Below are 57,671 nucleotides of genomic sequence, written 5' to 3'. Positions count from 1 at the left end.
CGCCCTTGTCGGTGGATCGGAAGACTCCGGTGACGTCCTTGACGGTGCCGATCAGGTACAACGCCTGGTATCCGGCGCCCGGTGCGGCCTTTCCGAAGCCGAGGGCGGAGGCGGACTTCACCGTGGTGAGGGTGGTGAAGGTGCGGCCGCCGTCGGTGGAGTGCAGCAACCCCTTGTCACCGCCGGCGATCCACAGGTCCCCGGCAATACCGGGGACGGCCGTGAGCCGGCCGGAGGGCAGGTTGCCGGCCCGGGCGGTGAAGGTCGCGCCGCCGTCGGTGCTGGCGTAGAGGGTGCCGTGGGACAGGGAGTAGAAGGTGCTGCCCGAGGCGCGGTCGGCGACGACCTCGGCGTCGCCGCCCAGGCCGCTGACCCTCGACCAGCTGGAGCCCTTGCCGGTCGAGCGGTACGGGACCTGACCGTCCTCCGTCCAGACGATGGTGGAGCCGTCCGCCGCAAGCGCGACATGGCCCATCTGGGAACTGCTGACCGGCTCCGCCTTGAAGCCGTTCCAGCTGCTGCCGGCGTCGGTGGAGTAGGCGCCGTCCTGCTCGCCGCCACGGCCGACGCGGACCATCATCGAGGGGTTGGACTGGGCGAAATCGATGTCGGTGCTGCTGCTCATCAGTGGGTTCTTCAGCCGCCCGGCGGGCTCCTCGGTCAGGGAGCCGGCGTACCGGAATCCGCCTTGGTCGCCCATGGAGGTGATGAGGGTGGCACCGCCGGGCGGGGCGACGGCGTCCGCCAGCGAGGTCTCCTCCAGTCCCACGGCTCCCGGCGTCCAGTGGCTGGTGCCGCCACTGTCGGAGGCGCTTGCGTCCTTGCTGCGCCAGATGCCGTTGCCGGTGCCGTACAGCACGTGCCCGGAGTCGAAGGGATCGATGGCCAGGGCGGTCATCCAGTGGCCTATGCCGGTACCGATGTAGGGAGCGGGGGAGGCGTCCCGCACCGACTTGTCGGCCAGCGCCTTCCAGGTCGTACCGCCGTCGGTGGTGCGGTAGAGCTCGTCCTGCGGCCACCAGCGGTCGAGGGTGGTGACCATCACCGTGGACGGCTTCTGCGGGTCGACGGCCAGACCGGAGAACCCGTAACCGCCGCTGGACGGGGAGACGTTCTTCCACGCCCCGCCGGCCGGGGTGTACTTCCACACCGAGCCCGCCGTCACGCCGTTGGGCCCGAGGGCGTCGGTGTACGTCAGGTACAGCGAGCCGTCGCCGGAGACCACGCCGTGCTGGGGCATCTGGCCGGTGGGCCGGCCGGGGACGGCCTGCCAGGTGGTGCCGCCGTCGGTGGAGCGGTACAGGGAGGTGGACTTGTCGGCGACGCCGACGTAGACCGTCTTGCTGCCGGCCGGGCCGTACGTCACGAAGGAGATGCCCCCGCCGCTGCCCGCCCCATCGTTGACGGGGAACGAGGAGACCTGACTCCATGTCACGCCGTAGTCGGTGCTGCGCCACAGGCCGTTCTTGCGGGTGCCAAGGAGCAGGGTGGCGTGGTTCGAGGGGTCGACCACGAGCCGTTCGCCCGCTCCGCGGCCGTCCTCGTTGCCGCCCAGCTTGAAGGGCAGTTCGGTGCGCTGGAAAGTGCGGCCCTGGTCGGTCGAGCGCAGGATCGCCCCGTTGCCCGCCCAGTCGTTGGTGTAGGTGCCTGTCCCGAGGTAGAGCCGGTTGGGGTCGACCGGGTCGCTGGCCAGCGAGTCGATGCCCAGCAGGTTCCAGTCCTTCTCGCCGATCCAGTCGGTCAGCGGGATCCACTGCTCGGCCCCGGTGTCCCAGCGGTAGGCGCCGCCCATGTCGGTGCGCGCGTACAGCAGGCCTTTCTCGCCTGGGTTGAACACCAGTCCGGTGACGTAACCGCCGCCCACCACCTGGGCGTTCTTCCACACATACGGTCCGGACGCGGCTGTGGTCTGCGCCCCGCCGGTCCCGGACGCCGGGGCCTCGGCCGTCTTCCTCAGCTTCCACTGCTGGTTGGTGCTGCCCCTGCCGGGATACTGGATGACTGTCGCGCCGTCGGCTGTGGAACCCCCGGAGACGTCCAGGACCTGGCCGCTCCTGCGGGAGGTGAAGGTGACAGCGTCGGAACCGCTCACCTCGCCGATCTTCCACTCCTGGGAGGTGGCCGAGCTGTCGGTCTGCTGCTCGGCCGCGACCCCCTGAGCGGTCGAATTGCCCTTTACGCCCAGCACTTTGCCGCTGTTGCGGTTCACCAGCTCGTAGTAGCCGTCCCCGGCGGACTTCAGCTTCCACTGCTGGTTGGCGGTGTTCTGGTCGGTCCACTGCTGGATCCGGGTGCCGTCGGCGGTGGAGAAGCCGTTGACGTCCAGCACCTTGCCGCTGCGCACGGAGACCAACTCGTAGTAGGCATTGCCGTCGACCGTCGCGGCTTGCGAGTCGTCCTGTGTGAACACGAGGTACGGCACGACTGCGGCGGGCACGCCGAGCAGCAGACCGGTCGCGGTCCAGCGACGGCGATGACGCCCGCGGCGCTCGCCGTTCGTGGGGTTGTTCATGGGGAGGTGCTCTCCTTGCATACCGTGCACAGGGGGAAAACGGATCGCCGCCACCGGGACTGGCCGGATCCGACTCCTTGTGGTCACCAGCACCGCAAAGGTTGCCTTCCAGCCGAAACCATTTTTCTGCCCGACGGGCCGGGGAGGCTTCTGCCTGCCGGGCCGGCGACCCTTCGGCGGGACAGAGCATGCGCGGGCAGAGGTTCCGAAGGGACCGACGCGCTCACGCTACCTTCACGCGTTCTACAGAACACCCCATGTTTGACATGGTTGTCCGGCAGACGAATCCGGCTTCCGTCAGCCCGAAGCTGGAATTTTCTGTCACGGGGCTAGACACCAGCCACACTCGTACCTGCTAATCCATCCCATGTATGAGTGAAGTGGATCGATGAGCAGGCCCCCACTGCGCAACTCCTGCGCTAGATCGTCCCGCGATTCGCTGCCACTTGCTCGATACTTCGGCCATTGCTCGATATCTCGAACGAACATCGGCTTGCACCGCAACGCCCACCCGCCAGTGCGGACGGAGTCGACCGGAACCGCCCATGCAAGAAGCCCACGCAAGAAAGAGGACTCCATGCTCAGACACGCCTTAGGCCGCAAACATCTGTCCGTGGTGCTCGCGGTCCTCACCGCTGTGGCGGCGCTGCTGGTCGCCGACCCGGCACAGGCAGCCACCACCGGTGCCTTGCGCGGCGTCGGCTCCGGCCGGTGCCTCGACGTGCCGGGAGCCGCGCAGACCGACGGCACGAGCCTGCAGATCTACGACTGCTGGGGCGGGACCAACCAGCAGTGGACCCTCACGGACAACAACCAGCTGACCGTGTACGGCAACAAGTGCCTCGACGTTCCGGGCCACGCCACCACGGCCGGCACCCGGCCGGTGATCTGGTCCTGCAGCGGCGACACCAACCAGCAGTGGCGGGTCAACTCCGACGGGACGATCGTCGCCGTGGAGTCCGGACTGTGCCTCGACGTGTCGGGCGGTGCGACGGCCAACGGCGCGACCGTGCAGCTCTGGAACTGCAACGGCGCCGCCAACCAGCAGTGGACCGGCCTGTCCGCGTCGTCGGGTGGCAATTGCGCCCTTCCGTCGGCCTACCGGTGGACCTCGACCGGCCCGCTGGCGCAGCCGGCGAACGGGTGGGCCGCGCTGAAGGACTTCACCACCGTGACCTACAACGGAAGGCACCTCGTCTACGCGACCGTCTCCGACGGGTCGTCGTGGAAGTCGATGGCGTTCAGCCCCTTCACGAACTGGTCGGACATGGCCTCGGCCGGCCAGACCCAGATGAGCCAGGGCGCGGTGGCTCCCACCCTGTTCTACTTCGCGCCCAAGAACATCTGGGTGCTGACATCCAACGGGTGGGGAACCCAATGGCCGTTCGTCTACCGCACGTCGAGCGATCCAACCAACCCCAACGGCTGGTCCGCGGCACAGCCCCTGTTCACCGGTAGTGTCCCCGACGGCAGCGCGATCGACCCGACCCTGATCGCCGACGGCCAGAACATGTACCTGTTCTTCGCCGGTGACAACGGCAAGATCTACCGGTCGGACATGCCGATCGGAAACTTCCCGGCCAGCTTCGGCTCGTCGTACACGACGGTCATGAGCGACACGGTGAAGAACCTGTTCGAGGCGCCGCAGGTCTACAAGGTGCAGGGCCAGAACCAGTACCTCATGATCGTCGAGGCTCGCGGCGTGAGTGAGCAGCGGTTCTTCCGCTCGTTCACCGCTTCCAGCCTGAACGGGCCGTGGACCCCACAGGCGGCCACCGAGAGCAACCCCTTCGCGGGCAAGGCCAACAGCGGTGCGACCTGGACCAACGACATCAGCCACGGTGACCTGGTCCGCAACAACCCCGACCAGACCATGACCGTCGACCCGTGCAACCTGCAACTGCTCTACCAGGGCCTGTCCCCCAACACCCCGTCAGGCACCCCCTACATCAACTGCTGTACCGGCCGGGCTTGCTCACGCTGCAGCGCTGACCCCCATCACGGCAAACGGGCATGAGGGGCGGTCGGTCCCACGCGCGGACGGGCAGTCCGCGCGTGGGGCGAACGGGACGAGCCCCTCATCCGACCTGAGCCCGACGCCTCCAGGAAGCCCAGCCGCACGTCGTCGACCGTGCTCGGCAATCACTCGTAGAAGAGGACGCTTCATGAGAAAGCCCAGGATGCTGCTCATCTCCCTCGTCGCCGCGCTCGGGGCGGCGCTGTCAGGTGTGACCCCCGCCTCCGCCGCCCCCAACACGCCTTTGCGAGTCATGCCGTTGGGCGACTCGATCACGTGGGGCGTGGGGAGCAGTACGGGCAACGGCTACCGGAGTCCGTTGTGGAACGAGCTGGCGGCGGACGGCCATCCTCTGGACTTCGTCGGTACGTTACGGGGCGGGACGATGTCCGACCCCGACAACGAGGGTCACTCCGGGTACCGCATCGACCAGATCGCCGCCCTCGCGGACGCCGCCTTGACCCGCTATCGGCCCAACGTCGTGACGCTGCACATCGGTACCAACGACCTCCAGGGGGCCTCCGAGGTCGACACCGCCATCGCACGGCTGAAGTCGCTGGTCAGCCGGATCACCGCCGACGTTCCCGACGCCACCGTGCTCGTCGCCTCGCTCGTCGTGTCCACCAGCAGCTCGGAGGAACAGTTCCGGGGCGCGTACAACCAGGCCGCCGCCCGTATCGTCAGTGACGCCCAGGCTGCAGGCAAGCATGTCGCATACGTCGACATGAGCAGCCTGACCACGGCCGACCTGGCCGATCCCCTGCATCCCAACGACGCCGGTTACCAGAAGATGGCCGACGCCTTCCACCGCGGGGTTCAGGCCGCGGACAACGCCGGGTGGCTGAGGAACCCCGCCCCGGCCCCCGCACACGTACAGTCCGGCGTCGCGGGCAAGTGCCTGGACGTCAGCGGGGCGGGCACCGCTGACGGGACCGCCGTCCAGACATGGAGCTGCGGAGACGGCGCCAACCAGTACTGGTCCTCCTACACGGACGGCACCCTGCGTTCCATGGGCAAATGTCTCGACGCCGCCGGCGGGGCCACCGCAAACGGCACCAGGGTCCAGCTGTGGACGTGCCATGGCGGCTCCAACCAGGTCTGGCAGGTCTACAACGGCGGCTACCGCAACCCCGCCTCCGGCCGCTGCCTCGATGTTCCTGGCTCCTCCACAGCCGACGGCACGCAACTCCAGCTGTGGGACTGCAACAACGGCTCCAACCAGAAGTGGACCGCTCTGGCCTCTGGATGAACCACCCGGGCGCAGATCCCGGGGCCCACCGACAGCAGGTTTCCCCAGGGTCGCCGCCTGTCGAAGCCGAGGTCCCTCATCCTGTGCGGACAGGAGAGCGGCCTCGGCCGGAGGGTCATGCTCCGCTCACGGGCTCCGCGCCAACACGCGCAGTCCTCGGCCGGGCATCGGGCCGGGCTTCGGAGACAGGACGTCACCGACGTGCGGTCCGCGCGAGGCGCGACACGCCGTCCAAAGGAGGTCGTCGCGCTGCTGGCCAGAACTGGACATCACCGCCGTACCCGCGGTGAATTATCTCGACCACCCCTGGAGGTCGTGTCCGAGGCGGACCTGCTGCGCAAGTGCTCCACCTGGGCCGAGGCTTTCAGCCGGACTCCGAAGCCGCTCCTGAAGACGCGCAAGCGGGCCGGGGCAGAAGGCGCTGCCGCCGAGGAACTCATGCCGGGACCGGCGATCCTGACGCCGTGAACGCTGCGATCCAGCGGGGGCGGGGTCCCGCGCACAGGTCGGCGCGGGACCCCGCTGGGTGAGGCGCGCTCTACTTCCTCAGCGCCACGGCCAGCAGGACCATAACCACGCCGCCTCGGCAAGCATCCCGCCTCCCTCACCGGCCACGCCGTGCGAGACGCTCCGAGCGGGCGGCAGCAACGAGACGTCCGGGGAGGCCGCGACCATCCGGCGGCCGCGACCTGTGCCGTCGGAGGGTGTGCGGGACGGTCGGCCAGGGTCATAGCCCTGGGACTGGATGCAGTAGCCGAACGCCGTGAAACGAAGACTCCCCTTCCCACACTGGGCCGACAGAGTCAGGGGGTGCGCGTATACGCCCCGTGCCGATCTCGGGTCATGTGATCGAGTTGCCCGCCCCCGAGACACATCGGACAATTGACAGTGTCGCCGCCGTCCGTCGCGGGTCCTCCCACTCCTCCTGGTCGGGAACTCCCCTGCGAAGGAGTAAGGCAATGGCAGACATGCAACAAGCGCTCGCCACCGATGAGTTGGGTCTCGCGGACATGCTCGGCGGGCTGCGACGGGAGCTGGAAGACGCACAGCGGCGAGCCGCGGGGGAAGCGCTGCGATTCGGCATCGCCGATGTCGAGGTGGAGGCCACGGTCCAGATCACCCGGAACGCCGCGGGCCGGGCGGGCATCCAGTTCTGGGTGGTCCAGGCCGGTGGCGACTACGCACGCGGCAACGCCACCACGCACCGGATCAAGCTGAACCTCACGCTGCCGCCCACCACGCTCATCTCCGATGAGGGAGACGGCGCCGAATGACCGGGCTCGACGCCGAGCGGCTGGTCTCGCTCTCCGCGAACGGCAGACGAGGCTCGGGGTATCTGCTGACACCGGAGCTCATCCTCACCGCAGGTCACTGCGTCGGGCCGAAGGGCTCCGAGGTCACCGCCCGCGCCTACGCGCGCCACGAGGGAAGTTACGACCTCTCCGAGGAGCGGCACACCTTCCGGGTGGCGGTCCGGGGAGACGAGGAGCCCGACTACGCGCTGCTGGAATCCACCGCCGACGATCCGTTCCGGACGGCACAGGACGGCCCGTCGGGTGAGGTGCGCCTGGGCCGACTCATCGGCGAGGGCGCCGTCGCCGCCCAGGCGCTGGGCTTTCCGAAGTCAGGGGTGCAGCAGGCCGGGACGAGACAGCTGGTGACCCCGGAGGACGTGCGGGGACGTGTCCTTCCGCTCACCGGGGCGAGGCGCGAGGTGCGTCGTCTGAACCTGCAGATCAGGACAGGCTCGTCGCCGCTCGCCCGGGGCGCGTCGCTCTGGAGCGGCATGTCGGGCGCGGCCCTGTTCAGCGGGGATCACCTCATCGGCGTGATCACGGAGGACCGCGCCACGATCGAGGGACGGCTGATCGCGCTGCCCGTCAGCGCGGTCTTCGGCGACGACGGACCGGCCGAGGCGAACGCCTGCCTGCTGGCGGCCCGCGGCGGGACGGCACCCGAGGAACGCGTCACGCTGGCCCCCGTCTGGGCGGGTGGCGAGATCCTGAAGCCCGCCTACAGCCCGCTGCCGCCACGCGATCAGTGGTCCGAGGCCGACCTGCTCGAATCCCGCCACGGTGTCGTGCCCTTCCGTGGCCGCACGCAACAGCTCCGAGCGCTGGTCGACTGGTGTGAGCACGAGGACGACGGGGGCGGCGGACAACGCATACGTCTGCTCACGGGCGGCAGCACGGTCGGCAAGACCCGTCTCGCCCGTGAGCTGTGCCGCACGATGGCCGGGAGGGGGTGGGTCGCCGGTGTCGTCGACCCACTGCACGTGGACTTCTCCGGTGTCTGCGCCCTGCCCGAGCACCGGCTGCTCGTCGTCGACGACGCCGACGCTCACGCAGGACAGCTGCACGTCCTCCTCGCCGAGGCCACCGAGCGCGGAAGCCGCCATCCGCTGCGCGTCCTGGCGGTCGCCCACCGCGGCGGTCCGTGGTGGGACGCCGTCAGGCGGCGCTACGAGGCACTGGTCGACGCAGAGGATCCTGCCCCGCTTGCGTCGCTCCCGGAAGCCGACCGTGAGGACGTCTACCGGGCTGCCTACGCCGCGTTCCGGGGCTGGTACGACGAGAGCGACAGCAACGCCGACGCCACTGTGCGCGCGGGTGCCGGGGCGGAGGGTGCGACCTCCACGGACGCCGCCGCGCCCGCCGCAACGGGCGTCCCGGGCCTCGACGAGCCCGACTTCGGCAGCTATCTGCTCATCCTCATCCAGGCGCTGGTGGACGCCCGCACCCTGCTGCACAAAACACACTCGGCCACCGCGGGACCGCCCACACGCTCACGCGCCAACGCCTTGCTGGACTACGCCCTCGACGTGGAACGCCAGAGGTGGCAGGCGTCCGCCGAGCGTCAGAGGTTGCCGCACGACCCGGTCCTGCTCGAACGGATCGTCGCCGTCTCCGGTCTGGCGGTGGCCGACGGCGAGACGGACGGGGAGCGGGAGACCGAGGCGGCGCGCCGGCTGCGGCTCGTGCCGGACCTGGCCGACGAACCGGAGTGGCTCACGCGTGCCTTCGCCCGCTGGCAGCACGCGGAACTTTCCGGAGAGGGCTACCTGCGCTCGCTCCAGCCGCTGAGGCTCGCCGAGCGGCTCGGCGCGAAGGTCATCGCCGCCTTTCCCGACATCGCGCCGCGGCTGCTCGACGTAGGCGGTGACGGCCCGGGAATCCCTCAGGCCGCGACGGACCAGGCGCGCCAGATACTGAATGTGCTGCACGTCCTTCAGCTCACCGCCGGCTCCGACGGCTGCCGGGTCGACGGGACCGGTGAGCCGTCGGCCCAGCAGCGGGCCCGCGAGGCGCTGGACGCCGCGCTGCGCACCCACGCCCGCCCCCTGGTCAAGCTGGTCAAACAGGTCGCCGCCACCGATCAGGACCGGTTCGCGAGCGCCATCGGCACCTCGCTGGCCTGCGCGCTGAACTCCACGCTGCGCAAGGACTCGGCGCGTGAGGTCGCCGCCCAGGTCCTCGGAGAACTCGACCTCGCCTGCCCGGACGTCCTGTTGGAGCTGGCCACGGCCGTCGCGGAGCACGCGGTGCAGCACTACCGCCAGGGCGGCGGAGCGCCCACCCAGGACAACCGGGGAGAGCTGGCCCGGGCCCTTCAGCGCTGGTCGCTGTACCTGGCCAGTTCGGGGCTGCGCATCCAGGCGCACGAGGTCGCCGGGCAGGCGGTGGACATGTACCACGCGCTGCACCAGCTCAGTCCGTCCGAGGAGCACGAGTTCGCCTTGGCGGAGGCCCTCAAGGACCTGGCCGACCGGCTCGTCGACGTGGGGCGGTTCGAGGAGGCGGACCTCTGTGCCCGGGACTCCATACGGCGTCTGGAACCGCTGTTCCAGCGCAACCCCAGCCGCACGAACGCCTTCGGTCTGGTGAAGTCCCTGTGCACGCTGGCCACGGCCACCCACCGCATCGGGCGCCAGCGCGAGGCCCTGCAGGCGGCGACCGAGGCGTGCGAGTTGATCGAGCGATTGCCGCAGGCCCAGGAGAGCGACGCGCACGGGCCGGACGAGATCCAGGGCTTGCGGGCGTTCGCGTTGCGCGGTCTGGCGTGGCAGCTCGGTGCGAGCGGACGCGTCGACGATGCGGTGGCCAGGGCCTCGCAGAGTGTCGAGATCTACGAAGCGCTGCGCGAGAGGTGTCCGGGCCTGTGGAAACGGGACATCGCCGAGGCCCTGTCCATCCTGGGCGTCCAGCACGCCGCCCGGCAGGAGTGGGACGAGAGCGTCGACCGGCACACCGAAGCCTTGAACCGTCATTACGACGCCCTGGAGCGGGAGTACCGCGAGGCCGTGCGCCCGCAGCACGCCCTGGCGCTGGCCCGGCTGGCGGAGGCACACCTGGGCCGGGCGCGTGCCCGCCCGGCGGAGAACCGGCAGGACCTGCTCAAGGCGCTGGAACACGTCGAGCAGGCCCTGGAACAGTACGAGGGGATGCGCAAGGAGGACCGGTGGGCCAATCGCGTCCACGAAGCCTGGACGAGCTGTCTGGAGGCGGAGGTTCTGCTCGCGCTGGATGCGACAGGCCGGCCGCAGCGTGCCGCACCCGCGATCCGACAGACCTGCGGACGAGCCGAGGCCGCGGCCCGCCGGGCGCTGACGCTGTACGACGAGTTGGACGTACGTGCCTGGCAGCTCAGGTTCAACAGGGCCCGGGCGCAGGCGGTGCTGGCCCGGTCGTACGGCGGCCGGGGCCGCCCCCGGGCCAAGGTGCTGCGCGCGCACGAGCAGGCGCGCAACGCGTTCGCCCGACTCGACTCGGAGGAACCGGGGCGTGCCGAGGCCGAGTTGCACGCGATCGACGACACGATCGAGAACCTGCGGCAAGCCGGTCCGCCTGCCCAGGCGCGCGCGCAGGCGGCCGTGAACCCGTCAGGCAAGCGGCGCAAGCGGCACCAGCCGAAACCCCGCCTCCGCGGCCGCCAAGGCCGTCAGGGTGCGGCCGGGCGCAGAAGACACCGGTGACGGGCGTTCCAGCCGTAGGGGATCGTGCTCCCGGTGCCGTCAGTTCGCGGCGGCCAGACTCGGCGCAGAGTTCAGGGGCCAACAAGACCGGCCCACCGCGCTGTTCGCTCCTCGCCACCGAACTCCCCGCCGCGATCCTCGCGCGGATGGTCGGGGTCCGCATCAAGGTCGTCGTCCAGTGGCTGCAGATAGCGGCCGGGGCGAGCCTTCACTTCTGGGCGCTGGGTTATGTGCCCGCAGCGGAGAGCATTGGATCCACCACACCCCTGCGCAGCCCGATGCTCGGGTTGCGGTGATCAGCCGCCGGTGACGGCCAGTAGCAGGCCGGAGACGATCAGGCCGATCTCGACCACGATGACAAAGACGTGGGCGGGCAGCCGATCGACGATCTTCTTTCCGACCCAGGCACCTGCGGTGCCGGCCGGGGCGAGGGCCAGACCTATCAGCGCGCTGGAGGCGGTCAGGACCGCGGCAGCTCCGAAGACGACCAGCTTGGTCAGGTGCATCACCACGGCGGAGGCAGCCTCGGTGCCGATGTAGGCGCCGCGCAGCAGTCCGCGGGCGAGGAAGAACGGGGCGACCATCGGGCCGACCGAGCCGACCAGGGCGGAGCCGAAGCCGGACACTGCGCCGACAGCGGCGAACGAGGTGTCGTCGAGTCGGACAGCATGGGGCTTCCAGCGTCGCCAGACGACCATGCCCAGCAAGAACACGCCGACGAGGCGTGTCAGGGCAGGCAGTGGTGCGGTCGCGAACAACAGGGCGCCGGCGGCTGCGGCCGGTACGGCGCCGATCGCGAAGATGCCGACCAAACGGCGGTCGACCTCGGCGCGATTGAACCAGACCCGGCTGCCGTTGCTGGCCAGTTGGGCGACGGTGAGGACCGCGACGGCGTCGCGGGTGCCCAGGACGGCAACGAACACGGGCAGGAGCAGCACCCCGCCGCCGAATCCGGCCACCGCCGAGAGGACCGCGGTGCCGAAGGCGGCGACGACGAGGGCCATCACCTGCAATGTGTGCTCCACACTGAGGATTCTGCCGGGGGCTCGGCAGTAGGGCGTGCCCTCCAGCCGCTTCATGGCGGCCCCGTCGGGGTCAGCTGACGGTGGAGGAGGCCGGCAGGTCCTGGTCGGCGGCCCAGGAGGCCAGGATGCGCAGCCGTTCGTGCGTGGGGGAGCCAGGATCGGCGGTCCAGACGGTCAAGTGCTGGTCGGGGTCCGTGTTGGCGGTGAGGGTGTCCCAGTCCAGGACGAGTTCGCCGACGACCGGATGGTTGAGGGTCTTGGTCCCCACGGTGCGGGCGGCGACGTGGTGATCGCCCCACCAGCGGGCGAACTGTTCGTCGCGCAGGGACAGTTCACCCACCAGCTCGATCAGGCGCGGGTCTTCGGGATACTTCGCGGCCTCCATGCGCAGTTGGGCGACGGCGATGTGCGCGGAGCCCTCCCAGTCGGCGTACAGGGTGCGCATGGCGGGGTCGGTGAAGATGATCCGCGGGTAGTTGCGGTGCCTTTCCGCGAAGCGGGAGAAGTCGGTGACCAGAGCCGCGGCCAACGCGTTCCAGGCCAGGATGTCCCCGCGCCGGCCCTGCACGATGGCCGGGGTGGCGGTGAGGTCGTCCAGGACCCGCTGCAACTGTGGCTGGACCTTCTGCCGGCCGCGGCGCCGTGCGCGGGTGGTGGTCTTGCCCGCGAGCTGGAAGAGGTAGCCGCGCTCGTCGTCGTCCAGATGGAGGACCCGGGCGAGGACGTCCAGCACGGGTGCCGACGCCTGCATACGGCCCTGTTCGAGGCGGGTGTAGTAGTCGGTGCTGATGCTGGCGAGCTGGGCGACCTCCTCGCGGCGCAGCCCCTCCACCCGGCGGGGCCTGTCGGTCTCGGGCAGTCCGACCGTGCGCGGGCTCAGCTCGGAGCGGCGCTTCTTGAGGAATTCTCCCAGCTCATTGAGGGGGACGTTGGCGGTCATGCTTTCCAGGATGACATCGATCGCACCTGCGCAAGGGGGGAGAATTTCCTCCCTGGATGTTTCCCTCCCGGGATACTTCTCTCCGCTTTTCGCGCCTGCCCTCGCGTGTGAGGCTCGATCGTGAGCAGTCGATCCTCACGACGGCTGCGGCTCACCGATCCCCCGCACCGAAAGAAGCAACCCCATGCGCGGAGCAGTCATCCACTCCCCCGGCGACGTGCGCTTCGAGAACCTCGACGACCCGAAGGTCATCGAGCCGACCGACGCGGTGATCCGTACGGTCGCCACCTGTGTGTGCGGCTCGGACCTGTGGCCGTATCGCGGTCTCGAGCCGGTCGGCGACCCGCACCCGATGGGCCACGAGTACGTCGGCATCGTCGAGGAGGTCGGCAGCGAGGTCACGGGCGTCAGGCCGGGCCAGTTCGTGGTCGGTTCCTTCGCCACCTCGGACAACACCTGCGCGAACTGCCTGAACGGCTGGCAGTCCTCCTGTCTGAACCGAGAGTTCATGAGCACCTGCCAGGCCGACTACGTGCGCATCCCCAACGCCCACGGCACGCTGGTCGCCACGGACGAGCACCCGGACGCCGAGATGGTGCCCAGCCTGCTCGCCGTGTCCGATGTGATGGGCACCGGGTGGTACGCCGCCCTCGCCGCCGAGGTGAAGCCCGGCTCGACGGCCGTGGTGGTCGGCGACGGAGCGGTCGGCCTGTGCGGGGTCATCGCCGCGAAGGAACTGGGTGCGGAGCGGATCATCGCCATGTCGCGTCACGCGTCCCGCCAGCAGCTCGCCCTGGAGTTCGGCGCCACCGACATCGTGGCCGAGCGCGGCGAGGAAGGCGTCGCCCGCGTCAAGGACCTCACCGGCGGCATCGGCGCCGACAGCGTGCTGGAGTGCGTCGGCACCGCGGGTTCGATGCGGCAGGCCCTGCACTCCACCCGGCCCGGCGGCAACGTCGGCTTCGTCGGCGTCCCGCACGAGGTGGCCATCGACGGCCAGGAGCTGTTCTTCTCCCACGTCGGCCTGCGCGGCGGCCCCGCCCCCGTGCGCCGCTTCCTGCCCTACCTGATCGACCGCGTGCTGACCGGCCGGATCAATCCGGGCAAGGTCTTCGACCTCAGCCTGCCCCTGGACCAGGTCGCCGAGGGCTACAAGGCGATGGACGAACGCCGCGCCGTCAAGGCCCTGCTCAAGCCCTGAGCACAGACGCGTCCATACCCGGGGCCGCACCGACGAGGTGCAGCCACAGGACCGGAACCACCCCGCTCACCCAAGGACTGACCATGACGACCTTCGCCCTCGTCGGCGCCGGCCCCGGTCTCGGGCTGGCCACCGCCCGCCGCTTCGGCGCCGCCGGCCACACCGTCGCTCTCATCGCCCGCGACGCGCGGAAGCTGGACGGCCTGACGGCCGACCTCGCCCGTGACGGCATCCAGGCGCGCGGCTACCCGGCCGACGTCCTCGACACCGAGTCCCTGACCGCTGCCCTGTACGCGGCTGCGGCCGACCTGGGGCCCGTCGAGATCCTCCAGTACAGCCCCGTTCCTCAGGCCCCATTCATGAAGCCGGTCCTCGACACCGGCGCCGACGACCTCGACGCCCCGCTCGCCTTCTCCGTCAAGGGCCCTGCCGCCGCGGTGAACGTCGTCCTGCCCGGCATGCGCGAGCTCGGCCGCGGCACCCTGCTGTTCGTCAACGGCTCCAGCGCGGTACGACCCAACCCGAAGGTCGCCGGCACCTCGATCGCCTTCGCCGCCGAGAGCGCCTACGCCCGCATGCTCCACGACACGCTCGCAGCGGAGAACATCCACGCCGCGCAGCTGATCATCCCCGGAGCCATCCGGCCCGACGGCGGGCCCAGCAGCCCCGACGTGCTGGCCGAGCGCCTGTACGACATGCACACCACGCGGGACGGCTTCCGCCACTACGCCGAGCCCCTGCCCGACTAGGCACCGGACGACCTCGTGAACCTCGCCCCTGTTCAGGCTCTCGCCCGCGTCGGCCCGGCCGCCGCCCTGCTCCTGGTCATGACCGCCTGTACCGACGACTCCCCGCCGCCCTCCTCCGCCTCCTCCCCCGCGCCTGCGTCCCCGCAGGCATCGACGGCCCCGGCAACCACCACACCGACCGGCAGGACCACCGCGATGAACATCCGGCTCACCCTCGACGGCCACCCCGTCGCCGCCACCCTGAACGACAGCTCCACCGCCCGCGACCTCGCCGCCCAGCTTCCCCTCACCCTCTCCCTGCGGGACCTCAACCAGGCCGAGAAGATCGCCGATCTGCCCCGGAAGCTGTCCACCTCCGGCGCCCCGGAAGGCGCCGACCCCGAGGTCGGCGACCTGGCGTACTACGCCCCCTGGAATCAGCTCGCCACCTACTACCGCGACGCCCCGTACGCGGCCGGCCTGGTCATCGTCGGGCACATGGCCGACGGCGGCGCCGAGCAACTCGCCACCGCCGACGAGATCACCATCGAAGCCGCGCCCTGACCCGCCCACCGGTCGCCCCTGCCGGAAGGAGGGAGGAGATCCTCCCCTTTTCATCCGGTTCGCCACATGGAACCGTCGAAGACGTGGCCGCGCCGTCCACTGTCCGCCGTGACGACTACAGCCCTCCGTGATCCCCCGTTTTCCACACAAGGAGAGACCCCACGTATGCCTTCCGCATCCGGGACCACTCCCGGCAAGCTCCCCCTCGTCGTGTGGGTGCTCGCCGCCGGCACGTTCCTGATGGGGACCACCGAGTTCGTCGTCGCCGGCCTGCTGCCGGAGCTGGCCGGTGACCTCGGAGTCAGCGTCTCCCACGCCGGCCTGCTGATCACCGCCTTCGCCATCGGGATGATCATCGGCGCGCCGACCATGGCCATGGCGACCCTGTGCCTTCCCCAGCGCCGAACGCTGATCCTAGCCCTGTCCGTGTTCTGCCTCGGACACCTCGCCGCCGCCCTCAGCACGTCCTTCACGATCGTCCTCGCCGCCCGGGTCGTCACCGCCCTGGCCACCGGGGCGTTCTGGTCCGTCGGTTTCGTCGTCGCCACCACCGCCGCCGGGCCGCGCAACGCCACCCGCGCCACGGGCGTCATGATCGGCGGTCTGACCCTGGCCAACGTCGTCGGCGTGCCGGTCGCCTCCTTCGCCGGCCAGTTCACCGGCTGGCGCGGCCCCTTCTGGGCCCTGGCCGTCCTCTCCGCGCTCGCCGCCGTGTTCATCGGCCGTTTCATCCCGGCCCGGGAGCAGCGCGTCGAGGTGTCCCTGCGGGCCGAGGTCCGGGCACTGCGTCAGGGCCGGCTGTGGCTGGCGCTCGGCGCCGCGATGCTGATCATGGGCGGGGTCCTGGCGACGTACACGTATGTCACGCCTCTGCTGACCGACCGAGCGGGCATCCCCGCAGGCGCCGTACCGCTCGTCCTCATCGCGTTCGGCGTCGGCGCCCTGGCCGGCACCACCACGGGCGGCCGCCTGGGCGACCGACGTCCGATGGTCACCACCATCACCGCCGCCGCGGCCGGCTCCCTGGTACTGCTCCTGATGATCCCGCTCTCCGGCAACCCGGTGACGGCCACGCTCCTCGTCTTCCTGATGGGCCTGACCGGCTTCACGGTCAACCCGGTCGTCACCGCCCTCGCCATGCGCTTCGCGGGCGACGCCCCCACCCTCACCTCGGCGCTGACCACCTCCGCCTTCAACACAGGCATCGCCGCCGGCTCGGCGATCGCGGGTACGGCCCTGGACTCCTCCCTGGGCCTGACCGGCCCGCCCCTGGTGGGCACCGTCATCGCCGCCCTCACGCTGCTGCCCCTGATCGCCCTCGCCGTCCACGGCCCGTCCCACCAGGGCCGGATCGTGGCCCGGAGCAGCGCTCCCACGCAACGCCGACACGACGAACCCGCGCCGGTGTCGTCGCGGCACTGACTCAAGCCGGAGGCCGCATACCGCCGACGACCGGCGGCACCGCGGCGCCTGGCGTCGTGCTGCCCACTTCATCCAGGCACCCCTCACATCAGTCGGTGCCGCCACAGCTCCTCACCTGAAAGGGCAACCCTCGTGAATCCCACCTACGACTTCACCGGCCAAGTCGCGCTCGTCACCGGGGCCGGCGCCGGTATGGGGCTGGCGACCGCCCGCGCGTTCGCCCGGTCCGGAGCCGCCGTCGCTCTCACCGACATCGACGAAGCGGCCCTGGACGCCGCCGCGAAAGGACTCACCGACGCCGGCCACCAGGTCCTCGCCCTCACGTGTGACGTCAGCGACGAGGACCAGGTCGCCGCCGCCGTCGACCGCACGGTCGAGACCTTCGGCCGCCTCGACATGGCCTACAACAACGCCGGCATCCAGATCCCGCCCAGCGACGCCGCCGACGAACCCGCCGAACGATTCGACCGCGTCAACGCCGTCAACCTGCGCGGCGTCTGGGCCTGCATGAAGCACGAGCTGCGGCACATGCGTGCACAGGGCAGCGGCGCGATCGTCAACTGCTCCTCCCTGGGCGGCCTGGTCGGCCTGCCCGGCCGCGCCTCCTACCACGCCTCCAAACACGGCGTGATCGGCCTGACGAGCAGCGCGGCACTCGAATACGCCCCCCGAGGCATCCGCATCAACGCCGTCTGCCCGGGCACCATCGGCACCCCCATGGTCAGCGACATGATCGCCAAGGGAGAACTCGACCGCGCCGAGGCCGAGGCCAACCAGCCGATCAACCGGCTCGGCACCGCCGAGGAGATCGCCCAGGCGGTCCTGTGGCTGTGCAGCCCCGGAGCGAGTTTCGTCCTCGGTGTCACCCTCCCCGTGGACGGTGGCTACGTCGCCCGCTGAGGACAGCCCACACAGGAAAGAGAGCTGAGAGGCCCCATGGAATTCATCAAGGCACAGCCCAGCAGCAAGGCCCCGGCGGACTGGTTCACCGGCGACGTGTGGTGGGACGTCATCGTGGCCGGCCAGGCCCCGTCCAGGATGCGCGCCAACCTGGTCCGCTTCTCACCGGGCGCCCGCACCAACTGGCACTCCCACGCCGTGGGCCAGACCCTGCACGTCGTTTCCGGCATCGCGCTGATCGGCACCCGGGACGGCACGGTCTTCGAGGCCCACCCCGGCGAGACCGTCGCATGCCCGCCGAACGAGGAGCACTGGCACGGCGCCGTCCCCGACCGGTTCATGGAGCACATCGCCCTGTGGGAGGGCACGGGCGACGGCACCCCCGAGACCACTTGGGCCGAGCCGGTCACCGACCAGCAGTACACCGGCCGCCGCACCCGCACCCCGTAGCCCCCTCGGCCCATCCCACGCGCATCCGGGACTCGCTCAGAACGTCGCTACGTCGCGGGAACCGCCATCTGCTGTGCAGCACGCGCGCATGCCCCCGATGACGCCGGTCAGCCACTTCTGACGGAGCTTCAAGGGGGGAGGAAAGTCTCCCTGCCACGAGCGTCGCCGTCGGTGCAAGACTCCCCAGGTGCCCGGCAGCCGCTGCCAGAACGCGCGGCGGCCGGCTTCCCGGCGGTGACGACGATCCCCTCTCGCGTCCCGCTGATGTGTACAGCCGATCCGTCAGCGATACGAAGGCGTACGTATGTCAACTGAACTCCCCGAACTTGCCGCTCCACCCCCCACCGGAGCAGGCGGCTCCTCCCCGGCGCCCACTCGGCGTACCTTCATCGCCACGAGCACCGTGGTCGGCGGCGCGGTCGTCGCGGGAAGCGTCGTCGGAGGGACTTCCCTCATCGGCGGGGAAGAGGCCGCAGCCGCCGAGAGGCCGCCGTCCAGCCGTGTCTCCCTGACGGTCAACGGCACTCGCCGAAGCCTGACGGTCGACAACCGCACCTCCCTGCTGGACCTGCTGCGCGAGCATCTCGGACTGACGGGCTCGAAGAAGGGCTGCAACGCCGGGGCCTGCGGCGCGTGCACCGTGCTGGTCGACGGCCACCGGGTCAACGCCTGTCTGACGCTCGCGGTGCGTCTGGAGGGGGCCGAGGTCACCACGATCGAGGGCCTGGCCGAGGGTGAACAACTCCACCCGTTGCAGCAAGCGTTCATCGACGAGGACGCCTTCCAGTGCGGCTACTGCACACCGGGGCAGATCGTCTCCGGGGTGGGTTGCATCCAGGAGGGTCACACCGGTTCGCCGGAGGAGATCCGGGAGTGGATGAGCGGCAACATCTGCCGCTGCGGCTGCTACGTCAAGATCGTGCGCGCGGTGCGGCAGACCGCGGGCCGGAAGTGAGGATCGGCCGCCATGCATCCCTTCTCCTACACCCGAGCCTCCGACACCCGTGAAGCTCTCAACGCCGGTCGCGACGGCGGGCGTTACATCGCCGGAGGCACCACCCTGGTCGACCTCATGCGGGAGACCGTCGAACGCCCCGAGACCCTCGTCGACATCACCGCCCTGCCGCTGGGCGAGATCACCGTCACCGAACGCGGGGGCCTGCGCATCGGCGCCCTCGTGACCATGTCCGAAGCCGCCGCCCACGCCAAGGTGCGCACGCTGTATCCCGTCGTCTCGGAGGCGCTGGAGCTGAGCGCCTCCGCCCAGCTGCGGAACATGGCGACCATCGGCGGCAACATCATGCAGCGCACCCGCTGCACGTACTTCCGGGACGTGACCGCCGACTGCAACAAGCGCGAACCCGGCTCCGGTTGCGCCGCGCTGCACGGCGTCAACCGCACCCACGCCATCCTGGGAACCTCCGACGCGTGCGTGGCCACGCACCCCTCCGATGCCGCCGTGGCCTTCGCTGCCCTGGAGGCACGGGTGCACCTGCTGGGCCCGGACGGGACACGCCAAGTCCCCTTCGTGGACTTCCTGTTGCGGCCCGGCAGCACCCCACATCGCGAACAGGCTCTGCGTAGCGGCGAGTTGATCACCGCAGTGCAGATACCCCCTCTCCCGCGCCCGCTCAGGTCCGGCTATCTGAAGGTGCGTGACCGGCAGTCCTACGAGTTCGCCCTGACGTCGGCGGCCGTCGCGCTGCACGTACGCGGTGGGGTGATCCGTGAGGCCAGGGTCGCCGCCGGGGGCGTGGGCACGGTGCCCTGGAAACTGCCCGCCGTCGAACAGCACCTTGTCGGCGAACGCCCCTCGGGAGCTCTCTGGTCGGCCGCTGCCGCGAAGGCGGCCGACGGCGCCCGTCCCCTTCAGCACAACCGCTTCAAGGTCGAGCTGCTCAAGCGCACGGTCGAACGCCAGCTGCGCGTCGTAGGAGGTACCGAGTGAGCCCCCAGCCGCAGGCAGCCGTGGGTGCGCCCCTCTCCCGGGTGGACGGCCGACTCAAGGTCACGGGCAAGGCGCTGTACGCCGCCGAGCACGAGGTCGAGGGGTCCGTTCACGCCGTCATCGTCGACGCGAACATCGGCCGCGGGCGCGTCACGTCGATCGACAGCGCTGCCGCCGAAGCCCTTCCGGGCGTAGTGAAGGTGCTCCATCACCGCAACGCGCCGAAGCTGCCGTACCGCGACAACGCGGGGTCCAACAATCCGCCCGGCCGGCGACTGCGCGTCTTCCAGGACGACCGTGTCCGTTTCCACGGCCAGCCCGTCGCCGTCGTGGTCGCCACCACCCTGGAGGCCGCACAGCACGGCGCGAGCCTGGTCAAGGTCGGCTACGACGCCGAACAGCCCTCGACCGACCTCACCGAGGCCGAGCCGGACGAGCCGACCCGTTACGCGCGCGGCGACGCCGAAGCCGCCCTGCGCTCGGCGCCCGTACGGCTGGACCTGACGTACCGCACGGCGCGCAACCACCACAACCCGATGGAGCCGCACGCCACCATCGCCCGCTGGGACGGCGACCAGCTCACCGTGTGGGACAAGACCCAGTGGGTGGTGGGCACGCAGACCGAACTCGCCGCGGTGTTCGGCCTGGAGACGGACGCGGTGCGGGTCATCTCACCGTTCGTCGGCGGCGGTTTCGGCACGGCCCTGCGCTGCTGGCCGCACGTGGTCGTCGCCGCGCTGGCCGCCCGCGAGACGAAGCGCCCGGTCAAGCTGGTCCTCAGTCGCAAGCAGATGTACCTCGGTACCGGTTTCCGGCCCTCGTACGAGTACCGCCTGCGCCTCGGCAGTGACCGGCGCGGCCGTCTGGCCGCCGCGGTGCACGAGCTGGACGCCGAGACGTCGTCGTACGAGACGTTCACCGAGTCCGTCCTGGCGGCCGGGCAGATGCTCTACAGCATGCCCAACGTGACCCAGAGGTACCGGACGGTGCCGCTGGACCTGCCCACGCCGCTGTACATGCGGGGCCCCGGCTTCCAGACGGCCTCCTTCGTCATCGAGTCGGCCATGGACGAACTCGCCCACAAGCTCGGCGTCGACCCGATCGAGCTTCGCCGGCGCAATGAGCCGAACGAGGACGAGTCGTCCGGGCTGCCGTTCTCGACCCGTCGGTTGCGCGAGTGCTATGCGGTCGGCGCGCGCGAGTTCGGCTGGGATCGCCGCGACCCCAGGCCCCGCGCAACGCGTGAGGGACACTGGCTGATCGGCAGGGGCATGGCCGCCGGCGTCTACGACACCGCCCGCATGCCCGCCCAGGCCCGCGCCCGCCTGGACGCCGACGGCACCGCGCTGGTCGAGGCGGCCGCGACCGACATGGGCCCGGGCACGTACACCTCCCAGACCCAGGTCGCCGCTGACGCCCTCGGGCTGACGGTGCGCTCGGTCACCTTCCGGCTGGGGGACTCCCTCTACCCGCCTACACCACCGCACGGCGGCTCGATGACCATGGCCAGCGTCGGCTCCGCCACCCTCGACGCCTGCAACAGGGTCCGCCGTCAGGCGATCGAACTGGCAGTCGGGGACCGCGAGTCGCCGCTGTACGGGGTGGGGGTCGACGATGTCGTCGTACGCAACGGCCGGCTGCACGTGAAGAACGATCCCACGCGCGGGGAGACGTACCGTCGGCTGCTGGCCCGCAACGACCGCACCCACCTGGCGGCGGACGGCTCCTTCGCGCCGCCGTCGGGCCCGGAGCGGCACTCCTTCTACGGCTACAACGCGACCTTCGCCGAAGTGGCCGTCGACGCGAGCCTGGGCCTGGTGCGGGTGCGGCGCGTACTCGGCGTGTACGACGCGGGCCGCATCATCAGCCCCAAGCTCGCCGACAGCCAGGCCCTCGGCGGCATGGTCGGCGGCATCGGCACAGCCCTGCTGGAGCACACCGTCACCGACCACCGCGACGGACGCATCGTCAACGCCAACCTCGCCGACTACCTCGTCCCCGTCAACGCCGACATCCCCGACCTCAAGGCGATCTACCTGGACGGCGAGGACCGCGAGGCCGACCCGCTCGGAGTCAAGGGGCTCGGCGAGCTCGTGATGATCGGGGTGGCGCCCGCCATCGCCAACGCGGTCTTCAACGCCACCGGCCGCCGTGTCCGCGAACTTCCCATCACCGCAGAGGCGTTGCTCTGATCCATGCCATCGGGCCGACGGTGCGCACACCGCTCGTCCGGCAGCCTGCCCCGTCCGGCTGCCGGACTTCCCAGGGCCGCCGCCGCGTGACGTTTCCCCGGCGTCGCGGCGGCGGCCCGCTCACCTTCCGATCCTGGTCCTGCCATGGAGACACGGAGAACTGCCATGCTGAACATCGCGGACACTCTGCACCGCTGGTGCCGCGAGGCACGCCCCTTCGCCCTGGCCACCGTCGTCGGCGTGCACGGCAGCGCCCCACTGCCGGTCGGAACGTCGGTCGCGGTGGACGAGGACGGCGACGCCGTCGGCAGCATCTCCGGCGGCTGCGTCGAGGGAGCGGTCTACGAGCTGTGCCGACAGGTGCTCCGCGACGACCGGGGCGCTCCGCAACGCGCCTGGTTCGGCTACTCCGACGACGACGCCTTCGCCGTCGGTCTGACCTGCGGCGGCGAACTCGACGTCTTCGTCCAGCGCATCGATCCCGCGGCCCAGCCGTACCTGTCCACGGCCCTCTCCGCGATAGCTCAAGGACGACCGGCCGCCGTGGCACAGGTCGTGGAGGGCCCGGAGCGCCTTCTCGGCTCCACGTTGAGCGTGCCCGGCGGAGACCATGTCGCCTACGGGCACATCGACGGCGGGCAGGCTGACCGGGCCGTGGCCGACCGGGCCAGAGCCCTGCTGCGGGCGGGCCGAACCGTCCGCGTCGACATCGGCGGGCAGGCCGACGAATGCCCCGAACGACTGTCCGTCCTCGTTCATGTCCATGCGTCCCCGCCGCGCCTGCTGGTCTTCGGTGCCGTCGACTTCGCCGCGGCGCTCAGCCAGGCCGGCCGCTTCCTGGGCCACCACGTCACCATCTGCGACGCCCGCCCCGTCTTCGCCACTCCCGCCCGCTTCCCGCACGCGGACGAAGTGGTGGTCGACTGGCCCCACCGCTACCTGGAGAGCACCGAGGTGGACGAACGCACCGCCCTATGCGTCCTCACGCACGACGCCAAGTTCGACATCCCCCTGCTGCGCCTGGCACTTGACCTGCCCGTCGCCTACATCGGGGCCATGGGCTCCCGGCGCACCCACGACGAGCGCATGCGCCGCCTGCGCGAGCAGGGCCTCACGGAGCAGCAGTTGGCCCGGCTGCGCTCCCCCATCGGCCTCGATCTCGGAGCCTCCACACCTGAGGAGACGGCCGTCTCCATCACCGCGGAGATCATCGCCCAGACCCACCGCGGCACGGGCCGGCCACTGACCCAGGTCACCGGCCCGATCCACCGGCCGTCGGAACCCGCGAGCTACTGGTAGGCCGGCCTCACGAACCGACATCCATTGACGAGACGCTGTTGAGCGGTGCCGGCGAGCGCCACGCAACTGCCGGTGGCCCACTCCAGGTATTCCAGGAGGCTCGACGACGCGACGCGGTAAGGAACTTACGTGTTGGCTTCGCGGAGCGTGCGCAGGATGCGCTCGAGGTGGCGACTGCGGGATCGGGGTCGCGGCGGATGAGTCCTTCCGTTTGCATGCTGTCGGCGAGCCGGCCCAGAGCTTCACCAAGAAGGTCAACGGAAAGGTGACGTTGCTTTTCGTGGCGAAGGAAGGGAACCATCAGGGCAAGATCCTGAGCGCGATGGTGACGGGCGCCAAGAACATGACGAAGTGGGGCCAGTGGTGAGTTCCCTCAAGGAGGCCCTGACGTGGAGCGGCCCCGCGGTGGTCGTCCTGTTCACGCTGGGGCGGGCCACGTCCGCCTTGGGCGAGGACGCGTTCGACCTCCTCGGTACGTGTCCGGACGAAGTCGGCGTGTTCACGGTCTCCACCGAGGCCTGGGACCGGGACGCGGTCGTCCTGGCCTACGACCTCACCTTCACCGAGGAGCGCCTGGACGACCCTGGACTGCCCGGCTGTCTCAGGGAATGTCTGCGAAAAGCCTCCGAGCGCGCGGAGGGCATCGCCTGGCTGACATTCGAGGGAGCGTTCCACTTCGACCACCTCTTCACGGACGACATCGCCGATCAGGTCTACGGCTACTGCGTGGCCGGCGATGAGCCCGTGGTCGTCTGGGACCACGGGACGCTGAAGAGCAATGGGTGGAGGCGTGGGATCCGGGACGTGCGGTCGGCTCTGGATCGCGCCTTCCCCGCGTGACCGACGACGAAGGGCTGCCCATGACCACCTGGAGCCATGCCCGTCTGCGATGTTGGCGGCAGCGGCCGAGGAATCAGAAGTGCCGTTGCCGAGACGCCTGCGCATCAGCTGGGACAGCGCCCCGTCATCTCTGCACCGAGTGCTGACTCCGGCGCCGTCTGGCCCGCTTCGACACCCGGACAGCGGCGCGCACCCGTGCGGAGCATCGTTGAATTGACACCTAAACCAGGCCAAGTTGTCGCGTTACTCGTTGTGTGCTGTGCTGTGAATGGGTGAATTTGAGCAGTCTGCTCGCATCACCGAACCCGTACTCCGGGTCGGAATTCCAGCTCTCCTATCGTGGAGTCAGCCATGAGTCTTACCATCGATCTTCAGAGCATCAAATGTCTCGATGAAGTTAATGAGGCGTCAGCTTCCGAGGAACCGTACGTGCTGATCACGTCGGCCAATCTGCGTCCCACCCTCGGACCGGTCGCCCTGCCAAGGTTCCAGGTCTTCCGTTACGGGGTCTGGGAGGACTTCGACGAAGGCGAGGTCAAAGGGAATTCGGGTCCCGCCTTCTGGGGCGTCGACTCGACCCCGGAAGACGTCCAGAGCTCCGGCGACGTGGCGTTGATCGTTTCTCTGATGGAGAACGACAACGGCGACCCCGGTCAGTACCGCACCTTCGTGAACGCGGCGGTGGCTGCCTCGCTCACATCCACCTTGGGAGAGACGAACCAGGAACTCAGGGCTCAACGCCTCCTGACGGACGTCGAGGGCGCACTCGACGGGGTGAATTTCCCCTTCCCGTTCGCTCTTGACGACGACCACGTGGGCTCTGTCCGGCTGACGCTCGATGCTGATGACCTCATTCCGTTCGGAACCAAGGAAAAGAAGCTCACGATCAGCAACGACGAGGGCTCTTACGAGCTGACCTTCCGGATCCATAGTGAATCCTGGGCCCACTTCGAACTCTCAGGCCCCGGGAGCGCCTCCGCAAATGGCGGTGTCGCCGCCGTGTCCCGCATTCCGAGCAGCATGGAACTGTGGTGGGCCGGGGCCAACGGATCGGTCGAGGGCGCCTACTGGTACGACGGCTTCCAATGGCAGCGGTACCAGATCGCCGCGCCCGGAAGCGCTGCCACAGACGCCAACATCACGGTGGCGTCCCGTATCCCCAACAGCATGGAACTGTGGTGGATCGGGCCCAACGGATCGGTCGAAGGCGCCTACTGGTACGAGGGAAATTCGTGGCAGCGGTATCAGATCGCCGGCCCCGGAAGCGCCGCCACCAGCGGTGGCATCTCGGTAGTGTCCCGCGTCCCCAACAGCATGGAACTGTGGTGGGTCGGGCCCAACGGATCGGTCGAGGGCGCCTACTGGTACGACGGCTTCCAATGGCAGCGGTACCAGATCGCCGGCCCGGGAAGCGCCGCCACCAACAGCGGCATCGCGGCGGTGTCCCGCGTCCCCAACAGCATGGAGCTGTGGTGGGTCGGCGGAAACGGATCGGTCGAGGGCGCTTACTGGTATGACGGAAGTTCGTGGCAGCGGTACCAGATCGCCGCCCCGGGAAGCGCCGCCACCAACAGCGGCGTCGCGGCGGTCTCCCGCATCCCCAACAGCATGGAACTCTGGTGGGTCGGGCCCAACGCATCGGTCGAAGGCGCCTACTGGTACGACGGCTTCCAATGGCAGCGGTACCAGATCGCCGGCCCCGGAAGCGCCGCGACCAACAGCGGCATCGCGGCGGTCTCCCGCATCCCGAACAGCATGGAACTCTGGTGGGTCGGCGGAAACGGAGCGCTTCGTGACGCGTTCTGGTACGACGGCCAGCAGTGGCAGCAGTTCGATATCACGCAACCCGAGATGGCCTCACGCAACGGCGGCGTCGCGGCGGTCTCCCGCATCCCCAACAGCATGGAGCTGTGGTGGGTCGGCGGGAACGGTTCGGTCGGCGATGCCTACTGGTATGAGTGAACAGTAGTTGCGGCGTCGAGCGGTCGAAGGCCGACCGCCTGCCCTGGCCCCGGACCCAAGTCCGGGGCCAGGGCACGCATGTTCCGCTGCGCAGACCGGTCAGTGCTTCATCGACGCGCCGTGCGAGGGTCCCGGCCCAGGAAAGCTTTCCCAGTTCGCAGCGTGTCGAGGGGCTTCGATGCCGGGCACTCCGCATGGAACCTGAGGTGCGTGCGGGCGTGTGCGAACACGCCAGACGCTGTCGTACGGGGCATTCAGCGCTGCAGCAGGCGTAGTTGGAGCCATACCGCGAGTCGGTCGTCGGGCTGTTCCAGGCGCAGGCCGAAGAGCTCGGCGGTGCGTCGCAGGCGGTAGCGGAGGGTGTTCGTGTGCACGCCGAGGCGTGCCGCCGCTTCGGCGACGTTGCCCACTGCCTCCAGCCAGACAAGGACCGAGACGGCGAAGTCCGTGCCGTTCTCGCTGTCATGAGCAGCCATCGCGGCGACGCCGGGGTGTCTCAGGCGTGGTTCGTGGCTGAGTTCGTCGCCGACGCGGGCCAGCAGGAGCTGCGCGCGCACGTCGTCGAGGGAGGCGATGTGCGGTGCGTCGGGGTGGGTGATGGTCACCCGGAGAATGTCGTCCGTCTCGCGACGCATCGCGGGCAGACCCGCCGGATCCGTGTCAGTGGGCGCGACGGCCGCGCGTACGAAGTCGCCGAACGAACCGCGGATCGACGTGAGCGCGCCTTTGGCTAGGCGTGTCGCCGCCTCGGATCCCCCGCCGGGCAGCAGGACGTAGATCGCGCGGGATGTCGTGGCGATGCTCGCGTCGGGGCGCACGGGCACGATGTAGCGGGTCAGGGCGTGGGCCAGATGGGCTGTCAGGGCGAGCAGGCCCGTTGCCTCAGCGGACGCCGCGAACCCGAGGAGGCCGAGTTCGGCTTCTGGCGGGATGGACAGGCGGAAGCTGGTCTCCTGGCTGGACCACAGGCCCTCCAACGCGCCCAGCAGCGCGCTCTCACGCTTCTGGAGTTCGAGTTCGCTCGCGTTGCGGTTACGGAGAATGTGCAGTGCGGCCAGGCGTGCGCAGTCGATCAGGGCTCGCTCTCCGTCGCCGCCGATGCCTTCGGGACTTTCGATCGCCCAGATCGTGCCGAGGGGCTGGCTGCCGGCCCTGATCGTGATGGCCGCGCGGGGCAGGGCGCCGAGGGCCTCGGGGAAGCGGACCACGCCTTCGGAGCCGAGCAGGATGCGATAGCGCTCGAGATTGTGGTTGATCTCCGGGACTCGGCGGCTGAGGATCCCTTCGCGGCGCAGGGAGTCGATGCGCTGGTCGGGGAATGACGAATAGGCCATCACGCGTCGGTCCAGGTCCTCGATCGCCACGGATCCGCCGATGACCGCGCTGACGGCGTTGGCCAGGGCGAAAAGTCCGTCCCCGGCCTCTGCCGTCGAGCCGCCGACGCCTTGGGAGCCCAGGGCCGAGAGCAGCAACGCGTCGAGGTGACGCCAGGAGACCTCGTCGGCCGCCGCCAGCAGGGTGAGCCCGCAGCGTGCCGCCTCGTCGACCAGGTCGGCGCCGTCCGCGCCCCTGAGCTTGACGATCATGGCGCTGTATCCGAGTCGGGCCGCCGCTTCCACGAGTTCGGCTGCCGCGCGCTGGTCGGCCAGCAGTCCCGGCATCAGCAGTACCTGATCGCGGCCGGGTGGCAGCGGGTCGGCGGGGTCGTGGAGGACGGTGCCGCGCACCGGACGGTCGAGCGCGCCCGGTGCGGCCAGCGCCTTGAGGATCGGCGCTCCGATGCTGTCGAGGAGGTGACGGACGGTGGAGAGCCCGCCGTCGCTTGGCTGATCGGACAACGGCATGGCCAGATCCTAGTCCAGTCGGACCAGGACCCCCGGTACGGGCCGAATACAGAATCGCCGCAACAGCCAGCACGGACCACGCGTCCGACCGATTGGAGACGCCGATGGCCAGAACTCATCTCGTCGCTGCCGTTGCCGCTACGGCCATGTCACTGTTCCTCACCGCCTGCAGCGGCGCCGGCGCGGCCGACGGCTCCGCGGCGGACGGGGGCAAGGCTGCACCCGTCTCCGTCGCCGCCGACGCCTCGGTCGCGAAACTGCTGCCCGCGCGCTTCAAGAGCGGGATCAACGTGGCGAGCGGCGTCTACGCGCCGATGGAGATGCTGGACTCCCAGCAGAAGTTCACCGGCTTCGACTACGACCTGGGGCAGGCGCTCGGAGCCAAGCTCGGCGTCCCCTTCACCTTCACCAACCAGGCCTTCGACAGCATCATCCCGTCGCTCCAGTCGGGCAAGCACCAGATCATCATGTACGGGATGAACGACACGCCTGCCCGGCAGAAGAGCCTGTACTTCGTCGACTACTTCCACGCCGGCATGGACATCATCGTGAAGAAGGGCAACCCCGAGAAGATCCACAGCGTGCTGGACCTGTGCGGCAGGTCGGTCACGGTCGCCAAGGCCACCACGCAGGCCGACCTCATGAGAGCGCAGGCGCCGAGCTGCGCGGCCGCCGGCAAGAAGCCGATCACGGTGGTCGAGCTGCCCACCGAGGGCGACTCCCTGGTCGCCGTCCGCGCGGGCAAGGGCACGGCCGACGTCCTCGACGCGGCGGTCGCCGAGTACACCGCCCGGACGGCCGGCGACGGCAGGCAGTTCGAGGTCGTCCACGACGCCGCGCACCCCACCGGCTACGCGCCGGTCTTCACCGGCATCGGGGTGCTCCGCAAGGACCACGACCTCGTCCTGGCCCTCCAGGCGGCGCTGACCTCGGTCATCAAGGACGGCACGTACGGCAGGCTCCTGACCAGGTACGGGCTGTCGGCGTACGGCGTCACCGCAGCGAAGATCAACGCCGGATGAGCGCCACGGACGTGACCGTGCAGTCCACCGCCCGGACACACGACGTGGCCGCCGCGCCCCGGAACCACCCGGGGCGCTGGATCGCCGCAGCCGCCCTGGTCGTCCTGTGCGTGGGGTGGGTGGTCTCCCTGTGGAGCAATCCGAACATCGACCACGCCACCATCGCCGACTTCCTCTTCGACGGGCGGATCCTCCAAGGCGTCCTGCTCACCGTGGGCCTCACCGCCTGCTCGATGCTGCTGGCGACAGCCCTGGCCGTCGCGCTAGCCGTGATGCGGCTCTCCGCGAATCCGGTGCTGCGCGTGATGTCCTGGGCGTACACCTGGTTCTTCAGGGGCACCCCGCTGCTCGTCCAGATCGTCTTCTGGGGCTACCTCGGCCTGCTGTACCAGAGCATCAGCCTCGGTATCCCGTTCACCTCGGTCCACTTCTTCTCCGCGAACACCAACACGATCGTGACGCCGTTCGTCGCCGGCCTGCTGGCGCTCGGAATGAACGAGGCCGCCTACGCCTCCGAGATCGTCCGAGCCGGTCTGCTCTCCGTCGACAACGGCCAGGTCGAAGCAGCCCACTCGCTGGGCATGTCACCCGCGTACACCCTGCGGCGCATCATCGTGCCCCAGGCGATGCGAGTGATCATCCCGCCGATGGGCAACGAGACGATCTCGATGCTCAAGAACACCGCCCTGCTCCAGCTGATCGCGGTGCCGGAGCTGTACACGCGAGCGAGCTGGATCTCTGCTCAGAACCTGAGCCAGGTCGAGCTGCTGATCGTCGCGAGCGCCTGGTATCTGCTCCTCACCTCGGTGCTGTCCGTACCGCAGTACTACCTCGAACGCCGTTACGGCCGCGGCGCCGGCCGCAGTCTGCCCGTCACGCCCTGGCAGCAGGCCCGACAGACGGTCGTCCGGCTCCGGAGCCGCGTCACGCAGGTCGCCCACACCGATCCCCGAAACCCCGGCACGGAGGCCGACTCATGACGCGCAGCCTGTTGGTCGAGGCCAGGAACGTACGCAAGCACTTCGGTGCCCACCACGTGCTCAAGGGCATCGACCTCGAAGTCCGGCGCGGGGAGGTGATGTGTCTGCTCGGACCGTCGGGTTCGGGCAAGTCGACCTTCCTGCGCTGCATCAACCACCTGGAGAAGGTCGACGGCGGCCGTATCTACGTCGACGGCGAGTTGATGGGCTACGAGGAAGGCACCTCCCCCAAGGGGCGGGCCAGGGAGATGAAGCCGAAGCAGATCGCGGCTCAGCGCCGCAGCATCGGCATGGTCTTCCAGCGGTTCAACCTGTTCCCCCACCTCACGGCCCTGGAGAACATCACCGAGGCGCCGATCGGCGTGGCCCGCCACGACCGCGCCCACGCCCGCGCACGCGGCATGGAGCTGCTGCGGCGGGTCGGACTCACCGACCACGCCGGCGCCTATCCGGCCCATCTGTCGGGAGGGCAGCAGCAACGCGTCGCCATTGCCCGCGCGCTCGCCATGGAACCGAAGCTGATGCTCTTCGACGAGCCGACCTCCGCGCTGGACCCCGAACTCGTCGGTGACGTGCTGAGCGTGATGCGCGACCTGGCGAGGAGCGGAATGACGATGATCGTCGTCACCCATGAGATCGGTTTCGCCCGCGAGGTCGCGGACCAGGTCGTCTTCATGGACGACGGCGTCGTCGTCGAGTCCGGCACACCGTCCCATGTCATCGACGATCCGCAGCACGAGCGCACGAGGGCGTTCCTCGACAGCGTCCTGTAGATCGTTCCCGCCCCCGCCCCCGCGCCCGCGCCGCCCCGACGAGAGGCAACACCTCCGTGTCTGACACTGCCCACCCGCCCCTGATCGCGGTGACGGCCGGGCGGGACCTGCCCCGCCGCCCCTCCGTGCTGAGACTCGCGGAGAACTCCGTACGGGCACTGACGGCTTCGGGTGCCCTGCCCGTGGTCGTCGTGCCCGGAGTCGACACCGCCGCCGTGCGGCACATCATGGAACGCGTCGACGGCCTGCTGCTGCCGGGCGGAATCGGCGCGCCCGACCCCAACCCCCGCCATTTCGGCGAGGAACCACGGCCTGAGACGGTCATCGACGACGACCTGGACGCGCTGGAGATCGCCGCGATCGACCATGCCGTCCGCCTGGGGATGCCCGTACTCGGCATCTGCCGTGGTTGCCAGATCCTCAACGTCGCTCTCGGCGGCGGCCTCATCCAGCACCTGGAGCCGGGGGACGTGTCCCATCTGCCGGCCCTTCCGTTGGACTCCGAAGCGCATGAGCTTCGACTCGAAGCGGGCTCCCGCCTCGCCGGACTGTCCGGAGCACGGCTGCTGCGGGTCAACAGCCTGCACCATCAGGCCATCGCCTGGCCTGCACCGGCTCTGAAGGTGGTCGGCACGTCCGAGGACGGCGTCACGGAAGCCGTCGAGTCGGCCGACCCGGACCGGTGGATCATCGGCGTGCAATACCACCCGGAGGAGCTGACCAGCCGGCCCGCGCACCGTCGGCTCTTCGAGGATTTCGTCTCAAGTTCCGCCCGATACGCGGCTGCACGCAGCCAGGAAAGGACCGTCTCCGCATGATGAACTCCTCGGCAGGCGAGCGGCGCGAACACATCCTGCGTGCGGCCGTGCGGGACCGGCTCGTCGAACCCGAGAGCGCCGTACTGGCCGCTTTCGTCGACCTCGACGAGGTCGCGGCGAGCGTCGCGGCGTTGCACAAGGCCTTTCCGGACTCCGTGGACGTCCTGCACACCTTCGCCGCGAAGGCGAACTGCCTGGTGCCGGTGCTGGAGGAGGTGCGCAAGCTCGGCATGGGCTGCGAGGTGGCCAGTGCGGGGGAGCTCGCGCAGGCTCTGTCCGCCGGATTCGCGCCGGAACAGATCGTCTACGACTCCCCCGCGAAGACCCGCTCCGACCTTCGCCAGGCCCTTGACCTGGGCGTCGCGGTCAACGCGGACAACTTCCAGGAACTCGCCCGCATCGACGAGATCCTCGCGGCCCGCGCCTCCACCACCGGGTCAGCCCCCGCCTCCCGGATAGGTGTCCGCCTCAATCCCCAGGTGGGTGGGGGCGGCATCGCGGAGATGAGCACGGCCACCGCGACCTCGAAGTTCGGGATCGCTCTGGAGGACGACGGAAACCGGCAGCGGCTCCTTGACGCCTACCGCGAGCGGCCATGGCTGACCTGGGTGCACGCGCACGTCGGATCGCAGGGCTGCCCGTTGGATCTGATCGCCCAGGGCATCGCGAAGGCCGTGGCCTTCGCCGAGGAGGTCAACAGCACCTGCGGGCGACGCCAGGTGACCGGTATCGACATCGGCGGCGGACTCCCCGTCAATTTCGCCGACGACGAGACGACCCCCGGCTTCGACGACTACGTCGCGGCTCTCCGCGCTCATGCCCCGGCCCTGTTCACCGGCGCATACCGGATCGTCACCGAGTTCGGACGGTCACTGCTGGCCAAGAACGGCTTCACGGCCGCCTGCGTGGAGTACACCAAGGTCTCCGGCGGCCGCCCGATCGCGATCACCCACGCCGGTGCCCAGGTCGCCACCCGGACGGTGTTCATGCCGGCCGCCTGGCCCCTGCGCCTCACCGCCCACTCCCCCGACGGGACCCTCAAGCAAGGCGAACCCGTGCCCCAGGACATCGCGGGCCCCTGCTGCTTCGCCGGCGACCTGCTCGCCGAGGCCCGCCCGCTGCCCCGGCTCGCCCCGGGCGACATCGTCGCCCTCCTCGACACCGGTGCGTACTACTCCTCCACCCCCTTCCACTACAACAGCCTGCCCGATCCCGCCGTCCACGGAGTGCGTGTCGATCCCGACGGTCACGTCCACTTCAGGCCCCTCCGACAGGCCGAGACCATCAGGGACGTGCTGGCACGAACCGGCCGGTGACGTGTGCCCGGGGCGGCCGGCGAGGGCTGCGTCAACACCCCTGGCCTGCCCTCGCGTTGTGGGCGGGCACAGGTTGCGGCAGGCAGCCACGGAGGGCAGCGGCGACCTGGGGGCGGGGCAACTCGGCCAGCTCGCGCGCTCGGTCAGGTGGACCACGTCATGGTCGTGCCGTCCATGATGACCACCTTGCCGTCCGTGCGGAGGATCAGCTTCGCGCCCGGGTGGCCCCATACGTCCGCTCCCCAGATGGGCCGGTCGTCGCCGTTGTGGATGACTAGGTTGCCGTCCGTCTGGAAGCGGGCCGTGTGGTTCTCGCCGAAGGTCATCGACGCCCAGGTGGCCTTGCCCTTCTCGTTGTAGACGACGAGGTTGCCGTCCGCCTGCATGACCATCTTGATGCGGTTGGTGCTCCAGGACTCGCCGACGGACAGCGTGCTCGGTGCCGTGACGGACGTGCTGGTCCACACCGGAGCCTTGGGCCGGGTCGCCTTCGCCGAGGGTGTGGCGCTGTGCGTCGGCTTGGACTTCGTGTCCGCGGCCTTGTTCACCGACGGCGTGGACTCGGCGGGGCTCGGCTTCGCGGACTTCTTCGCCGCTTTCTTGCTCGGGGTGACGCTCGGGGTCTGGGTGGCGTAGTCCTCCGGTGCCTCCTGCGCCGCGTTCGCCCCCAGCAGGGTGTCGCTGTCCTCGCGCCCGACGGAGTTGGCTGTCTTCTGCTTGGTGTCGTCGTCCTGGCCCCCCATGAGCAGGAAGGGCACGGCGACCAGGACGGCGCCGACGATGCCCGCCGCGGCCAGCATCGGCTTCTTGGGCCGTCCCCCACGGGACTCCCCCGCGTCGGCGTCGCCGGAGGGGCCTTCGGCCGCGGTTGAGACCGATGCCATAGCGGTCGCCGCCTCGTCGGCCTCGCTCCGCGCCTGCGGCGCCGCGGCGCCGCCGTCCGTCTCGGCCCTGTCAGCCTCACCCGGCACGAGCGCCTCGTCCGCTTCCCGCGCGGCAGCCTTGTCCGACAGCGTTGTCGTCGGACCGGGCTCTTCCTCCGCGGCCTTCTCTGGGCCCGATCCCGCGACGGTCGGCTCGTGCTGCGCCGGTTCACCGTTCGTCGTGTCAGGGCCCGTGGCCGTGATCCGGCCCGGGGTCAGGGTCCCCTCGGGCGGCTCGGAGGACGCGGGCAAGGCGACCGCGACGCGTATCTGCGGGGCGCCTTGTGCGGTGCCGGGGGATGTGGCGTCTCCCGCGTTTCGTTGGGCACTCATTCGGGCCTTCTCCGGTCGGTTGTCGGTGTGCGTTGTGGGCTGTCGGTCCTGGGGCGGGCATCAGTGTCCGGGCGCATGGCGGCCTTGGCGTAGGTCAGAGGCGCCAGCGGTCCGCGGTCCCGCATCCGCCGATCTCCAGATGCGCGTCGTTGCCTGCGGAGGCGCCCCCTTCGAGTCCCAGGCAGAGGTTGTTGCTGGAGTAACTGCGGATCCAGTACGAGCCGTCCGAGCGGGGGTCGAGCCACCACAGCTGGTTGTCCGAGCTCGCCCGGCAGTAGTACTCGGTGACGTTGGTGCCCGAGGCCGCCGCACCGTAGTAGGGCAGGTCCATGCAGAACTTGTCCTTGCTGTTCCTGATGAGGAACAGAGAGGCCCCCTGGGGTCCGCCCTTGGCCTGGGCCACCTCCAGGTTCCACAGCTGGTTGTCGGCGGTGGTGCCGTCGCAGGGGTACTGGTTGACCGGGCCGTCGACCTTGCCGTTGCCGTAGTTGGGGACGTCGGCGCACAGGCCCGTCGTGGCGTTCTTCAGCAGGGTGTTGCCCGCGCTGGAGGCCGCGTTGGCCTTAAGGCGGAGCTTCTCGGCGGAGCCGGTGGTGGTTGCCTTGCCCTGCTTGGGCTTCGCGGGCTGACTGGCCGTCGGGGATGCCTTCTGCTCCTGGACGACCGGCGCGGCCTTCTCGTCCCTGGCCTGCTTCCCTTCGGGCGAGTTGCTGGGCGAGGAGGAGGTGGAGGCGGACGGGGAAGGCGATTCGGTCGCGTAGCTCTCCGAGGCATGCGGTTTCCGGTCGGTGTCCAGGACCGTCCCGGCCGCGTTGTCGGTCCGATCCGAGCCGCGCTCTTCCCTGTCGCCCTGTCCCGCTACGAGGAACGGGACCCCTATCAGGATCGCCCCGACGATGGCCGCGGCGGCCAGCATCGGCTTCTTGGGTCCGGTGTGCGCCTGTCCGGCGGCCGTGGGGCCGGCGCCGCCGCTGCCCCCTGCCACGACGACGGGGTCGGCATCCGGCTCACTTGCCGCGGTGTCGGGGGCGCTCGTGACAGCGCCGGACTCGGCGGGAGCCAGGCCGGGGTCGCTCTTGGTGACCGTGGACCCGGCTGCGGCCTGCTCTTCCCCTGCCGCCGAAACGCCCTCGGCGCCGGCGCCCTCCTCCTCGTTCCCGGTCCGGACGGGTCCCGTGGGCGCGCCCTCCGACGGGGCAGGCTCGGAGGACACCGCAGAGGCTGCGGAGGCCCCCGGCGGGGGTGGAGGTAACGGGGCGGTCGGCTCGGCGCTCGCCTGGTCGGGGCGACCCGCGCCCGGTGTCAGCGCCGTACCGGGGTCCGGTGCCGTGCCCTGGAGCGGCACTGCCCGGCGGATGGTCACCCCAGCGGAACCGGGCCCGTCCGAGGGTCCGTGGGCACGGGAGGTCCCCGACGCTCCGGACGCGGTTGACGGTGTCTCACCGGCCGGATCGGTCTGACGAGTCATACGACTGCCCCTCATGTCAGTGGTTCGCTGTGGTGTGCGCCTCCGCGGCGCCGAAGGGCCCGGAGCAGCGCTCCGGCCACTGGTCGGCACTCGCCGGAGCGGAGCGTCCGCGTACGGCCTCGTCCAGACGGGCGAGTGCGGCACTGTCGGCTTCGGGATCGGGACGGACCGGCCCGTGCGCAGGCAGTTCGCGCAGGAAGATCTGCCGGGCCGTGGCCTGTCCGGCTCGGCGTACGTCCAGAACCCGGAAAACGGCCCCGGGGGTGAACACCACTTCCTCCGGCCCGTCGCCGGGGTCCGAAAGCTGTCGTACCCGGCGCGCGCCGACGGACCAGATGACGTAACTGGCGCCCGTCGTCATGGACGGGCGGACCGGGTCGAGCGGGGTGGCGCTCACCGGGGCGGCGTCGCGCAGCAGTGTTCCGGGGCGTGGCACGCTGCCGTCCGGGGCAGCTCCGGTGGAACGCAGCACCACGCCTCGGTAGGAGGGCAGCCGGTTCAGCGCCGATGCCAGGCACGCCAAGTACGGCAGCAGATCAGTCTCGTGCCCGTGCAGGGCGCGCGTCAGTGTCTGGTGGCTCAACGGCCCCTGTGCGGCGTGCAGGTACAGCCGCAGCGCGATCAGGTCAGCGCGAGCGGCTTCCTGTTCCTTGCCCCGCAGGGCGGGCATCCGGGCGAGTGCCCGGGCGACGGCGGTACCGTGCCGGTCCCATTCCGCGTCCGCCAGCGCGCGGAAGGCAGTGCGGTCGTCTTCGGTGCTGCGATGACCTGGGCTGAAGGGGACCGGGGGCAGGGGCGTGCTCTGGGGCTGCGTGGCCTCACCCGTTTCGGCGGGCGCGGAAGGCAGTGGTGCGTCGGGGGCGGGTACCGAACTGGTCGTGACGACGCCGGGCGGGACTGCGGGCACGGCACCGGGGTCGGTGGCGTCGAGGTCGGAAGAGTCGGCAGATGCGGGGGCGGTCTGCTCGGTGACCGGACCGTCGGGCGCACCGCCACGCTGCTGGGGCTTCGGGGTCTTCGGCTGTTCCGGAACACCGTCCGGCTCGACCTCGACCTCGACCTCGGCCTCGGCCTCGGCGCGTCGCACGGTTTCGATGATCGATTCGCGCCTGGGCAAGGTCCTTTCGGGCGCAGCCGCGTCCGGCTCAAGCGGCTTCGGCGCGCGAGTCGTCGGCACGTCCCGCCTGGGCACCCTCGCTTGCGGAGATCCGGTGCCCACCGAGGCCCCGCCGGCCGCCTCCGCGACCGCCGTGCGCTCGGGCACCGTCCCCTCCCCCGGTGTACCGACTCGGCGCGAACGCTCGGTTTCCTGCGCCGTGGTGACCTCTCGGCGGGAATGCGTCGGGGTGGCACCGGCGGTCACTGGGGCAGCCGCGCTCCGGCTAGCCTCCGGGGGCGGGGAAGCCGGAACGGGTGCCGGGGCCGGAGCCGACTGCTCGGTGTGGCCCGGGTCGGACGAAGTGCGCAGTGTGCCGCTCGCCTGAGGTGGCTGCGTCGACTCGCGCGGGGTGGGTACCGGCGCGCTGAACGAGGCGAAGCGGATCGTCCGCAGGCCGTGTCGTGCCGCCAGACTGCGCAGCTCGCGACCGCCGTCGTGCGGGATCCCGTGCACATGCAGCGTCACGCTCGCGCGCAGCGCGGGAGGCAGGCCGGCCAGGAGGCCCGAAAGGGCCGGCCACAGGGAGGAGTCGAGACGTTCGCCGGGCAGGCCGACCTCGATCAGTGGGCCGGACGGGCTCACCTGGCGGGCCGTGTGGGACAGCCGGGGGCCGTCGACCGGGCCGACCCACAGGCCTGCTCGGGTGACCGTGACCTGCCACTGTTCGGACAGTGCGACGACGCCGTCCGAGGGCTGATCGGCTCTGGGCACGGGTGTCGTCCAGCGCAGCAGGCGGGGGGCGGGCGCCTGTGCGGCGCCCCGGGCCGGCCGGCACACGACGGCATCGACGAAGGGCAGCCATCGCGGCGTCTGGTCGGCCCCGACCAGGACGGACTGCACCGCGTACGTCCCCAGCGGGCGTCCGGCGGCGATGAGCGGCAGCCCCGTCATCACCTCCACCTCCGCGTCCAGCCGGTCGGCGACGGCCTGCGCCAGCGGCAGCAGGTCGCGACGGCCACCGGGCGCGAGGCGTACGAGAGTCCTGACCTCTGCCGGGAGGGCGGCGAGTACGTCGGCGACGTCGTCCGCCAGGACGTCCTCGCCGTAGGGAACGCCGACCACGACCGCGAGGCGGCCGGGAGAGACCGGCACGGAGTGGTAGAGGTCGCCCGGCTTGGTCGGTGCCGCTCCGGCAGGCCGGATGAGGACTCCCGCGGGGATCTGTTCGACGACGCAGCCGCCGTCCGTGCTCGCGGGCAGGGCGCGTAAGGCGCTCTGCCAGGACGGGGCCGGGCTGCGCGGGCCGAGGGGCTTCGGGTGCGTCTGCGGGGCGAAGCGCCACCAACCGCCGTCCGTCGCCGAGCCGAGCGGCAGGCCGGGCACGAAGAGCGTCCCGCCGGGCACGAGCAGGGGCGGCCCGTCCGGTGCCTCCACCGTGAGGCCCCACGCGTCCGCGATCCGCCGTGCGGTGGCGGGCCGGTCCGCGCTGTCCCGGCCGGCGCCGGCCATGGCCAGCCGTACGGTGTCGGTGCCCGAGTCACCGAGGGTGTCGAGCAGTTGGCTCAGGCGGGGCCAGAAGGAGTCCGCCGCCACGCTCTCGGTGCCTGCGACCAGGGTCACGGTCGCCTCGTCCGAGCGCTGCCCCCGGGCCAGGTCGCCGATGTCGGCCGGACTCAGTGAGTCGTCCGAGGGGGAACGCAGGAGGAGCAGGCCGTCGTAGTCCTCCACCAGCACCTGGTCGGCCGCGTCCGCCGTGTCGTGGTGCGGTGTGGACCCCGATGGCCGGGCCCCGCCCGTGGCGGCCGGCCGGTCGCCGCGGCGTCTGCCGAAGGAGCTCCAGCGCGTCATGCCGCACCACTGGCGATCAGCGCCGTGGTCTTTGAGTCGGGACCGTTGTCGTGCTCGGTCACCGGCACATCCTCCACCAGCACAAGACGCGTTCCATCCCTTCAGCCTCTCCAGCCTCTACGAACACATTAGCTTCGATCGAACAGTCTGCGGTTGATTCCTCAACCATGCTGTCCTTGATGGTTACTTGACGGTGTACACCCGGTGCGCTGCCGGTGCCGAACGGAGGCTCTCCGTTTCCGGCGGAACGCCAAAGAGACACATCGATCAGCGAGTTGGCGCCACGGCGGGACGATAGACACCCCCGACCCGGGCCAGGACGACAACAGTTCCATTCAAGGGCCCGAACAGGCGTACCCTGCCTTCCCGTTCGATGATCGTCAGTCTCACACCCAGCTCCTGCGCGATCAGTTCGGCGATGGTTTCGGTGAGGGGACCACGGTGAGCCGTCTGCCGCAGCAGCCGGTAACGCTGGGGCAGGGAGACGTCGAGCTCCGCCACCGGCAGCGCGGTTCCACCGAGTTCGACGAAGACGCTCTGTTCCGCGTTGAGCCGCACACCGGCCCGCGCGAGGTCCTGCGTGGCCAACTCCTGAAGGCCTCCGTGCCAATCCGGGCCGGCGAGCAGTGGTGCGCCCTCCGCGGCATCGGGGGCGGCGAGTCGCTGCTCGGCCCAGCGGTGCAGGGCGTCGGGTCCGCCCTCGGCCGTCAGCGCGGCGAGCAGGGCGCCGCCCTGCCGCCCGGCGTGCGGGAGCCCGGTCCGCAAGGCGTGGACCAGGGCCTCGGTGAACCGGTCGCCCTCTCCGGGTACTTCGGGCAGCTGAAAGGACGTCCCATTGAGGGTGAGTACGCCCTCAGGGCTCCAGACGGGTACGGGCGGGGCGGTGGACCGGGCCTCGTCACCGGCGGGATCTCTGTGGTCCGTCGTCTCCTGTGCCACGGGCGGGACGCCGGCCCCGGCGTCGAGGGCACCGGTGTCCTGCGCGGCCGACCGCAGTCGCGCCAGGGTCGATGCCGTCAGCCCGGCCGTCAGGCGCCGCGCGTCGGCGTCGTCGACGCCGTGACGGCGCAGGAGGGCCGCGAGCCGGTCGCGTGTCGTGCGGTCCTGCGCCGAGAGTGCGGGCTGCGGGGGGCGTTCGTCCTGCTGCCGCGGCCGTGGGTCCGGCGAACTGCCCGAGGCGTCCGCGGCCACCGGAACCAGCCCCTCGTAGTGGTCACGGCCGTTGTAGTGGACGTACACGGTGGGGCCGGTGGCGTCCGGGGCGAGATCCATGACGGTGTGTCCCCCGTTCCCGCCCCCCGGCTGGACGAGGACGAGACGTACCCCCAGCCAACGGGACAGCAGCACGGGCGCGTCGTCGTAGAACGGGGTGTGCCACAGCGCCGGGGACGCCAGGGAGCGGGCGACGAGATCGCCGTATCCCATCGCCGTGAACGCAGGCAGGGACGAGGGGACATGGGCCCTGGCCTCCGGGGGCAGGGCCGCGCGGATCCGTCGCCACACCGCGTCCGCCCGCCTGCCGCCCGCGGGTGCGCGCAGCAGGCTGAGCACGTCGGCCCGCAGGGTGTCGGCCTGGGCCTGTCGGCTCAGTCGCCGGGCGCGGGCCGGATCCGTCTGCCAGGGGTCGGCTGTGGCGGGAGGCAGGAGTTGCGCGACGGCCGCGGCCGGAAAGCCGGACAGCAGCTCGCGTTCCCGCTCGTCGGCTGCGAGGGCGCGCAGGTCGGCCTTGCGCTGATCCTGCGTGAGGCGGCGCGTGATCCGCTCCCGTTGCTCGTCGGTCAGCCGGGGAGCTGTGCTGAGACCCAGGAGGTCCTGGAGGTCGTCCAGGTGAGGGAAGAGATCCGCGACCAGCGCCTCCAGGGGGTCCTGGGAAGCGTGCAGGGCGCGCAGGTCGGCCGCGTCGGCGGAATCGGCGTACCAGCCGGCAAGGCGGCCTCGCACCCCTTGCAGTGCCGTGGCAGAGCCCGGCGCCCGCCTGCCGGGGTGCTGGGCCGCCATGCTGTCCAGCACCGCGCGGAACAGACAGTCCCCGTCCCCCGGCACCGGTCGTACGGAGAAGGACCAATCGTCGGCGTCGATCCGCCGCCCGGACGGCCCGGGCGAGCGGGGCGGCACGGGCGGGGGGACGGGTCCGGTCCGGTCGGAGGGCTCAGGTTCGGTCTGTGCCGTGTTCGCCCCGTCGGCCTTCGGTGCTGGCAAGGCCTTGGTTCGGTCCGTCGGCTGCTTGTCGTCGGCCGGTGCGGTCAGCCCCGCGGGCCGGGCCACCTGGTAGTGGCGGTCGGTCAGGCTGAGGATCACCTGCGGGCGAGGTCGATCGGCGTCGTCGACCAGGCCCTGCAGACCGCGGCGTGCCGAACCGGTCGTACCGCCCGCGGGCGGTGGTCCGCCGTCCGGGTCGTAGTGGTCGAAGCTGCCGTCCTCCCTGACGACGGTGATCCGGACGCCGAAGGTGCGCGCGGTGAGCATCGGCAGAAGGTCCGCGGCCGAGTGGTTCCAGCCACGCTCCGAGTCGGCGTCGCCGCGCCGCAGGAGCTGGGCGACCGCGAGCCCCGCGCGGGCGTCCGCGCTCAGGTCGGCGGCGTGCGGGATGAAGCCGAGGGCGTCGAACTCACGGCGGGCGGGGGTGTCGTTGCCAAGGTCCAGGCCCGCGTCGTCGAGGTCACGCGCACTGAAGGTGTCGGTGTCGTCGGGGGTCACGAAGGCCAGCAGGTCGACATCGGCCGGGTCGGTCAGCCGGGCGGCGAGCCTGCGGCGCAGGCTGGGGACGGCGTCGGGGCCGGTGGGGTCGATGCCGACATCGGCGAGCAGGCCCGGGTCGGCGCCGTCCAGGCCCTGGAGGAGGGCGTGGAAGAACGCGTCGCCGTCTCTCGGCACGTCGACCAGGACGTAGGTCTCCTGAGCGGGTGAGACGAGCCGGGTGTCCGGTCCGGTGGTGTCCCGGGTGTAGCGGGGGCGCTCCGGGGTGGGTTCGGGGGCGGGCTGGGGCGGTGGCTGGTAGCTGACCTCGGGCGGTTGCGTGAGCCCGTCGAGTTCGTTCCTGCCGCTCTCGGTGGCGGCGAGGCGGTGCCAGCGGGTGAGCTGGTCGGCTGCGGCGCGCACCCGGTGGTACTCGGCGGCGGCGGTGTCGGCCGCCGCCCGCAGCAGGGCGAGTTCCTGGCGCCGGGCCTCGAAGGCGTCGCGGGCGGCCTTGAGACGTTCGGTCGCGGCGGCGTGGGCACGGGCGGGCGCGGTGAGCCGGCCGTTCGCCGTGGTCTGCCGGGAACGGGCGCGGGCGAGCCGTCGGCCGGCGGTCTCGACGAGCCTTGCGGCGGTGTGCCGGGCCCGGTCGGCGTCGGCGGCCGGCGTCGGCATCGGCGTGGTGGACGGATCGGCTTCCTGTTCGAGCGTGGCGAGCCGTGCCTCGGCGTTGTCGCGGGCGAGCTGGGCGGTCGCGACGGCACGGTCGGCCGCGTCGCGGAGTTCGTCGGCCCGTCGGCGTGCCGCGTCGAGTTCGTCCGTGGCCTGCTGGAACTGTTCCGGGCCCAGTTCGTTGCCGGGTAGTTCGGACCAGCCGGGCAGCATGTCGAGGGTGTCCTGGGCCCTCCGCACTAGGTCCTGCGCGTGGGCGCGGTCCGTGCGCGCGGTCTCCCGGGCCGTGCGCAGGCCGGTGTCGGCCCGGTCGAGGGAGTCGGCGGCTTCGGTGAGCCGGCGTGCGGTGTCGTGGTCGGTGCGCGCGTCGCTCTCGGCCTGTTCGAGTGCGGTGTCGGCGCTCTCGGCGGCGTCCAGAAGCGGGGTGAGGCGGTTGCGGGTGTCGGTGGCGGCCGTCTCCGCCGCCCTGACGGCGTCGCGCAGATGGATCGCGGTGCGCCGCTTCGCCCAGTAGGCGGTGTCCGCTGCCACCCAGCCCGTGCTCGCTTCGCCGACCGCGTCCCACGCCTTGCGTGCGGACTCGGGGAAATTGGAGTCGGTGATGAGCATCAGCTCGCGGGCGACGTCCTCGCGCACCCACGCGACGACGTATGCCTGGCTCTCCATCGCCTGCGCACCCGGCCTGGCGTGTCCGAAGGTGCCGCGCAGGTACGTCATGGCCCGGGAATCCTTGAAGGTCCGGTGGACGTCGCCGACGCCGACGAACCGGGCGGGAATCGCGAACAGGAACACACGGGGGGTCTTGGGCTTGAGGTTCCTGGAGCTCAGGTGGTCGTCGGAGGTCGGCCCGGTGTCGGCGTCGAGGGCGTGGGGCCCGCCGCCGAGGAGGCCGACCTGGTTGAGGCCGATGTCCTGGGAGGCGTCGTAGAGGAATCCGGCGCCGAGGTGGCCGGACTGCGTGTGCTCGTCGGCCAGCGCGGTGGCGGCGGCCTCGCCGGACTGGTGGAGCACCTCAAGGCGGGCGCCATCGGTGACCGTCAGCAGCAGGGCGCGGCTGAAGTCCGGTGTGGAGTGCAGGGACAGTTCTCCGGAGTCGCTTCCGAGGAAGGACTTCTCGGTCAGCCCGGCGATCTGGTAGCCCGCGGGCTCCAGGGTGCGCGGGTAGAAGGAGGTGACCGCCATGAGGCTGGTGGCGTCCTCCAGTGCCTGGGCGGAGCCGGTACCGGTGCGGGTCAGGCCCGACTTCTTTGTTTGGCGCAGGAGTTGGGTCAGGGCCGCGTCGTCGGGACCGTTTTCGGACTGCAGCACGGCGAGCGAGAAACCGGCGTCGTAGGCCCGGGCGAGCAGGAGGTCGTTCGCCGTGCGGATGGTGTCGACGCCGAGGATGCCGCGGGGGTGAAAGCCGTTCTCGGGGAAGGTGAACGGCCGCTCGACGCCGTCGCCGTGGACGGCCCTGATCTCCTTCCGTACGGCGGGCAGGGGTGTCGGCCGGGGGGCTCTTGTCAGAGCGGGGTCGGTCCTGGGGTCGGGCGCGGGCAGCGCCCTGCGGGGCCCGGTGGATGCGGTGGACGTCGGCTCCATCAGGCTGAGCGGCACGTGTTCGCGCAGGTCGCCGACACCGTGTTCCTCGACGATCCGGTGCCGGCCCAGGAAGCGGTCCAAGGCGGTGGTGGTCCCCTCGTCCGCCTCCCGGCCGGACGGGTCGCCCTGGTGAGGGGTGTCGTCGGCCTCCAGGGTGATCCGCATCGTGTACGGGGTGACGATCTCGGCGTGCGGTTCCGTGGTCACCGCGCGGTAGATCGTCACGGTGGTGTTCGAGTGGCTGGATGCCACCGTCTGCCTGTGGGTCCCCGCTTCGGTGTATGTGGGCCCGGCGCCCACGATCGACGGGTTGTCGGTGTGGGCGACCTGACCGGTCACGATCCCGAGGTCCGTCCCGGAGGACGCCTCGGAGGAGGTCAGGACGACTTCCGAGGCGCGCCGGTTGTCCTCGATCTCGGAGCCGTGGTCCAGTCCCTGGAACTCGGGCGTCCCGGGGATCAGTTCGACGCGGACCCGGACCGATCGCCGGCCTATCCGTACGCTGCCCCAGCCCGACCCTCTGACCGAGACCATCGCGGAGGGTCCGGTGGTCGTCATCTCGCCCTTCAGGGCGCGGGTGGCGCGGGCCGTGACGAGCTGACGGATCTTCTCCCGGCTCGCCTCGTCGAGGCCGGACCCGTCGAGGCGCCGCTCGAACGCCTGCAACGCGTCCGTCGGATCGAGCGAGTTGACCGCGTACGTCCCGAACGCGGCTCCCGCCAGCCAGGGTTGGGGCGCCCAGCGGTGCTGGGCGTAGCGGGGCACGTCACCGAGGCCGTCGTCGATCAGGCCCATCCGGTGGGCGCTCTTCTCCGGCAGGTGGGCCAACATGCCCGCGGGGGTGTCCAGTTCCATGCCCGCCGCACCGGCGAGGATCGACGGGACGAGTGCGCTGCCCGCCGCCGCCCGTCCCAGGCGCCCGGTCCCGAGGCGGCTCGTGGTCAGGGCGAACCAGTGCCGCACATCGCCGGTGACCAGCACCTGGTGGACCGACGAGGCACGGTTCACGTCGGCGACGACGGTCCGTACGAGGGTCGTGGCGGACGCGCGGGACGTCGAGACGGGGTGCGCGATCAGCCCGTACACGCCCATCAGTCCGTGTCCGGGGCTGCGGACGGCGTTGTAGCCGAGCTGACCGCCGAAGACGAAGGTGGTGACCTTGGTGACCTTGCCCGAGGCCACGCGGGTGGCGCCGACGGCCAGTTCGGTGTCCATGGGCCTCGGACCGGTGAGCAGGTGCAGGCCCGACACCGAGGTCGCGTAGCGGTAGGTCCCCCACAACGCGGTGGCGGGCCCCTTTCCGAGCAGGCCGCTGCCCATCAGCCCGAGCGGGCCGGAGCTCTGGTCGAAGTTGGCGGTCAGGTACTGGGGGGTGAAGACCCGGACGACCGCCTCCCGGACGGGGGCGCCCTCCTTCACCAGATGCCAGGTACTGCCCGAGGCCCGGCGCAGGACACCGTCCACCGCCGCGACCAGCCCGGGTGTCAGGACCGCGTTGACGATCGCGTAGGGATGCTGACGCAGCTCCCGGAACTGGTCGGTGCCGCGCGCGGCGAGACGGCCGTTCCCGCCGGCACCGCCGGGCAGTACGAGATCGCCCTTGGCGAGGGCCAGGGCGCGTTCCGTGCTCATCGCCACGGGCTCGGGTTCGGCGGCGAGGTAGGGGTTGAACGCGCCGTCCGCGTGCGGGTCGGTCTCGGGGGCGTGCTGGACGGGGACGCTGATCAGCACCTGCCCGCGCACCGGGCCGCCGCCCTTGAGGAACCCCAGCGACGTACGCCCGAACAGGATGTCGGTGGGCTCGTCGAGGACCAGCAGTCCAGGCAGGCCGAACCCGAAGCCGCGGATCAGGCCGCGGGGCCGCCAGTAGCCGCCGAGGGTCGCGGTGAGGTCGAGGGTGTAGCGGTACAGGTCGGCCGGCGACTTGCTCACCGACATCGGCTCGGCGGTGACGGTGGAGCCGAAGCCGCTCTCCGCCTCCCGCTGCCATCCCTTGCGCGCGCCCAGCGAGAGACCGAGCGTGTTCAGTCGCCGTCCCGTGTCGTCGACGTTGTTGTCCCGGCCCGACAGGGTGCCCTCGAAGCCCGCCTCCGCGGCGCGGCGCGCCGTGACCTGGCCGTCCAGCCGCTCGGCGCCCTGGGCGCTGAAGCGGATGCCGTCGGTGATGTCCTTGCCCTCGTACTGCCGTCCGCTGAGGGTGCCGTGCACCCACACGGTGTAGTACGTCTGTCCGACGGACCCGGGATCGGAGAGCCGGACCCGCAGGCCGACCGTGGTGAGGGCCTCCAGACTGCCGGTGACGTTCTGCTGCGACAGCACGCCGAGGATCTGGAGGGTGTTCTGCAGTGCCGCGTGGTAGTGCTTGTTGTTCCGCCACCGCGGCGGCACGGGGAGGTTGCGGGCTTCCGCGGCCAGCCGGTCCGGGTCGCGCCGGATCAGGTCGTGGAAGCGGGCACGCCAGCCCCTGGGCAGGTCGAGCTCGTGCAGCGGCACGACCAGTCCCCTGCGGCGGGCGGCGACGGCGTCCACCACGCTGTCGGCGAAGGCGTCCAGCAGAGTGCGCCCCACTCCGTCGCGGCTGTCCGGTACGACCTGGGTGCGCCGGCCGTCCTCGAAGGTGAACTCCTTCACCCGGTGCATGCCGAGGGTCCGGGGCCGGTCCACGCTCAGATAGGCCGGCGCGTACGGTACGGCGCCGTGGCGCACCACCAGCGCGGTGCCGTCGTCCCAGCCGGCCAGCCGCCGTGCCTCGGCGCTGGTCAGCCGGTCCAGGCTCCACGTCAGGAACTGGGTGGGCGGGCCGGTGTCGCCCGAGCGGCGCACCCGCACCGACTTCACGACCACGTACAGGGCGGTTTTCGGGCCCTTCACCTGGCCCACCGCCTTCAGCGCGCCGGAGCCGCCGAGGCCGCCCGCGCGGCTGCGGTTGAACGAGTACTGCGCGTTCGGCCCGAACTGCAGCCGCAGATCGAACGGTGCCAGGCCCGGGTCGAAGAAGTTGAAGGCGGGCCCCGCGGCGGCCTGCAGCACGATGTTGCGGCCCTTGGTGCGAACGCGTTCACTGCGCACGGTGGAGCTGCTGCTGTCCCGTATCTCTGCCATGTCGGTCTCCCCGAACAGCACGGCTCTGCGCGGGATGACCTCTTCGACGACGAACACGCCGAGCGGCGACTTGTTCTTGTCGTCGGCGTAGAGCGGAGGGGTGGTCAGCCGGCCGCGCGCCATCGTGGCGCTGTGGCGCTGGAAGCTGTCGCCCGAGAAGAAGGCGTCCAGTTCCCGGTACGCGCTGCTGCCCGGCAGGACCCCGAGGAGCGAGGCGGCCCAGTCCCGGATCGCGGCGACCGGCCCGTACCCCTCGACGCTGACGAATCGGTACTGCGTGTCGCGGCCCAGGTCCAGCGACCTCGGGATCCTGCCGGGCTCGCCCACCTTGGTGACGCTGTCGGGGAGCCGGACCTGGATGCCGTTGCGTATGCCGAACGCGAAGCGGGACGGGACGACTTGGGTGTCGTGGCCTGTGGGCTCCGCGGTTTCCGTCTCCGTGTCGGTGTGCGAGTCGGTGACGAGTTGTCCTGCCGCGTCGACGACCCACACCTCGTAGTGGAGGTCGTCCAGATAGGTCCGGGAGTCGTCGAGCGTGCGCGTCTCCGTCTGGTTCTGGCGCTGGTCCGTGAGCGTGTAGCCGACCTTGTCGATGAAGCCGAACCGGAAGGCGAGCCGGCCGTAGCCGCCATAAGCCGCGGACCCGACAGGGCCGAGCGGACCGCCCGACCCGTACTGGGTGTTGGACTGCACGTTCTTGGTGAACCCGAAGACCGCCGCGGCCTGGTGCATGCTGTCGAGCTTCGCGGCATGACCGACGCCGTCGTCGAACAGGGTCCAGCCGCCGCGGTGGCGCGCCTTGATGTGGAGGACGCGCAGCGTGCCGTCCTCGTTGACGTACGGGATCGGGCGCCCGCCGTCCGCCAGCGACTTCGGCTTCTCCCGAAGGGTCCGCGCCACGTCCGCCGACAACTGGGCCTGGTCACGCGGCCGCACACCGGGCCTGCGCCCCAGCTCTTCCCGGATCCGGGCCACCACCTGGTCGATTCCGCGCAGCACGACCGCGCTCTGACCGAAGGTACTGGGGCCGGCGAGGAGCTGACTGCGCTCGGCGTCGGTCAGATCGTCCGGGAGCAGGGCTTCGAGGTCGTCGACGTACGCGGGCATGGTGCGGCCGTCGTCGAGCCGGGCCGGGGTGCGCCGACCGGTGGGCGGGGCATTCATCCCGGGGTCGAGGACGGGATCGCGCCCAGTGCCCTGTGTCTTCTGCTCCGACGGGTCCGGCGGCTCCGGGGTCTTGTCGTCCTTGTGGTCCAGGGGCAGTCGGACAGCCTGTGTGCCTGTGTCCGCCGGGGTCAGGTACACACCGGAGGAGCGGTTCGCCACCAGGGTGTACGGGGTCGTGTCGGGGTCGAGTTCGTCCAGCACCTGGCGCAGGGCCTCGATGTTGTCGACGCGTCCGATCCAGCCGCTGTCCCCGCGCAGGTACGCGCCCGAGGGCAGGTGGACGAAGTCGTCGCCGAATCCGACCCAGCCCTCCGCGTCCAGTTCCTGATGGTCGGGCAGCCGCACCCGGCCCATGTCACTGACCTCGTACCCGGGCCTCACGGCGTCGGACGAGCCGGACCGGACAGACTCGGAGTCCGAGGGGTCCAAGGGGTCCGAGGGTTCCCGCAGGGTGACGGGGAACCAGCTCTCCTGCGGGGTGTTCTTGCCCTTGCCCTCGGGGACCGGCACGCTCGCGACGGGTACGCGCGTCGGGACCGTCTCCCCTTCCGCGGCGTGCCGGGGCGCCATCAGGGTCACGGACCGTCCTACCGCCCAGCGTGACGCCAGCGGATCGACTCCGTTGTCCCGGGATCCGCCTCGCAGTCCGCCGCGCTGCCGGCCGCCCGGTCCGGATTTCGGGTCGAAGGCCATCGAGGGCAGGAGCAGCGGCGCCTCGGCGGCCGGGGCACCGCGCGTCTCCGGCGCGGGACCGGGGGCGGGGGCGGGCGCGCTGGGGTGGAACACCGTCTGCGGCAGGGGTGGCGGGGCGTCGTCGGAATCGGAGTCGTCGTCGGAGTCCGAGTCGTCGCCGGGATCGGACTCGTCGTCCGAGTCCTCCTCGGATTCCTCCTCGGACTCGTCGTCAATGCCCGCGTCGGGGCCGGGTTCAGCCGTGGCCTCGGCGTTCTCCGACTGCGCCTGGTCGTCGGGCAGGTCGGGAAGGTACTCGCGCACGGCACTCATGTCCAGCGGAGTGCCGTCGGCGGGCAGACTCGCCACGGACTCGACGGTCGCGAGAACGTGTTCGTCGAACAAGTCGTCCTCGGGGCCGAGTTCGTAGACCCGAGCGACGTACTCGGAGACCGCGTCGGGCCCGGACAGCTCGGGGAAGAGCGTGCCCGCCGTGTCGCGCAGGCGTTGGAACGCTCCCAGCCATCGGGTCTGCCCGGCCTGGTCGTCGCCCGGGATCTCGTCCCCGAACATCGCCCTGGCCGTCCGTACCGTGTCGACCACGCGGCGGCGCAGTTCCGCCGGGGCGTCGCCGGTCAGGCCCATGCCCTGGGCCAGGGTGTCGACCAGTCGGGTGTCGCGCGGGCCGCCGAACTGGTTGAAACCGTCCCAGCGCGCCCAGCGCAGATGCTGGTCGAACAAAGCCATGCCGTCCTTCAGATGGGCGACGATCTCCGGCACCGAGAAGCCGCCGAGGAACAGCGAATGGGAGTTCATCAGCACGGCGGGCCTGAAGCCCTGCTCCAGCAGGAACTTCTGCATCAACGTGTGGACGTTGACGCGGCTGTTGGCGTCCGTGAAGGGCTGCAGGATCTGGAGGGCGCGTGTCACCCGCGCGATGGCGCGCAGCTTGTCGTCGGGGCCGAGCGCGACGGCCACCTCGTCGTAGTACCGGTCCAGCAGTTCCTGAACGGCGGCGCGGGCCTCGTCGACGGTGTAGTTGCTGGACACCCTGCCGCCCAGCCAGAAGACCATCATCGGCTTCGGCCCGCCGGGCCGCTGGGCGTTGAAGTCGACCAGCAGGGGCCGCCCCAGGACGGTCTCCTCACCGACATCGGCTGCCAGGCTTTCGACGCCCGTGCCGCGATGAGTGACCATCGAGGAGCCCGACCACGTGGTCGACCGGTTCTGGCCGCCGTCCGTGAGATGACGGGTCGCGAGGTCGTGCATCTCCTCGTACGCGTCGACGTCGATGCGTGACCAGTCCCGATCGCCGCGGCCACCGTCGAGAACCTCGGCGTACAGCTCGTTCATGCCCTTGCGGTAGCCCGGGTACTTGGTGCGGTCCAGGTGGCCGCCGATGTCCTCGGGCTTGGGTGCGAACACCTCGTCGTGGACGTTCGGGTCGATGAACAGCCGCCACCAGGAGCCCTGGAGCAGCAGGTCCGACAGACGCGGTGCCGCCGAGCGGGACGGCCCGCCGGACGTGCCGCCCTGGTAGAACTCGCGGACGCGCTCGCTGGGGAACCGGCCGCCGACGGCGACGTTGTCGCGCAACTCCCGCTCACTGAGCGGCTGCAGGTTGTTGTAGCGGTCCCAGGAGTCGTCGTAGGCGAAGTCCAGGCCGTGGCGCTCCGGATGGGCTTCCTCCGAGGCCCACAGTTCGGTGGCCGTGAGGACTTCGTGCAGCGAGTGGTGGCGGTTGGCCAGCAGGGTACCGACGAGAGCCAGCCGCATCAGCCCGAGGTCGAGGCCCGCGTCCCACTGCTTGTTGGCCGCCTCGACGGCGTTGAGCCAGAAGTACGCGGTGCCGGACAGGCCGGTCATGAGCAGGGCGCCGGTGCTCTGGGCGGCGTAGTGCGGGGAGTCCTCCACGGTCAGCGGGCGTTCGTCCGTGGGCTCCGCGGCGGGCGGCCGGTGGGCGATGCCGGAGCGCTCCGCTCCGGTGATCCAGTCCGTGCCGTTCGCGGAGAAGTCCCGTTCGGCCCTGCTCAGGGGCGGACGTGCGGTCTCCGGGTCGCGCTCGGGCAGGCCGTCCGAGGGGGTGCCCCGCCAGCGGCGGTCGGCGGCGATGACGGGCGGATAGTTCTTCCGCGTACCGTGCAGCGAGTCGAAGACGTGGTAACGCAGCGCGTTCCACAACAGCACGGTCTGCTCTCGGAAGTTGCCGTTCTGCACGACCTCTTCCAGCGCGCCGAGGGACCGGCCCACCGAACCGGGAACGGAGCTGTCGAGGGATCCCAGCATGGGCCGCATCACCTGCGGTGTCTTCTCCCACAGCAGGGCGACGAACCGCTTGACCTCGGCCGTGACGTCCGGATGCTCGGAGAGGAAGTCGGCGAGTCTGCTCTCGAACTGCTCCGCCTCGCTCTGATACCGCAGCCGCTCCAGGTCCTCGGCGCTGACCGGGGCCGGCCGGAAATCCGGCGGCTCCGGCACGGAGGGTGCGGAGCGATGCGCGGATGCCGTGGGCACGGCGGTGGCGCGACCGGGCGGGTTCGCCGGGCCTCCGCGCACCGGCATCGCGGCGAGGCCCGCGTCGGAATCGTCGTCGGAGTCGTCCTCCGCGTCGTCGTCGGAGGACTCGTCCTCGGAATCCGATTCGCCGGGCTCATCCGCCTCGGACTCGGACTCCTCCTCCGAATCGTCCTCCGACTCGGACTCGGAGTCGTCGGGCTGGTGCGCCGATCCGGAGGACGTGGGCGGCCGCCGTGGCGGCGTCACGGTGGTCGGCTCGTCGTCGGAGTCGTTCTCCGAGTCGTTCTCTGCCTCCGAATCCGCCTCGGAATCGGAGGAGTCGGACGACTCGGAGGATGCCTCGTCGGAGTCCGAGGGATGGCCGCCGGGATCGGAGGGCTGGTGGCCCGGACGGGAGGCCGAGTTCCCCGCCGTGGGCACGGCCGCCGGCGCGCCGGGCGTGCTGCCGCTCGCGCCGCCGCGCAACCGGGCGGGCAGGTCGAGCCCGTGCCGCAGACGGTCGGCCAGAGTGGTCGCCGCTTCCCGGCCGCCGCCCGTCACCAGCACGTCGGCCACCTGCCGTACCGCGCTCCGGTACGACTCCAGGGCATGCCGTGAGTCGGCGAGCACCGGATGCAGTTCCAGGGGCAGTACGAGCGAGGTGGCCGTGCTCCAGGCCTGCCCCGCGTTGTCCCTGACGTCGTCCGGCACGGCGTCGACGAAGTCCGCGTAGGCGTCCTGCCAGATGCGACGGGTGGCGTTGGCGGCCGTCGTGTCGAGTTCCGGGGACCAGGAACCGGGCTGGACCATCTGTGACTTGACCCGGTCGAGGTCGGACAGGCCGGTGGGGTCGGTCGAGCCGGTGGTGAGCTCGGCGGGCAGGTCGGCCGCCGTGATCCGGTCGGCGATCCACTGCCGCTGCGCCTCGTCGCGCCGGACGACCGGCACGTGCGGGTCGTCCGGGCCTTGCGATTCCGGCGCATGGGGGTCGATCCCCAACTCCCGCAGGTGCTCCTCCGTTTGCGCCAGGTGGGACTCGGCCTTCTGTACGTCCGCGGTGGCCCGCTTGAGCGCGTCGGCGTCGCGGCTGGAGCCCACACCCGTCTCGACGCGCTGCCTGATGGTCTCGGCCTTGGCGTTGGCCTCGGTGACGGCACGCATCGCGTCGGCGTGTTCGTCACGCGCCGCGGTGACGATCTCCGGGGTGGGCTGGCGCGTGCCGCCGCCCGTGCCGACGCTCGGTGTGTGGGACGGGCCCGTGGCCGTCGACACCGGGTCGGCAGGGGTGATGACGTCCGGGTCGTACGACGAGGTGTCCGAACCCGAGAACTCCGGGTCGCCGAAGTCGGTGGGCGTGGTCGCGCTGTCCGTTTCCACCGAACCCGTCGGCGCGAGGGAGGGCTTCGGCAGCGTGGGACCTGAGGCGTCGGTGAAGTCACCGGTGGTGGAGGAGGTCGTGGGCAACGGCGAGGCCGGATTGAGCACGGACTCGATGTCCGTGACCGTGTCGGTGAGAGAGCCTGACGGTGGGTTGTACGGCCGCGGAGAAGCACTGGTGGCTGTCGGCACGTCAGGGGCCGCCGACGCGGTCGAAGGCGTCGGCGTGATCACCCGGTTCGACGTCGTGGGAGGCGGCGTGTAGGAGGTTGACGGCGACGGCCCCGGCCCCGGCCCCGGCCCCGGAAGTATCGAAGGCGCGCCGGTCACCGGGCTCGCGGGAGCCGAACCGCCGTATCCGCCCCCGGAGTTCCCCCGCCCGCCCCCGGAAGAGCCCCCCGCTCCCCCACCGGACGACCCGGAGAGGTCGTTGATCTCGGTGAACATGTGCTTGTTGTCAAAGTACTTGTTGTACGCCCACAGCCCCGCGCCGCCGAGCGCTGCGGAGGCGCCGAGTTCGAAGACCGCACTGGAGCCGCTGCCGACGAACGTCTCCCACTTGAAGTCCCAGTTGCCCTCGAACGCTCCGGTGACGACGTACTCACCGAGCCCCTCGGCAGCGCCGGCGACGACGAAGGCACCGACGATCTCCGGCGGGCCGTTCTTCAACAGCTTGTAGTTCAGGTTGTTCGGGTTGAACTTGAACTTGTCGAGGACGTCGGCGTTGAAGTCCTTGAAGATCGACTTGAAGGGCTTCGCGACCCATTCGAAGACGCTGCCGAAGAGCCCGACGACCGCGCCGAACGCGGCGGCCTTGCCGACGTCTCCCCAGTCGATGCCGTCGGGCTTGCGCCGGCCGCTGTTGAGTGCGATCTGGGCCAGTCGGACCGCGAGGGTCTGGAGGGCCTCGGTGACCGCCTCGGTGAGCGTCGGCATGATGTGGGTCATCGTCAGCAGCCGGTCGATGATCATCAGGACCGCGAACCGGCTCCGGGCCCGGGCCAGGAAGATCTGCGACACGGACGCGCCGCCCGTGAACGCCATCAGGGCCGTCAGGATCGCCAGTTCGGCGATCAGCATGATGATCTCGGCGATGATCTCCCACTTGGCGCCCTGGACGTTCTGGGAGAGGTCGATCTGCCGGTTCTCGAGATCGGTGATCTGGTCGAGGACCCGCTGCACGGGATCGTTGCCCCGCCCCTCACCGATCAGCATGGTGAGGCCCTGCACGTACTGCTCCGCGACGGCCGGCGGCAGGGAGTCGCGGGACTTCTGGATGGTGTCGCGGGCGGTGTCCCTGAGCTTGGTCAGGTTCTTGCCGTAGAAGCTGTAGAGCTCCCGGCTCGCGTAGAGCAGATTCTCCCTGGCCTGCAACGGCATCTCACCGATGAGGACGAACAGCATCTTCCGCACGTCGGGCGGGAAGTTGATCTCCTCCACTCAGCCTCTCCCGCCCACTGCCCAGGCCACCGCGCTCACTCGTGTCCGCCGCTCAGTGCTTTCCGGACCCGGAGCCGTCCCCGAAGGCGTCCAGCTTGTTGTTCTGCAGGTTGATCCCCTCCAGCGCGTCCTGCTGAGTGCCCTCGATGTTGCGCAGGTTGCCGAGCACGGCGGAACCCAGGTACGAGAAGGCGGTGCCGTACTCCCGGAACACGGACAGCAGGGTCTCGTTGGCTTCCGTGTAGCCGGGGAAGTTCTGCTGGTAGAACTCGTCGTCGTAGCCGTACGCGCCCTGGTACTCCGCCTGTTGGGCGATGAAGTCGTCGCCCGCCTTCTTCGCCAGGTCCGGCAGGATCCCGATCAGCTCCACGCCCTGCCGCAGACCGGCGGGGTTCGCCTCGTACCTGTCCGAGCTCATGGCTGCCCTCCTCGTCCCTGGTGTCGGTTGTCGTCCGTGTCCTCGTGGATCTCGTCGCGCAGACGGTCCCTGGCCGCCCGGCCCCGCCCGCCTGCCGTACCGTCGTCGAGCGCCGCGCCGAAGAGGCGGTCCCAGTCGATGTCGATGCCGCGCATCCCCGTCGGGCCGCCGCCCTGCTGCTCGGCGAGCGGGGCGAAGGTCTCCCTCACCCGCTGGGCCATCTTGGCGCGTGCCTCCTGCACGGCCTCCAGCACGGAGGCGGCGAGCTGCGGGCCGGGCAGGGAACGGAACCTGCCGTCGGGGAACTTCAGGCCGGTGAGCTCGCCCTGCGGGCCGACGGTGACCTCCACCGTGCGGTCGCGGGAACGCGCGGTCGCCGAAGCCTGGTCCAACTCGTTCTCGGCACGCGCGACGGCCTCCTGCACGGCCTCCAACTCGGCCATGGCCTGCGCCAGTTTCTGCTTCATGGACTCGCTCATCGGCCGATCACCGCGGGTGCGCCCCCTTCGTCCGCGCCCCAGACGTCCTCGTCCTCGGGCTCCCATGTGTCACGGGCCCGGTCCGTGCTCTGCGTCTCCGGTCGGCCCGGTGTTCCGGCCGACCCGGGCAGGAACGGGGTCGAGCCCGCCGTACTGGGACCGCCGGCCGCCACCCGCACCTCGTCCTCGGCGTAGCCGCCGTTGCCGCGGGTGCCGCCGGTGCCCGGACGCCCGCGACGGTTGCTGACGATGTCGCTGTCGATGACGTTGCGGACCCGCTCGCCGTCGTTGTTGCCCGCTCCGCCTCCCCCGCCGCCACCCATACCGCCCATGCCGCCCATCGGCATGCCACCCATAGGGCTGCCGCTGCTCGCGGGCGACGCGGCGGAGGCGCCGGCCGAGCTGTCCGGCCCTCCGGCGGTGGCGAGACCGGGGAAGGCGGCGGTGTTCAGCAGCTGCCGGTTGCTCGGCATCGTCACCTGGGGGTTCGCGGCGGAACTGTAGTCCAGGGGCGAGCGGTAGGGGGTGTCGTCGTACAACTCCTCCTCGTAGGAGGCGTGGTCGTACGACGGCTGAGGGGCGGAGGAGCCGTACGTCGGCAGGTCACCGCCGTTGAGGTAGCCGGAGGAGGTCGTGCCGTCAGGGAGCGTGATGGTGGTGGAACCGGTGTCCGGGTCGACCGTCTGGACGGTGCCGTCCGGGTACTCCGTGACCACGTGACCGCCGGAGTCGAGGTGGGTGACGCTGCCGTCCGGGTTCGTCAGCAGATCACCGGTGTTGAGCGGGCCGGAGATGGTGGTGCCGTCGGGGCCTGTGACCGTGGAGCTGTGGGTGAGCGGGTCGATGGTCGTGGAGCTGCCGTCGGGGTACTCGGTGACCACGCGCCCGGAGGAGTCGATGTGTGTTTCGCCGCCGCCGGGAAGATCCAGGGTGGCGTCGTTGACCGGACCGCTGATCGGGGTGGGCGACAACTGTGACAGGTCGCCGTTGTTGAGGATTTCCTGGCGCGCGTTGTCGTAGCGGCCGAGCGCCTCCTGCTCCCGCTTCGCCGCCTCCTGTTCCAGCTGTCGCTGCTCGGCCTCCGCCTGGGCCTGCTTCTTCTCCTGCTCGGTCTGGAGCTGTTCCTGCTTGGCTTCCTGCTCGGCCTGCTTCTGTTCGGCCTTCGCCTCGGCCTGGGCCTGCTTGGCCTCTTGCTCGTTCTGCTTCTGCTCGGCCTTGGCTTCGGCCTCCTTCTCCTTGGCCTCCTGCTCGGCCTTGGCGGCGGCCTCCTTCTCCTCGGCCTTCTTCTCCGCCTCGGCCTGCTTGGCCTCCTGCTCCTTCCGCTCCTGCTCGGCCTTGGTCTCGGCCTCCTTCTCCTTGGCCTCCTGCTTCGCCTCCTGTTCGGCCTGCTTGGCCTCGGCTTCGTTCTCCTTCTGCTCGGCCTTCGCCTCCGCCTCGGCTTCCTTCTGCTCCTGCTCCTTGCGCTGGCGTTCCTGTTCGCCCTTGGCCTGGTTCATCTGGGCGATCTGGAGCTGCTCCTGACGCGCCTGCGCCTCGGCGGCCTTGGCTTCGGCCTCCTTCTCCTTCTGTTCCTGCTTGGCCTCCGCCTCGGCCTGCTTGGCCTCCTGCTCCTTCTCCTTCTGCTCGGCCTTGGCTTCGGCCTCCTTCTCCTTCTGTTCCTGCTCGGCCTTGGCGGCGGCCTCCTTCTCCTCGGCCTTCTTCTCCGCCTCGGCCTGCTTGGCCTCCTGCTCCTTCTCCTTCTGCTCCGCCTTGGCCTCGGCCTCCTTCTCCTTGGCCTCCTGCTCGGCCTTGGCGGCGGCCTCCTTGGCTTCCTGCTCGGCCTTCTCCTTGGCGGCCTTCTCCTCCGCCGCCTTCTCCTTCGCCTCCTGCTCCGCCTTGGCCTTGGCCGCTTCCGCCTCGGCCTTCGCCGCCTGGTCCTTCATCCACTGCATGTAGGCGGCCTGCTGCGCGGCGGCCTCGGCCGCCTTCTTCTCCGCTTCCTCTTCCTTGACCTCGGCCTCGTCCTTGCTGAGGCCCTCCTCAAGGGAGCTGCCTCCGCGGGACTTGATGTCCCCGAGGTCGAAGGTGGACTTGCTCCAGGCGTCCTTGACGTCCTTCAGCGCGGCGACGGCGGCCTTGTCGAGCTGGTCGACGACCGACTTCTGCCAGTCGAGGATCGCCTGGTTGCCGATCTTCGCCCAGGTGGCGAGATCCTTGAGATCACCGAACTCGCGGGCCGGGGTGTTCGCGTCGCCGGGGTCCTTGGCGTTGTTGTCGAACCCGGTCTCGGCCACGTAGTTGACCGTCGAGGGAGCCTCGGAGTAGCTGGGGACGATCTCATACGTGATCTTGGTGATGTTGTGGTCCCACACGTACTTCGTGATCCGGGACAGCAGGGAGTGCAGCCAGCTCAGCGGGTTGCCGTCCTTGTACTCCCAGGTGGCCCAGGAGGTGTGCAGGTCCCAGGCGGCCGCGCGCAACGCCTTCTTCGCGTCGCGGATCTCGTTGCCCTGCTTGGAGAAGTAGCTGCCGTTGGGACTCATGTCGTCGGCGTAGTCGCTGTACTGCTTGTTGAGCTTCTTGACGAGGTCCCAGAAGACACCGGCGGCGGTGCCGCGCCAGGCGTCGTTCTTCTCCAGGCCGACGCGGGTCTGCCACTCCTCGATCTTCTTCTGCTGGTCGACGAAGAACTTGGCGGCCCGGTCGAACGCCCCGGCCACCACGTCGAAGTTGTTGAGGGTGACGGAGGCCGCCTCGTCGACGGACACCTCGTTCCAGGAGAACCCGTGCGTTCCTTCGGGCTTGTTGAGCAGCGCTTCCAGGGCGAGGCCGGTGCCGTAGCTGTACTGGGCCAGCGGCCGGGTGTCCCAGGTGGGTTTGCCCATGCCAAGGTGGTTGTCGTACTGGCTGCTGAAGGTGCCGCCCTCGACGTAGCCGCCGGACGGCGGATCGTCCCCGCTCTTCTGT

General features: G+C 70.6%; 34 protein-coding genes and 1 pseudogene (1 of these 35 running past the window's edge). 24 read left to right on the top strand and 11 right to left on the bottom strand.

Features of this window, described 5'->3' with window-relative positions; genetic code table 11:
• Positions 1 to 2,512, bottom strand: the 5' portion of a protein-coding gene (locus AQI94_RS31475) for an RICIN domain-containing protein (RefSeq protein ID WP_031057216.1). 143 nt of this gene lie to the left of the window's left edge; the window shows 2,512 of its 2,655 coding nt (coding positions 1-2,512); the start codon lies at positions 2,510 to 2,512; its stop codon lies off the left edge, out of view.
• 577 nt (positions 2,513 to 3,089) lie between these two features.
• Here AQI94_RS31475 and AQI94_RS31470 point away from each other — a divergent pair.
• From AQI94_RS31470 to AQI94_RS44760, 6 genes and pseudogenes are all read left to right on the top strand, one after another.
• A pseudogene (locus AQI94_RS31470) lies at positions 3,090 to 4,504 on the top strand (non-reducing end alpha-L-arabinofuranosidase family hydrolase).
• A gap of 173 nt (positions 4,505 to 4,677) precedes the next feature.
• Entirely contained in the window at positions 4,678 to 5,778 is a 1,101-nt protein-coding gene (locus tag AQI94_RS31465; RefSeq protein ID WP_031057218.1) for an SGNH/GDSL hydrolase family protein, read from the top strand.
• 315 nt (positions 5,779 to 6,093) lie between these two features.
• Positions 6,094 to 6,246, top strand: a complete 153-nt coding sequence (locus AQI94_RS44765; protein ID WP_158806414.1) for a hypothetical protein — start codon at positions 6,094 to 6,096, stop codon at positions 6,244 to 6,246.
• A gap of 491 nt (positions 6,247 to 6,737) precedes the next feature.
• The gene (locus AQI94_RS31460; RefSeq protein ID WP_063760206.1) at positions 6,738 to 7,052 is read left to right on the top strand and encodes a trypco2 family protein; all 315 of its coding nucleotides are present in this window, start codon (positions 6,738 to 6,740) and stop codon (positions 7,050 to 7,052) included.
• Positions 7,049 to 10,750: a S1 family peptidase gene (locus AQI94_RS31455; protein ID WP_031057223.1), complete on the top strand. Its 3,702-nt coding sequence runs from the start codon at positions 7,049 to 7,051 to the stop codon at positions 10,748 to 10,750. Before AQI94_RS31460 ends, AQI94_RS31455 begins: the two co-directional genes overlap by 4 nt.
• A 146-nt stretch (positions 10,751 to 10,896) precedes the next feature.
• Positions 10,897 to 11,046 carry a hypothetical protein gene (locus tag AQI94_RS44760; protein ID WP_158806417.1) on the top strand — a complete coding sequence of 50 codons (150 nt, stop codon included), beginning with the start codon at positions 10,897 to 10,899 and terminating at the stop codon, positions 11,044 to 11,046.
• Here the strand turns inward: AQI94_RS44760 and AQI94_RS31450 are convergent, their stop codons facing one another.
• Positions 11,047 to 11,775: a sulfite exporter TauE/SafE family protein gene (locus tag AQI94_RS31450; protein WP_037945107.1), complete on the bottom strand. Its 729-nt coding sequence runs from the start codon at positions 11,773 to 11,775 to the stop codon at positions 11,047 to 11,049. It lies immediately after the preceding gene.
• Positions 11,776 to 11,845: 70 nt separating this feature from the next.
• Positions 11,846 to 12,715: a helix-turn-helix domain-containing protein gene (locus AQI94_RS31445; RefSeq protein WP_031057229.1), complete on the bottom strand. Its 870-nt coding sequence runs from the start codon at positions 12,713 to 12,715 to the stop codon at positions 11,846 to 11,848.
• A 184-nt stretch (positions 12,716 to 12,899) separates the two neighbouring features.
• Here AQI94_RS31445 and AQI94_RS31440 point away from each other — a divergent pair, with 184 nt between their 5' ends.
• From AQI94_RS31440 to AQI94_RS45895, 13 genes are all read left to right on the top strand, one after another.
• Positions 12,900 to 13,916, top strand: coding sequence for a zinc-dependent alcohol dehydrogenase family protein (locus AQI94_RS31440; protein WP_031057232.1), 1,017 nt, complete (start codon positions 12,900 to 12,902; stop codon positions 13,914 to 13,916).
• Between the two features lie 83 nt (positions 13,917 to 13,999).
• Positions 14,000 to 14,665: an SDR family NAD(P)-dependent oxidoreductase gene (locus AQI94_RS31435; RefSeq protein ID WP_031057234.1), complete on the top strand. Its 666-nt coding sequence runs from the start codon at positions 14,000 to 14,002 to the stop codon at positions 14,663 to 14,665.
• A gap of 15 nt (positions 14,666 to 14,680) precedes the next feature.
• Positions 14,681 to 15,208, top strand: a complete 528-nt coding sequence (locus tag AQI94_RS31430) for a cyclophilin-like fold protein (RefSeq protein WP_225890308.1) — start codon at positions 14,681 to 14,683, stop codon at positions 15,206 to 15,208.
• Positions 15,209 to 15,373: 165 nt separating this feature from the next.
• Complete coding sequence (locus AQI94_RS31425; protein WP_031057239.1) at positions 15,374 to 16,630, top strand: MFS transporter; 1,257 nt, start codon at positions 15,374 to 15,376, stop codon at positions 16,628 to 16,630.
• Positions 16,631 to 16,762: 132 nt separating this feature from the next.
• Entirely contained in the window at positions 16,763 to 17,530 is a 768-nt protein-coding gene (locus tag AQI94_RS31420; RefSeq protein WP_031057243.1) for an SDR family NAD(P)-dependent oxidoreductase, read from the top strand.
• A gap of 36 nt (positions 17,531 to 17,566) precedes the next feature.
• Complete coding sequence (locus AQI94_RS31415) at positions 17,567 to 17,980, top strand: (R)-mandelonitrile lyase (protein WP_031057248.1); 414 nt, start codon at positions 17,567 to 17,569, stop codon at positions 17,978 to 17,980.
• Positions 17,981 to 18,284: 304 nt separating this feature from the next.
• A complete protein-coding gene (locus AQI94_RS31410; RefSeq protein WP_031057250.1) occupies positions 18,285 to 18,935 on the top strand; it encodes a (2Fe-2S)-binding protein in 651 nt (216 codons plus the stop codon).
• A gap of 12 nt (positions 18,936 to 18,947) precedes the next feature.
• A complete protein-coding gene (locus AQI94_RS31405) occupies positions 18,948 to 19,928 on the top strand; it encodes an FAD binding domain-containing protein (RefSeq protein WP_031057253.1) in 981 nt (326 codons plus the stop codon).
• On the top strand, positions 19,925 to 22,120 hold the full coding sequence (locus tag AQI94_RS31400; RefSeq protein WP_031057256.1) for a xanthine dehydrogenase family protein molybdopterin-binding subunit: 2,196 nt from the start codon (positions 19,925 to 19,927) through the stop codon (positions 22,118 to 22,120). Before AQI94_RS31405 ends, AQI94_RS31400 begins: the two co-directional genes overlap by 4 nt.
• A 165-nt stretch (positions 22,121 to 22,285) precedes the next feature.
• Positions 22,286 to 23,419: an XdhC family protein gene (locus tag AQI94_RS31395; protein ID WP_037945086.1), complete on the top strand. Its 1,134-nt coding sequence runs from the start codon at positions 22,286 to 22,288 to the stop codon at positions 23,417 to 23,419.
• A 211-nt stretch (positions 23,420 to 23,630) separates the two neighbouring features.
• Positions 23,631 to 23,786 carry a hypothetical protein gene (locus AQI94_RS44755; RefSeq protein WP_158806419.1) on the top strand — a complete coding sequence of 52 codons (156 nt, stop codon included), beginning with the start codon at positions 23,631 to 23,633 and terminating at the stop codon, positions 23,784 to 23,786.
• Complete coding sequence (locus AQI94_RS31390; protein WP_158806421.1) at positions 23,783 to 24,259, top strand: hypothetical protein; 477 nt, start codon at positions 23,783 to 23,785, stop codon at positions 24,257 to 24,259. Before AQI94_RS44755 ends, AQI94_RS31390 begins: the two co-directional genes overlap by 4 nt.
• A 351-nt stretch (positions 24,260 to 24,610) precedes the next feature.
• A complete protein-coding gene (locus tag AQI94_RS45895) occupies positions 24,611 to 26,221 on the top strand; it encodes a hypothetical protein (RefSeq protein WP_225890307.1) in 1,611 nt (536 codons plus the stop codon).
• 254 nt (positions 26,222 to 26,475) lie between these two features.
• Here the strand turns inward: AQI94_RS45895 and AQI94_RS31380 are convergent, their stop codons facing one another.
• Positions 26,476 to 28,065, bottom strand: coding sequence for a PucR family transcriptional regulator (locus AQI94_RS31380; RefSeq protein ID WP_031057267.1), 1,590 nt, complete (start codon positions 28,063 to 28,065; stop codon positions 26,476 to 26,478).
• A 104-nt stretch (positions 28,066 to 28,169) separates the two neighbouring features.
• On the opposite strand from AQI94_RS31380, the gene AQI94_RS31375 reads away from it, so the two are divergent.
• The 5 genes from AQI94_RS31375 to AQI94_RS31355 are packed head-to-tail and all read left to right on the top strand — an operon-like array spanning position 28,170 to position 32,974.
• Positions 28,170 to 29,087, top strand: coding sequence for an ABC transporter substrate-binding protein (locus AQI94_RS31375; RefSeq protein WP_031057270.1), 918 nt, complete (start codon positions 28,170 to 28,172; stop codon positions 29,085 to 29,087).
• Positions 29,084 to 30,067, top strand: a complete 984-nt coding sequence (locus AQI94_RS31370) for an amino acid ABC transporter permease (protein WP_063760207.1) — start codon at positions 29,084 to 29,086, stop codon at positions 30,065 to 30,067. Before AQI94_RS31375 ends, AQI94_RS31370 begins: the two co-directional genes overlap by 4 nt.
• Positions 30,064 to 30,840 (top strand): amino acid ABC transporter ATP-binding protein, encoded by a 777-nt coding sequence (locus tag AQI94_RS31365; protein ID WP_031057274.1) that lies wholly within the window; start codon positions 30,064 to 30,066, stop codon positions 30,838 to 30,840. Before AQI94_RS31370 ends, AQI94_RS31365 begins: the two co-directional genes overlap by 4 nt.
• 56 nt (positions 30,841 to 30,896) lie before the next feature.
• On the top strand, positions 30,897 to 31,658 hold the full coding sequence (locus AQI94_RS31360; RefSeq protein WP_062230046.1) for a gamma-glutamyl-gamma-aminobutyrate hydrolase family protein: 762 nt from the start codon (positions 30,897 to 30,899) through the stop codon (positions 31,656 to 31,658).
• On the top strand, positions 31,658 to 32,974 hold the full coding sequence (locus AQI94_RS31355; protein WP_404817939.1) for a type III PLP-dependent enzyme domain-containing protein: 1,317 nt from the start codon (positions 31,658 to 31,660) through the stop codon (positions 32,972 to 32,974). Before AQI94_RS31360 ends, AQI94_RS31355 begins: the two co-directional genes overlap by 1 nt.
• A gap of 143 nt (positions 32,975 to 33,117) precedes the next feature.
• Here the strand turns inward: AQI94_RS31355 and AQI94_RS31350 are convergent, their stop codons facing one another.
• From AQI94_RS31350 to AQI94_RS46285, 7 genes are all read right to left on the bottom strand, one after another.
• Positions 33,118 to 34,230, bottom strand: coding sequence for a hypothetical protein (locus AQI94_RS31350; protein ID WP_051832806.1), 1,113 nt, complete (start codon positions 34,228 to 34,230; stop codon positions 33,118 to 33,120).
• A gap of 94 nt (positions 34,231 to 34,324) precedes the next feature.
• Positions 34,325 to 35,443: an RICIN domain-containing protein gene (locus AQI94_RS31345; RefSeq protein WP_051832807.1), complete on the bottom strand. Its 1,119-nt coding sequence runs from the start codon at positions 35,441 to 35,443 to the stop codon at positions 34,325 to 34,327.
• A gap of 271 nt (positions 35,444 to 35,714) precedes the next feature.
• Positions 35,715 to 38,645 carry a thioesterase domain-containing protein gene (locus tag AQI94_RS31340; RefSeq protein WP_031057284.1) on the bottom strand — a complete coding sequence of 977 codons (2,931 nt, stop codon included), beginning with the start codon at positions 38,643 to 38,645 and terminating at the stop codon, positions 35,715 to 35,717.
• Positions 38,646 to 38,912: 267 nt separating this feature from the next.
• On the bottom strand, positions 38,913 to 53,828 hold the full coding sequence (locus tag AQI94_RS31335) for a hypothetical protein (RefSeq protein ID WP_062230045.1): 14,916 nt from the start codon (positions 53,826 to 53,828) through the stop codon (positions 38,913 to 38,915).
• Between the two features lie 52 nt (positions 53,829 to 53,880).
• A complete protein-coding gene (locus AQI94_RS31330) occupies positions 53,881 to 54,246 on the bottom strand; it encodes a hypothetical protein (RefSeq protein WP_031049882.1) in 366 nt (121 codons plus the stop codon).
• Complete coding sequence (locus AQI94_RS31325) at positions 54,243 to 54,725, bottom strand: YbaB/EbfC family nucleoid-associated protein (protein WP_031049879.1); 483 nt, start codon at positions 54,723 to 54,725, stop codon at positions 54,243 to 54,245. The genes AQI94_RS31330 and AQI94_RS31325 overlap by 4 nt, the downstream gene beginning before the upstream one ends.
• Positions 54,722 to 57,671, bottom strand: a 2,950-nt coding sequence (locus tag AQI94_RS46285) for an AAWKG family protein (RefSeq protein WP_263973320.1), incomplete at its 5' end; no start/stop codon positions are given. The genes AQI94_RS46285 and AQI94_RS31325, both read right to left, overlap by 4 nt.

Origin of the sequence: Streptomyces pseudovenezuelae, from assembly GCF_001513955.1 — a bacterium.
Taxonomy (GTDB): domain Bacteria; phylum Actinomycetota; class Actinomycetes; order Streptomycetales; family Streptomycetaceae; genus Streptomyces; species Streptomyces pseudovenezuelae.
The sequence above is the reverse complement of the archived record's forward strand: the minus strand, read 5'-3'. Positions and strand labels throughout refer to the sequence as shown.

What these genes read in the sequence shown, in the direction of transcription:
- AQI94_RS31465 (WP_031057218.1), top strand. Translation starts at nt 4,678, where the DNA reads ATGAGAAAGCCCAGGATGCTGCTCATCTCCCTCGTCGCCGCGCTCGGG.
- AQI94_RS31460 (WP_063760206.1), top strand. Translation starts at nt 6,738, where the DNA reads ATGGCAGACATGCAACAAGCGCTCGCCACCGATGAGTTGGGTCTCGCG.
- AQI94_RS31455 (WP_031057223.1), top strand. Translation starts at nt 7,049, where the DNA reads ATGACCGGGCTCGACGCCGAGCGGCTGGTCTCGCTCTCCGCGAACGGC.
- AQI94_RS44760 (WP_158806417.1), top strand. Translation starts at nt 10,897, where the DNA reads ATGGTCGGGGTCCGCATCAAGGTCGTCGTCCAGTGGCTGCAGATAGCG.
- AQI94_RS31445 (WP_031057229.1), bottom strand. Translation starts at nt 12,715, where the DNA reads ATGACCGCCAACGTCCCCCTCAATGAGCTGGGAGAATTCCTCAAGAAG.
- AQI94_RS31440 (WP_031057232.1), top strand. Translation starts at nt 12,900, where the DNA reads ATGCGCGGAGCAGTCATCCACTCCCCCGGCGACGTGCGCTTCGAGAAC.
- AQI94_RS31435 (WP_031057234.1), top strand. Translation starts at nt 14,000, where the DNA reads ATGACGACCTTCGCCCTCGTCGGCGCCGGCCCCGGTCTCGGGCTGGCC.
- AQI94_RS31425 (WP_031057239.1), top strand. Translation starts at nt 15,374, where the DNA reads ATGCCTTCCGCATCCGGGACCACTCCCGGCAAGCTCCCCCTCGTCGTG.
- AQI94_RS31415 (WP_031057248.1), top strand. Translation starts at nt 17,567, where the DNA reads ATGGAATTCATCAAGGCACAGCCCAGCAGCAAGGCCCCGGCGGACTGG.
- AQI94_RS31410 (WP_031057250.1), top strand. Translation starts at nt 18,285, where the DNA reads ATGTCAACTGAACTCCCCGAACTTGCCGCTCCACCCCCCACCGGAGCA.
- AQI94_RS31405 (WP_031057253.1), top strand. Translation starts at nt 18,948, where the DNA reads ATGCATCCCTTCTCCTACACCCGAGCCTCCGACACCCGTGAAGCTCTC.
- AQI94_RS31395 (WP_037945086.1), top strand. Translation starts at nt 22,286, where the DNA reads ATGCTGAACATCGCGGACACTCTGCACCGCTGGTGCCGCGAGGCACGC.
- AQI94_RS45895 (WP_225890307.1), top strand. Translation starts at nt 24,611, where the DNA reads ATGAGTCTTACCATCGATCTTCAGAGCATCAAATGTCTCGATGAAGTT.
- AQI94_RS31380 (WP_031057267.1), bottom strand. Translation starts at nt 28,065, where the DNA reads ATGCCGTTGTCCGATCAGCCAAGCGACGGCGGGCTCTCCACCGTCCGT.
- AQI94_RS31375 (WP_031057270.1), top strand. Translation starts at nt 28,170, where the DNA reads ATGGCCAGAACTCATCTCGTCGCTGCCGTTGCCGCTACGGCCATGTCA.
- AQI94_RS31370 (WP_063760207.1), top strand. Translation starts at nt 29,084, where the DNA reads ATGAGCGCCACGGACGTGACCGTGCAGTCCACCGCCCGGACACACGAC.
- AQI94_RS31365 (WP_031057274.1), top strand. Translation starts at nt 30,064, where the DNA reads ATGACGCGCAGCCTGTTGGTCGAGGCCAGGAACGTACGCAAGCACTTC.
- AQI94_RS31355 (WP_404817939.1), top strand. Translation starts at nt 31,658, where the DNA reads ATGAACTCCTCGGCAGGCGAGCGGCGCGAACACATCCTGCGTGCGGCC.
- AQI94_RS31350 (WP_051832806.1), bottom strand. Translation starts at nt 34,230, where the DNA reads ATGAGTGCCCAACGAAACGCGGGAGACGCCACATCCCCCGGCACCGCA.
- AQI94_RS31340 (WP_031057284.1), bottom strand. Translation starts at nt 38,645, where the DNA reads ATGACGCGCTGGAGCTCCTTCGGCAGACGCCGCGGCGACCGGCCGGCC.
- AQI94_RS31330 (WP_031049882.1), bottom strand. Translation starts at nt 54,246, where the DNA reads ATGAGCTCGGACAGGTACGAGGCGAACCCCGCCGGTCTGCGGCAGGGC.
- AQI94_RS31325 (WP_031049879.1), bottom strand. Translation starts at nt 54,725, where the DNA reads ATGAGCGAGTCCATGAAGCAGAAACTGGCGCAGGCCATGGCCGAGTTG.